Annotated in this window: 46 protein-coding genes (2 of these 46 only partly in view); 20 read left to right on the forward strand and 26 right to left on the reverse strand. The window is 74.6% G+C overall.

Annotated features, from left to right (window positions below):
* Positions 1–1,459 carry the 3' portion of a PQQ-binding-like beta-propeller repeat protein gene (locus ACH4PY_RS07175; protein ID WP_398176851.1) on the forward strand. Its footprint begins 935 nt before the window's first position, so only the last 1,459 of its 2,394 coding nucleotides appear in the window; its start codon lies off the left edge, out of view; the stop codon is at positions 1,457–1,459.
* A gap of 94 nt (positions 1,460–1,553) precedes the next feature.
* Here ACH4PY_RS07175 and ACH4PY_RS07180 read toward each other — a convergent pair whose 3' ends face one another.
* From ACH4PY_RS07180 to ACH4PY_RS07190, 3 genes are all read right to left on the reverse strand, one after another.
* Positions 1,554–2,234, reverse strand: a complete 681-nt coding sequence (locus ACH4PY_RS07180) for a hypothetical protein (RefSeq protein WP_398176853.1) — start codon at positions 2,232–2,234, stop codon at positions 1,554–1,556.
* A gap of 435 nt (positions 2,235–2,669) precedes the next feature.
* Complete coding sequence (locus ACH4PY_RS07185; RefSeq protein ID WP_398176855.1) at positions 2,670–2,837, reverse strand: hypothetical protein; 168 nt, start codon at positions 2,835–2,837, stop codon at positions 2,670–2,672.
* Between the two features lie 278 nt (positions 2,838–3,115).
* Complete coding sequence (locus ACH4PY_RS07190; protein ID WP_398176857.1) at positions 3,116–6,085, reverse strand: BTAD domain-containing putative transcriptional regulator; 2,970 nt, start codon at positions 6,083–6,085, stop codon at positions 3,116–3,118.
* Between the two features lie 383 nt (positions 6,086–6,468).
* On the opposite strand from ACH4PY_RS07190, the gene ACH4PY_RS07195 reads away from it, so the two are divergent.
* Complete coding sequence (locus ACH4PY_RS07195; RefSeq protein ID WP_398176859.1) at positions 6,469–7,482, forward strand: AMP-binding protein; 1,014 nt, start codon at positions 6,469–6,471, stop codon at positions 7,480–7,482.
* Between the two features lie 84 nt (positions 7,483–7,566).
* On the opposite strand, the gene ACH4PY_RS07200 is transcribed toward ACH4PY_RS07195, so the two are convergent.
* Complete coding sequence (locus tag ACH4PY_RS07200) at positions 7,567–8,379, reverse strand: class I SAM-dependent methyltransferase (RefSeq protein WP_398176861.1); 813 nt, start codon at positions 8,377–8,379, stop codon at positions 7,567–7,569.
* A gap of 174 nt (positions 8,380–8,553) precedes the next feature.
* On the opposite strand from ACH4PY_RS07200, the gene ACH4PY_RS07205 reads away from it, so the two are divergent.
* Positions 8,554–9,105, forward strand: a complete 552-nt coding sequence (locus ACH4PY_RS07205; protein ID WP_398176863.1) for a GNAT family N-acetyltransferase — start codon at positions 8,554–8,556, stop codon at positions 9,103–9,105.
* A 52-nt stretch (positions 9,106–9,157) separates the two neighbouring features.
* Here the strand turns inward: ACH4PY_RS07205 and ACH4PY_RS07210 are convergent, their stop codons facing one another.
* From ACH4PY_RS07210 to ACH4PY_RS07225, 4 genes are all read right to left on the reverse strand, one after another.
* Positions 9,158–10,666 (reverse strand): CehA/McbA family metallohydrolase, encoded by a 1,509-nt coding sequence (locus tag ACH4PY_RS07210; RefSeq protein WP_398176865.1) that lies wholly within the window; start codon positions 10,664–10,666, stop codon positions 9,158–9,160.
* Between the two features lie 80 nt (positions 10,667–10,746).
* Positions 10,747–11,865 carry a WxL protein peptidoglycan domain-containing protein gene (locus ACH4PY_RS07215; RefSeq protein ID WP_398176867.1) on the reverse strand — a complete coding sequence of 373 codons (1,119 nt, stop codon included), beginning with the start codon at positions 11,863–11,865 and terminating at the stop codon, positions 10,747–10,749.
* A gap of 157 nt (positions 11,866–12,022) precedes the next feature.
* Positions 12,023–13,999, reverse strand: a complete 1,977-nt coding sequence (locus ACH4PY_RS07220; protein WP_398176869.1) for a fibronectin type III domain-containing protein — start codon at positions 13,997–13,999, stop codon at positions 12,023–12,025.
* A 136-nt stretch (positions 14,000–14,135) separates the two neighbouring features.
* A complete protein-coding gene (locus ACH4PY_RS07225) occupies positions 14,136–15,356 on the reverse strand; it encodes a HupE/UreJ family protein (RefSeq protein ID WP_398176871.1) in 1,221 nt (406 codons plus the stop codon).
* 182 nt (positions 15,357–15,538) lie between these two features.
* Here ACH4PY_RS07225 and ACH4PY_RS07230 point away from each other — a divergent pair, with 182 nt between their 5' ends.
* The 3 genes from ACH4PY_RS07230 to ACH4PY_RS07240 all read left to right on the forward strand — a co-directional run bounded on the left by ACH4PY_RS07230 (position 15,539) and on the right by ACH4PY_RS07240 (position 17,374).
* A complete protein-coding gene (locus tag ACH4PY_RS07230) occupies positions 15,539–16,225 on the forward strand; it encodes a hypothetical protein (RefSeq protein WP_398176873.1) in 687 nt (228 codons plus the stop codon).
* Positions 16,226–16,281: 56 nt separating this feature from the next.
* Positions 16,282–16,716, forward strand: a complete 435-nt coding sequence (locus ACH4PY_RS07235; protein ID WP_398176875.1) for a VOC family protein — start codon at positions 16,282–16,284, stop codon at positions 16,714–16,716.
* A 61-nt stretch (positions 16,717–16,777) separates the two neighbouring features.
* The gene (locus tag ACH4PY_RS07240; RefSeq protein WP_398176877.1) at positions 16,778–17,374 is read left to right on the forward strand and encodes a hypothetical protein; all 597 of its coding nucleotides are present in this window, start codon (positions 16,778–16,780) and stop codon (positions 17,372–17,374) included.
* A 42-nt stretch (positions 17,375–17,416) separates the two neighbouring features.
* Here ACH4PY_RS07240 and ACH4PY_RS07245 read toward each other — a convergent pair whose 3' ends face one another.
* The gene (locus tag ACH4PY_RS07245) at positions 17,417–18,163 is read right to left on the reverse strand and encodes a TMEM175 family protein (protein WP_398176879.1); all 747 of its coding nucleotides are present in this window, start codon (positions 18,161–18,163) and stop codon (positions 17,417–17,419) included.
* 300 nt (positions 18,164–18,463) lie between these two features.
* On the opposite strand from ACH4PY_RS07245, the gene ACH4PY_RS07250 reads away from it, so the two are divergent.
* Positions 18,464–21,064, forward strand: a complete 2,601-nt coding sequence (locus ACH4PY_RS07250) for a bifunctional FO biosynthesis protein CofGH (RefSeq protein ID WP_398176881.1) — start codon at positions 18,464–18,466, stop codon at positions 21,062–21,064.
* Between the two features lie 88 nt (positions 21,065–21,152).
* Positions 21,153–23,426, forward strand: a complete 2,274-nt coding sequence (locus tag ACH4PY_RS07255) for a tetratricopeptide repeat protein (protein WP_398176883.1) — start codon at positions 21,153–21,155, stop codon at positions 23,424–23,426.
* A gap of 253 nt (positions 23,427–23,679) precedes the next feature.
* Here ACH4PY_RS07255 and ACH4PY_RS07260 read toward each other — a convergent pair whose 3' ends face one another.
* Positions 23,680–24,648, reverse strand: a complete 969-nt coding sequence (locus ACH4PY_RS07260) for a hypothetical protein (RefSeq protein WP_398176885.1) — start codon at positions 24,646–24,648, stop codon at positions 23,680–23,682.
* Positions 24,649–24,711: 63 nt separating this feature from the next.
* Between ACH4PY_RS07260 and ACH4PY_RS07265 the strand changes: the two genes are divergently transcribed.
* The gene (locus ACH4PY_RS07265) at positions 24,712–25,323 is read left to right on the forward strand and encodes a TetR/AcrR family transcriptional regulator (protein WP_398176887.1); all 612 of its coding nucleotides are present in this window, start codon (positions 24,712–24,714) and stop codon (positions 25,321–25,323) included.
* Positions 25,324–25,545: 222 nt separating this feature from the next.
* A complete protein-coding gene (locus tag ACH4PY_RS07270) occupies positions 25,546–26,649 on the forward strand; it encodes an ADP-ribosylglycohydrolase family protein (RefSeq protein ID WP_398176889.1) in 1,104 nt (367 codons plus the stop codon).
* 17 nt (positions 26,650–26,666) lie between these two features.
* Here the strand turns inward: ACH4PY_RS07270 and ACH4PY_RS07275 are convergent, their stop codons facing one another.
* The 5 genes from ACH4PY_RS07275 to ACH4PY_RS07295 all read right to left on the reverse strand — a co-directional run bounded on the left by ACH4PY_RS07275 (position 26,667) and on the right by ACH4PY_RS07295 (position 32,634).
* Positions 26,667–28,244, reverse strand: a complete 1,578-nt coding sequence (locus ACH4PY_RS07275) for a sodium:solute symporter family protein (protein WP_398176891.1) — start codon at positions 28,242–28,244, stop codon at positions 26,667–26,669.
* 331 nt (positions 28,245–28,575) lie between these two features.
* Entirely contained in the window at positions 28,576–29,766 is a 1,191-nt protein-coding gene (locus tag ACH4PY_RS07280; RefSeq protein WP_398176893.1) for a PLP-dependent aminotransferase family protein, read from the reverse strand.
* 232 nt (positions 29,767–29,998) lie between these two features.
* Positions 29,999–30,208 (reverse strand): DUF397 domain-containing protein, encoded by a 210-nt coding sequence (locus ACH4PY_RS07285; RefSeq protein WP_398176895.1) that lies wholly within the window; start codon positions 30,206–30,208, stop codon positions 29,999–30,001.
* A gap of 237 nt (positions 30,209–30,445) precedes the next feature.
* The gene (locus ACH4PY_RS07290; RefSeq protein ID WP_398176897.1) at positions 30,446–31,300 is read right to left on the reverse strand and encodes a helix-turn-helix domain-containing protein; all 855 of its coding nucleotides are present in this window, start codon (positions 31,298–31,300) and stop codon (positions 30,446–30,448) included.
* 632 nt (positions 31,301–31,932) lie between these two features.
* A complete protein-coding gene (locus ACH4PY_RS07295; protein WP_398176899.1) occupies positions 31,933–32,634 on the reverse strand; it encodes a GPP34 family phosphoprotein in 702 nt (233 codons plus the stop codon).
* 786 nt (positions 32,635–33,420) lie between these two features.
* Between ACH4PY_RS07295 and ACH4PY_RS07300 the strand changes: the two genes are divergently transcribed.
* A complete protein-coding gene (locus tag ACH4PY_RS07300; protein WP_398176901.1) occupies positions 33,421–35,298 on the forward strand; it encodes a D-alanyl-D-alanine carboxypeptidase in 1,878 nt (625 codons plus the stop codon).
* A gap of 447 nt (positions 35,299–35,745) precedes the next feature.
* Here the strand turns inward: ACH4PY_RS07300 and ACH4PY_RS07305 are convergent, their stop codons facing one another.
* From ACH4PY_RS07305 to ACH4PY_RS07320, 4 genes are all read right to left on the reverse strand, one after another.
* Positions 35,746–36,873 carry a DNA glycosylase AlkZ-like family protein gene (locus ACH4PY_RS07305; protein WP_398176903.1) on the reverse strand — a complete coding sequence of 376 codons (1,128 nt, stop codon included), beginning with the start codon at positions 36,871–36,873 and terminating at the stop codon, positions 35,746–35,748.
* Positions 36,874–36,950: 77 nt separating this feature from the next.
* Positions 36,951–39,164: a heavy metal translocating P-type ATPase gene (locus ACH4PY_RS07310; protein ID WP_398177617.1), complete on the reverse strand. Its 2,214-nt coding sequence runs from the start codon at positions 39,162–39,164 to the stop codon at positions 36,951–36,953.
* Positions 39,165–39,323: 159 nt separating this feature from the next.
* On the reverse strand, positions 39,324–39,536 hold the full coding sequence (locus tag ACH4PY_RS07315; RefSeq protein ID WP_398176905.1) for a heavy-metal-associated domain-containing protein: 213 nt from the start codon (positions 39,534–39,536) through the stop codon (positions 39,324–39,326).
* A gap of 118 nt (positions 39,537–39,654) precedes the next feature.
* Positions 39,655–40,140 carry a MarR family winged helix-turn-helix transcriptional regulator gene (locus ACH4PY_RS07320; protein ID WP_398176907.1) on the reverse strand — a complete coding sequence of 162 codons (486 nt, stop codon included), beginning with the start codon at positions 40,138–40,140 and terminating at the stop codon, positions 39,655–39,657.
* A gap of 131 nt (positions 40,141–40,271) precedes the next feature.
* Between ACH4PY_RS07320 and ACH4PY_RS07325 the strand changes: the two genes are divergently transcribed.
* A complete protein-coding gene (locus tag ACH4PY_RS07325; RefSeq protein ID WP_398176909.1) occupies positions 40,272–42,275 on the forward strand; it encodes an FUSC family protein in 2,004 nt (667 codons plus the stop codon).
* Between the two features lie 115 nt (positions 42,276–42,390).
* Complete coding sequence (panD, locus tag ACH4PY_RS07330; RefSeq protein ID WP_398176911.1) at positions 42,391–42,825, forward strand: aspartate 1-decarboxylase; 435 nt, start codon at positions 42,391–42,393, stop codon at positions 42,823–42,825.
* 82 nt (positions 42,826–42,907) lie between these two features.
* Here the strand turns inward: panD and ACH4PY_RS07335 are convergent, their stop codons facing one another.
* Positions 42,908–43,111, reverse strand: a complete 204-nt coding sequence (locus ACH4PY_RS07335) for a hypothetical protein (protein ID WP_398176913.1) — start codon at positions 43,109–43,111, stop codon at positions 42,908–42,910.
* A 269-nt stretch (positions 43,112–43,380) separates the two neighbouring features.
* Between ACH4PY_RS07335 and ACH4PY_RS07340 the strand changes: the two genes are divergently transcribed.
* Complete coding sequence (locus ACH4PY_RS07340; RefSeq protein ID WP_398176915.1) at positions 43,381–44,184, forward strand: VOC family protein; 804 nt, start codon at positions 43,381–43,383, stop codon at positions 44,182–44,184.
* On the opposite strand, the gene ACH4PY_RS07345 is transcribed toward ACH4PY_RS07340, so the two are convergent.
* Entirely contained in the window at positions 44,114–45,148 is a 1,035-nt protein-coding gene (locus ACH4PY_RS07345) for a pseudouridine synthase (RefSeq protein WP_398176917.1), read from the reverse strand. The two genes, ACH4PY_RS07340 and ACH4PY_RS07345, sit on opposite strands and share 71 nt — an antisense overlap.
* An 81-nt stretch (positions 45,149–45,229) precedes the next feature.
* Complete coding sequence (locus ACH4PY_RS07350) at positions 45,230–45,793, reverse strand: RBBP9/YdeN family alpha/beta hydrolase (RefSeq protein ID WP_398176919.1); 564 nt, start codon at positions 45,791–45,793, stop codon at positions 45,230–45,232.
* Between the two features lie 118 nt (positions 45,794–45,911).
* Between ACH4PY_RS07350 and ACH4PY_RS07355 the strand changes: the two genes are divergently transcribed.
* From ACH4PY_RS07355 to ACH4PY_RS07380, 6 genes are all read left to right on the forward strand, one after another.
* Entirely contained in the window at positions 45,912–46,403 is a 492-nt protein-coding gene (locus ACH4PY_RS07355) for an Lrp/AsnC family transcriptional regulator (protein ID WP_398176921.1), read from the forward strand.
* Positions 46,404–46,620: 217 nt separating this feature from the next.
* On the forward strand, positions 46,621–47,355 hold the full coding sequence (locus ACH4PY_RS07360; protein WP_398176923.1) for a class I SAM-dependent methyltransferase: 735 nt from the start codon (positions 46,621–46,623) through the stop codon (positions 47,353–47,355).
* A 121-nt stretch (positions 47,356–47,476) separates the two neighbouring features.
* Positions 47,477–48,484: an ABC transporter ATP-binding protein gene (locus tag ACH4PY_RS07365; protein ID WP_398176925.1), complete on the forward strand. Its 1,008-nt coding sequence runs from the start codon at positions 47,477–47,479 to the stop codon at positions 48,482–48,484.
* A 16-nt stretch (positions 48,485–48,500) separates the two neighbouring features.
* A complete protein-coding gene (locus tag ACH4PY_RS07370) occupies positions 48,501–49,262 on the forward strand; it encodes an ABC transporter permease (RefSeq protein ID WP_398176927.1) in 762 nt (253 codons plus the stop codon).
* Positions 49,259–50,077: an ABC transporter permease gene (locus tag ACH4PY_RS07375; protein WP_398176929.1), complete on the forward strand. Its 819-nt coding sequence runs from the start codon at positions 49,259–49,261 to the stop codon at positions 50,075–50,077. Before ACH4PY_RS07370 ends, ACH4PY_RS07375 begins: the two co-directional genes overlap by 4 nt.
* Before the next feature lie 126 nt (positions 50,078–50,203).
* Positions 50,204–51,544, forward strand: coding sequence for a condensation domain-containing protein (locus ACH4PY_RS07380; protein WP_398176931.1), 1,341 nt, complete (start codon positions 50,204–50,206; stop codon positions 51,542–51,544).
* Positions 51,545–52,028: 484 nt separating this feature from the next.
* Here ACH4PY_RS07380 and ACH4PY_RS07385 read toward each other — a convergent pair whose 3' ends face one another.
* The 4 genes from ACH4PY_RS07385 to ACH4PY_RS07400 all read right to left on the reverse strand — a co-directional run.
* Positions 52,029–53,093, reverse strand: coding sequence for an HD domain-containing protein (locus tag ACH4PY_RS07385; protein ID WP_398176933.1), 1,065 nt, complete (start codon positions 53,091–53,093; stop codon positions 52,029–52,031).
* Between the two features lie 144 nt (positions 53,094–53,237).
* Entirely contained in the window at positions 53,238–55,250 is a 2,013-nt protein-coding gene (locus ACH4PY_RS07390) for a PEP/pyruvate-binding domain-containing protein (RefSeq protein ID WP_398176935.1), read from the reverse strand.
* 3 nt (positions 55,251–55,253) lie between these two features.
* Positions 55,254–56,165, reverse strand: coding sequence for an FkbM family methyltransferase (locus ACH4PY_RS07395; protein WP_398176937.1), 912 nt, complete (start codon positions 56,163–56,165; stop codon positions 55,254–55,256).
* A protein-coding gene (locus ACH4PY_RS07400; RefSeq protein ID WP_398176939.1) for a PqqD family protein crosses the window boundary here: on the reverse strand, positions 56,162–56,357 show its 3' portion. The gene runs 68 nt beyond the window's last position; 196 of the gene's 264 nt are visible here — the last part of the coding sequence; its start codon lies off the right edge, out of view; it ends in the stop codon at positions 56,162–56,164. The genes ACH4PY_RS07395 and ACH4PY_RS07400 overlap by 4 nt, the downstream gene beginning before the upstream one ends.

The following is a 56,357-nucleotide window of genomic DNA, read 5'->3' on the forward strand; positions in this document are numbered from 1 at the left end:
CCCGGCCCCGGTCTCCGGGCCGCAGGTGCCGGTCGATCCCGGGCTGCCGCCGCGCCCGCCGCAGCCGCCGCCGGTGCCCGCGCAGGCACAGGCCGAGGAGCACCACGGGCGGCACAGCCGGGACCGCCCGGCCGAGCCCGTGCAGCTCGCCGGTTCGGCGCCGATCGGGCCCGGCCTGCGGGTCGCGGAAGCCGCCGAGCACAAGGCGGCGACCGGCGCCGCACCCGGTACGGAGTGGGTGCGCCGCAGGGGCGGCGCGCACCGTGTGGGCGATCCGGCGCCCCCTGCCGTGTCCGCGCCGCAGGGGCAGACCGCGGCGGCCGCGCCCGCGGAGTGGCGCCCGTGGCGCTTCCGCATGTCGAACGACGTGTGGGGCACCCCCGTGGTGTCCGAGGGGCTGCTGTACGTCACGTCGTTCGAGGTGCACGCGCTGGACGTGGCCACCGGGCGGCGGGAGTTCAAGACCAGGGACGTCGCCTGGACGATGGCCGTGGACGGCGGGCGGATCCACGCCTCGGACGGCCCGAGCCTGTTCGCGCTGGACGCGAAGGACGGCTCCGACCGGTGGCGTACGCCCGTCGAGGGCTGGGTCTACACCGTGCGCGCCGACGCGGGCACGCTGGTGACCGGGACGCGCGGCGGCGGGGTCCAGGCCTGGGACGCCGCCCGCGGCATCCTGCGGTGGGAGCGCGGCGGGGCGCAGGCCGAGGCCGAGACGCCCGAGTCGGGCCCGACGGTCGTCGGCCGGGCCGTGTTCTACCGGGGCGGCGGGCAGTTGCACGCGGTGGACGCGCTGACCGGCGCCGCCATGTGGTCGTGCCCGGTGGGCCCCTGGGGTCCCGGCGGCGCGGTGCCGACCCTGCCGGTGGTCGCGGAAGGGACCGTCTATCTGACCGCGGGCACCCGGGTACTGGCCCTGGACGCCCGCAGCGGCGCGGAGCGCTGGCACTTCGACGCGCCGGCCGTGATGCTCGCACCGCCCGCGCACGTACCGGGCCCGGGAGCCTCCGGCGGAGGCGTCTACGTCGTCGACCACCTCGGCACGGTCTACGCGCTCGACCCGGCCGACGGGCGGCAGCGCTGGCGGGTGGCCACCGAGCCCCGGCAGTCGGTGGAGCCGGTCGTCGTGGCCGCGGGCGCGGTGCACCTGGGCGCGGGCAGCGCGCTCTACACGCTGGAGGCCGCCGGGGGCACCCCGCGGTGGCGGTTCGCCGCACAGGGCGACATCGTCGGCTCGCCCGCGGTGGCCGACGGCCGGGTGCACTTCGGGTCCACCGACCACTGCCTGTACACGGTGGACGCGCAGGGCGGCCAGCTGCGCTGGCGGCTGGAGACCGGCGGCGAGATCACCGGCTCCCCGGTGAGCGCGGACGGTGTGGTCTACGCCAGCTCGCGCGACCGCTGCGTCTACGCGCTGGACGCGGCCAAGGGCACGGGGGCGGCGGCCCGCCGCTCCTGAGCCCCGCCTGTCCCGGGGCCCGCCGCCTGTCCTGGAGCCTGCGGGGCCTGCGGGGCCTGCGGGTCCTGCGGCCTGCGCGCCCCGGGGCCCGGCGCTAGCGCGGTCGCGGGTCGGGGCCCGGACCCGGACCCGGATCCGGGTCCAGGGGCCAGCCGGGCGGCGGCAGCGTGAGGGTGTCGCCGTCCACCGGCGGTCCGGGCGGCATCCCCGGCGCCCAGGGCACGGCCTGCGTCCCGGACTCCGCCTCCGGCACCCCCGGCGCGTACGGCGGCGGGGGAGGAGGCGCGGGTGGAGGCGGTACGGGCGGAGGCGACGGCTCGGCGGCGGCGGATCCATCGCCCGCCTCAGGACGGGCACGGGTCCCGGCCCCGGTCGGCAGAGCCGCGGTCGCGAGCAGCAGCAGCGTCCCCGCGCCGAACGCGGCGGCCACGCCGACGTCCATGCCGTCGCCCCCGGCGGTGAGCGACCCGGCGGACATGCCCTGCCGGACCATCCACAGCACCGTCACGCCCAGCACCAGCACTCCCGCCGCACCCACCGCGAGCCGGGAGTGCGCGAGCACCCCCAGCAGGGCGAGCAGGGCCGCGAAGGCCATGGGGAGGAAGAGGGAGCCGAGCAGGGCCGCGTCGTCCGGGGTGACACCGGCCCCGGTGAAGAGACCGTCGACCCGGATCCGGGACCCGAGGCGCCCGCCGTACCAGATACGGAAGGGGCTCCAGACGGCGAGCACCGCTCCGATGAGCGCGAGAAGCGAGCCGGAGATGTTGCGGAGCATCCGAGGCACCGCCTCTTGTGCGTACTCAGCCCCCTCGCGCCCGAGGTTACGCCGCCCGCAGCCCAGACGCCACGCGAGCCCCAACCGCCCCACAGGCACGCACGCACCCCGAACCCCCGAGCGCCCCGAACCCCCGCCCTCCGCCCCGGAAGCACCCGCCCGTATCCGGCGGCGCACCCGGCGCGCAAAAACGGGGCAGGCCGGCCGCAGCGTCCCCTCCGCGCTGTGGCCGGCCTGCCCCCTCGCCCGGGGCGAGCGTCCGTGGTCCCCTGAACCGTGGACGCTTCCCCCTCCCGGGCGTTCCCCCCGTGGTCTTCCCCGTGGTGGTGCTTCCCCCTGATGCCCCTCGGGCTCCCCAGCCCTCGGGTCTCCCCCCTGGGAGATCCCCCGATCTCCCGTCCCCCTCCGGGCACCGCCGTGCCCGGACGGCAGGTCTCAGGCCTTGGTGCCCTCGGCGTGGGAGTTGTTCGGCTTGACCGTGCCGGAGTCGCCGGTGGTCGGCGCGGCCGGGGCGGCGGACTTCTCCGGCGTGGCCTCGTTGTAGATGTTGTCGGGCGCGGTGACGTCGTCGGTCACCGGGGTCTTCGGCTGCTCAGCGCTCATGGTGCTCTCCTGTGTGTGTCCTGCTTGGGGACTACTGACGTGACGCCCGCCCGGCAGCGACCCCCGTACACCGCCGGACGGGCAGCTCGTGCAGTGATGGAATCCTGGCAGCCGCCGATAATCAACTGATAAACGCCGCCAGTTGGGTGAATCGGGAGCCCGCCGGGCGGCCGGAGGCGCATGTCAGGCGCCGTCGGCCGCGGACGGTACCCGGCGCACCGGGCACCGTCCGGACGCGCGGCTGACCGTCCGCTGAACGCGGGGGCCCGGGTCCGTCCTCAGACCGCCGCGGCCGACCCCGCGGCCGCTCCCGGCTCGTCCGCCGCCCCCGCCGCGAGCCCGTCCAGCAGCCGTCGCACCTGCTCCGCCTCCGGCGAGCCGAGGGCGGTGTACGTGGCGAGGGCGTCGTGCCAGCAGGCGTGCGCGCGGACCGGCTGGCCCATGCCCGTGAGGGCTTCGCCGAGGACGGTCAGCGCGTTGGCCGTGCGCCACTCGCCGCCGATGTCGCGCATGACGGCCAGCGCCTGTTCGACGTGCGAGGCCGACTGCCGGTAGCTCCCGGCGGCCAGGTGGAGCCGGCCCAGCCGGTACAGGGTCAGCCCCTCCCACAGCCGCTGCCGCACCGTCCGGAAGATCTCCAGCGCCTCCGTGAGGCAGCCGAGTGCCTGGTCGTACGCGCCGGTCGAGGTGAGGGTGACGCCCATCGAGTAGAGCCCATTGCCGAGCCGGAAGCCGGCGCCCATGTCCCGGTAGATCGCCACCACGCGTTCGGCGGCGGCCAGCGCCGCCTCCGTCTCGCCCAGCTCGCCCTGCGCGCGGGCGAGGTTGCTGAGCGCTGCGGCCTCGCCGTGCCGGTTGTCGTCGGCCCGGAAGGCCTCCAGCGCGTTCTTGAGGTAGTCCGTGCTCTCGGCGAAGCGCAGCCCGCGCAGCGCGAGGATGCCGCGTAGGTTGGCGGCGTAGCCGCACGCCACCGGGTCCTCGGCGGACAGCCCGAGGATGAGGGACCGCTTGGACTCCTCCTCCGCCTCCTCGAAGCGTCCTCCGAAGCGCAGCAGGCTGCTCAGCCAGAACCGGGCCCGCCCTTCCGCCAGCGCCTCGCCGCAGTCCTGGGCGGCCTTGATGAGCGCGCGGGCGGCCTGCTCGTACTGCCGGACGTAGAAGCCGGACTCCACCAGTTCCTGTGCGGCCAGCAGCAGGTCGGCGGCGCGCCGCAGGAAGCCGCCGCAGCCGCCTTCCGCGGCCTGCTGGACGGCGGCCATCACCCCCTGGGCCTCGGTGAAGAGCCAGTTCAGCGACTCCTCGCGGGCGGTGAAGGCGAGCCCGGGGTGGCGGGTCGGCGCCAGGTGGTCCAGGACCCGGTCGCCGGGGTTCTCCAGCGCGTACGCCGAGGCCGTCGAGCCGAGGTAGAAGTCGAGCAGCCGGGAGAGTGCCGCGCAGCGTTCCTCGGAGCTCTCGTCGGACTCGGCGCGCTCGCGGGCGTAGAGCCGCAGCAGGTCGTGGAAGCGGTAGCGGGCGGGCGCGGCGGATTCGATGAGGCTGATGTCGACGAGGGCTTCGAGGAGTTCCTCGGCCCGGTAGCGGTCGAGGTCGAGGACGGCGGCCGCGGCGTCGAGCGAGATGTCGGGGCCCTCGGGCAGCGACAGCAGCCGGAAGGCGCGGGCCTGGGCGGCGGAGAGGTGGTCGTAGCCGAGGTCGAAGGTGGCCTTGACGGCGAGGTCGCCGGCCCGCAGTTCGTCCAGCCGCCGCCGGTGGTCGGCGAGCTTGGCGGCGAGCACCGACACCGTCCAGGTGCGGCGGGCGGCCAGACGTGCGGCGGCGATGCGGATCGCCAGCGGCAGGAAGCCGCACGCGGCGACGACGTCGAGGCTGGCCTGCCGCTCGCTGCCGGCCCGCTCCTCGCCGACGATACGGGTGAACAGCAGCAGCGATTCCTCGGGCGACATCACGTCGAGGTCGACCAGGTGCGCGCCCTCCAGATCCACCATCCGCACCCGGCTGGTGACGAGGGCGGCGCAGCCGGGGGTGCCGGGCAGCAACTGCCGGATCTGGGCGGCGTCGTAGGCGTTGTCGAGCAGGGCCAGGACGCGGCGGCCGGAGAGCGTGGAGCGGTAGAGGGCGGCGCGGTCGGCGAGCGAGTCGGGGATCGACGCGTCGGGCAGGCCGAGCGAGCGCAGGAAGGAGCCGAGCACCGCCTCGGGTTCGGAGGGCGCCGCGCTGGTGCCCTGGAGGTCGACGTAGAGCTGGCCGTCGGGGAAGTTGTCCCGGGCGTCGTGCGCGACCTGGACGGCCAGCGTGGTCTTGCCGACACCGCCGATGCCCGCGACCGCCGAGACCGCCATGACGCCGCCGTCCGTGGAGGCGCTCGCCAACTGCTCGCCCAGTTCGCGGACGAAGGCGGAGCGCCCGGTGAAGTCGGGCACGGTGGCGGGCAGTTGCGCGGGCCGCAGGATCTCCGGGGCGCCGGGGACGGACGTGCCCTGCGGCGGGGCGAGGCCGGCGTCGGCCTCCAGGATGCGCTGGTGGAGGTCGGTCAGTTCGGGCGAGGGGTCGATGCCCAGCTCGTCGGCGAGCAGCCGGCGGGTGTCCGCGTAGACGCCGAGGGCTTCGGCCTGCCGCCCGCTGCGGTAGAGGGCGAGCATGAGCAGGGCGCGCAGCCGCTCGCGCAGCGGGTGTTCGACGGTGACGGCGGTGAGTTCGGAGACGGCCTCGGCGTGTGCGCCCAGTTCCAGGTCCAGTTCGAGGCGCACCTCGACGAGGCCGAGGTGCCACTCGGCGAGCCGCACCCGCTGCGTCTCGGCGTACGGCCCCGGCAGCCCGGCGAGCGGTTCGCCGCTCCACATGTCCAGGGCGCTGACCAGGAGTTCGCGGGCCCCGGCCGGGTCGGACTGGCGTATCTTCTCCGCCTCGCCCGCCAACTGCTCGACCACGGTGGCGTCGAGCGCGTCGACGGGGATGCGGATGGCGTAGCCGCCCGAGTCGGTGACGAGCGTCTGCGAACCGAGCGCCTTGCGCAGCCGGAAGGCGTACGAACGCAGCGCGGCCAGCGCGGTGTTGGGGGGTGCGTCGCCCCACAGGGCGTCGAGCAGCTCGGCCGCGGTGGCGGTGCGCCCGCCGCGCAGCAGCAGCACCGCGAGCAGCGCGCGCTGCTGCGGCGCACCGGTGTTGATCTGCTCGCCGCCGCGCCAGGCGCGTACCGGCCCGAGGACCGCGAACCGCAGGCCGTCGCACGGTTCCGACGCGCTTCCCATCCATGGCCCCCAAAGCCGCCGCGAGCCGATCGGCCGGGCGGATGCCCCGGGCCGGGTGGCTCTCCCACGCGTATATCAATCATTCATCGCCGGACGGAACAGTTGTCCGCGCCGCTCTCCTAGCGGAGCCGGTGGTTCGGCACCGTCCGTGCCAGTTTGCCGTGTCGGAAGCTCCCGGGTCACCCCATGCGGGTTCCTAACCGGCCGGACGGCGCAAGTTGTGCCGAATATGAGATTCCGTCTGTGCGAATGCGGAGGCTGTGGTGTGTGGGGATGGTTCGTGCCGTGGGGCTTTCTGCACCGAGACGGGTAGTTGAGCCGCAATGTGTGCGAAGTGTGCGGAGCGCGCGAGAGGTTCGTACGGGGCGGAGTCGGACACCGCAATGCCCGGCGTCCTCCGCTTCCCGGACCGCAGGGTCGGCGCGTACGAGCCCGCGGGGCACGACGACGGGCCCGCGGGGCGGGTGTACGAGCCCGCGGGGCGCGCGTACGAGCCCGCCGGGCGGGCGTACGGACCCCTGGAGGAGGCGTACCGGTCCGCGGGACGCGCGGCCGGTGACGTCGGGACCGGACACCCGGCCTTCGCGGCGCGGGAGAGCGCCGCGGTGAGCGGCGGCAGGCACAGCAGGCCGCGGCGAACCCGCCAGGGCGGCGGGGGCGGCGGTACGCGCCGCGTCCTGGGCGGCCTCCCCGGCCCGATGCTGCGGCTGCGCGCGGAACGGCACCCCACGCTCGTCCCCGTCCTGCCCTTCGCGGCCCCGCCCGGCGGCCGCCCCGGCAGCCTCGCGGCGGGCGGCTCCGGCACCGCGGACGTCAGCTTCGCCGAACTCGACCGCCGCGCCCGCTCGGTGGCCGCCCGGCTGGGCGCGACGCTCAGCCCCGGCAGCAAGGTGCTGCTGGTCTATCCCGAGGGCCCGGACCTGGCCGGCGCGTTCTTCGGCTGCCTCTACGCGGGGATGGCCGCGATCCCGCTGGTGCTGCCCGCCCCGGGCGCGACCCACGCCGTGCCCCGCGCGGTCGAGCGCTGCGCCCCCGACCTCGTCCTGACCGGCACCGACGGCTGGCACGCGCTGTCGGTCGACCGTTCCGTCACCCAGGTCGTCGAGGCCGACGGGGTGCGGGTCGCGGGTGAGCCGGTGTGGCGGCTGGCCCAGCAGTGGCGGCCGGTCGGTGTGCTGCGCGGCGCCGCCGCGTACCACCGCTACCACGACGACGGGGCCGCGGGCGGGCGTCTGGAGGCGGCCATGGACCACGGCGACCTCGCCGAGGTGCTCGGCGAACTGGCCCAGGCCGTGCGGCTCGGCACGGACGAGGAGAACGTGGGCTGGATCGCCGCGGTGCACGGCCTGGAGGAAGCCGTCTGGCGGATCCTCCTCCCGGTCCGCGTCACCTCCTGATCCGCCCCCGGGGCACCACTTCGGGGAGGGTGCTCCGGGGGCGCCCGCCGCGCGGGCCGCGGCGGGCCGCCGCGGCCCGGCGGGTCATCGGAGCCGCCGGGCCACGAAGACGAACTCCCTGCCCGGCCGGTCGGGCGCGCCCCGCACCTCGTCGGTGGCGAAGCCGTGCGCGGCCAGGTCGGCGGTCACCTCGTCGCGGCCCCGGAAGCGCAGTGTGGAGTCCGACGTCAGCACCGCGCCGTCCGCGGCGAAGACGTACGTGCTCCGGAAGCTCACCAGGTCCGCCTCGACGGCCACCGGCTCCTGCCACGACTCGACCGCCCCCACCCCCGGGACGTGCTCCGTCCGCCGGGTCAGCTCGGGCGTCCACTCCTCCCACGCGCGCCGCGCCGGGTCGCGCGTCTCGAAGACCAGCCGCCCGCCGGGGCGCAGCGCCGCGTGCGCGCCGCGCAGCGTCCGCGCCCAGGCGTCCGGCGCGACGATGCCCTGGGCGACGTAGCCGGTCATGGTCGCGAGGTCGAAGGCGGGCGCGGGCGGTACGTCGGCGGCGTCGCCGTGGATCCAGTGCACCCGGTGCGCGCCCGGTTTGGCCCGCGCCACGTCCAGCGACGCCCCGGCCGGGTCCACGCCCGTGACGTCGGCTCCGCGCCCGGCGAGCAGCAGCGCGAACACGCCCGTCCCGCAGCCGATGTCCAGCACCCGGCGGGCGCCGAACTCCTCGGCCATGTCCAGGTAGGCGGTCAGATCGCGGCGGCCGGTCTCGAACGCGTCGTAGAGGGCGGCGAGTCGCGGATGCGTGTAGCAGGGATCGCCGGATTCAAGGGGCTCGCCAGGTTCAGGGGGCTCGCCGGGGTCAGGGGGCTCGCCGGGGTCACGGGGTGCGCGGGGGATGCCCATCCGGCCGACGGTACGAGCCGGGGCCCGGCCGTGCGAGGGGTTTTCGGGCGGGGCGGGCAGAAGGGGCGGAACGGCGCATTCCGGTCGCGCCGCGCGGTAAACGGCTGGCCGCCCCGCCCGGCGCTGCGGTTGACTGCGGGCGGCTCACGCACACGGTACGTACAAGGGGGCGGCATGGCACCGCAGTTCCGTTACGCAGGACCCGGCGACGCGGAGGCGGTGGCCCGGCTGCACGCCGACAGCTGGCGGCGCCACTACCGGGGGGCGTACTCCGACTCCTACCTGGACGGCGACGTGGTGGCCGACCGGCTCGCCGTGTGGTCCGGCCGTCTCGCCGCGCCCGCGGGCACCCGCACGGTCGTCGCCGAGGACACCGGCAGCGGCGACTTCCTCGGCTTCGTCCATGTCGTCCTGGACGACGACCCGGCGTGGGGCAGCCTCGTCGACAACCTGCACGTCACGGCCGCCCGGCAGCGTACGGGCGTGGGCCGGGCGCTGCTGGCCCGCGCCGCCGCCGAGGCGTCCGGGCACGCGACCTCCCCGGCCCTCTACCTGTGGGTGCTGGAGCAGAACACCTCCGCGCAGGCCTTCTACGCGGCGATGGGCGGCGCCCACGTCGAGACACTGCCCGTCGGTGCGCCCGGCGGCGACCCGACGCGGCTGACCGGCACCCCGTCGAAGCTGCGGATCTCCTGGCCGCGGGCGTCGGCCTGCGCGGCGTCCTGACCGGGCGCCCTTCCCCCGCGTGCGGGCGGGGGGAACGGCGCCCGGCGGGGCGTCACTTCCGGCCGAGCCAGATCGGGTTGGTGATCGCCGCGGCCGGACCGGGCAGGCCCGCGGGGGTGCCGGTCGGCGCCGGGTGGCGGACCTCCGCGCGGACGTAGGCGGCCAGCGACGCGGTGGTCTGCCACGTCACCGTGCCGGACGCGGGCAGCGGCGCCGCGAAGACCTGGCCCTCGTCGGAGACCAGCCGCAGCAGCGCGTCCGCGGGCACGCCCGAGACGGTCAGGGCGACCGTCACCGCGTCCTGCGGTCCGACCGCGAGCCGTTCGCCGATGCCCGCGTGCTGGCCGCGCGGCCCGGACGCGGTGAGGTCGAGCTGCACGTCGGCGTTCTCGGCGATCCACGAGCGGCCCGCCCGGATGCCGTCCTGGAGCGCCTTGCGGCTGAGGCTCTCGGCGTGCACGACGGTCTGCGGCAGGCCGACGACGTCGGGGTCGCGGTGCGCGTCGGAGTTGCCCATCGCCGGGATCCACTGGCCGTCACCGCGGCGGGCGGCGCCGGTCAGCAGGTTGTCCCAGGTCAGCAGCGAGGCCTCGTCGTCGCTGGTCCAGGGGCCGTTCCAGACCTCGATGGCGTCGACATCGTCGTAGCCGAACTTCCACTGGCTGGCCAGGCTCGTGCCGTACGGGTGCGCGGGCACCACGATGCCGCCCGCGCGGCGGATCTGCCGGGCGAAGCCGTCGAAGGCGTCGTCGCGCGCACGGTAGCGCCAGTCGACGAACGTGCCGCCGTCCAGGCCGATGGCCAGGTAGTGGCCGTTGCGGGTGGTGACCTCCTCGCCGGTGAGGATGAGCAGGTCGTCACCGGCGAGCGGGCCGAGGTGCGGGTGCGCCGAGCTGGTGTTGTGGTCGCTGGAGTTGATGAAGTCCAGCTTCGCGGCGCGGGCGAGCGCCGCGAGGTCCTCCAGGGTGCGCTTGCCGTCGGAGTGCACGGTGTGCAGGTGGCAGTCGCCGCGGTACCAGCCGCGCCCGCGCCCGCCGATCTGCTCCGGCGGGTAGTCCGGCTTCGGGGTGCGCCCCTGCTCGCCGCGCGTGAGCGTCACTGTGACCTCGTAGTTCAGCCCCTGCGGTGCCACCGTGTACGGCCCGAGGACCACGTACCAGGTGCCCGCGGTGACGGGCCCGGCCAGGTACCCGGGCGTCGCCTCCTCCGCGCTGATCGCGAACTCCGTGCGCGCCCCGCCCGACCAGCCGCGGAAGCCCCGCCCGCCGAGCGCGGTGCCGTGGGTGTCGAAGATGCCGATGTCGCACGCGTTCCCGAGCGTCCCGGCGGGCACGGCGGGCCGGTCGTAGGTGTAGCCGACCGCGATCTGCCGCACCCCGCGCGGCACCTCGACGGGCAGATACACGAAGTCGGCCACCCCGGTGGGCAGATGCCCGGTGACGGTCCTCGTCAGATCCCCGTCCCCGGGGGTGTCGGCAGCGGCGAAGTCCACAGGCGCCAGCGTAGTCACACCGGCCACTCCTGCCGCGGCAGAAAGCTTCAGTACGTCGCGTCGGTCCATCCCCCGACCCTCCCTCCCCCGGGTGACGCCCGGGTGACGAACCTCTTGTCCCCGGTGGGCCGTCCCCCGAACCCCACCGGTCACAGGGACGACTCGTGCTCCCGCAGCGTCCGCTCGACGGCCTCCCGTACCCGGGCGTCCTCGCGCCGGGCGGCGCGGACGCGGGCGCGGCGGAACAGCAGCACCGCGGCGGCCGCGGCCACGGCCAGGAGCAGCGCCGTCAGGGCCAGGGTCCAGGGGACGGCCCAGCCGTGGGCGGTCGCCCGGACGGGCTTCAGGGCGGAGGTGGAGCCGGAGGCGTCGGTCAGCAGCGGGGTCAGGGTCACGGTGGCGGCCAGCCGGACGCCGGGGGTCACTCCGTGGACGGGCACCTCGACCTTCCAGGTCTCGCCGGGCAGCAGCGCGGGCGGCGCGGCGACGCTCTTCGCCCCGGCCGTGAACCACCCGAAGGGGCCGGAGACGGAGACCGCCTGGCGCGCCGACAAGGTGGCGTTGCCGGTGTTGCGGATCGTGTACGTGACGCTCGCGTCACCGCTGCCGAAGGGGTTCGCGGTGCCGCTGTAGCCGACGCGCAGATCCTCGACCTTCAGGGCCGGTCGCAGCGCGCCGCCGACCCGCAGCGCGATCTTGATGCCCAGGCGGCGGTCGACGGTGATGCCCTGTCCGGCGTCGGGCTGCTCGAGCGAGGTGAGGATGCCGCCCACGTAGTCGCCGGGCGCGGCGCCCGCGGGGACGGCGAGGGTGAAGGGCACGTCGGCCGTCTTCCCCGGCGCGACGGTGAGGCTGTCGTGCCCGGGGCGGGTCCAGGCGCCGACGCCGGTGGACTTCCTGTCGCGGGTGAGCAGGTCCAGCTGCCCGGTGGCGGTGGTGAAGCCGTCGGCGGCGTAGACGGAGAGCGTGAGCGGCCGCGTGCCGTGGTTGGCGACGGTCATGGTGTCCTCGACCGTGCCGCCGGGGTTGACGCTGTAGCCGAAGCTGGAGCGGTCGGAGCCGTAGGAGTTGGACGCCGTCCTGACCGTCCAGCTGACGTCGCCGCCCGCGGCCCGCGCGGCGCCCGAGCCGGGGCCCGCGAGGGTGGCCGCGACGGCGGCGAGCAGCGCCAGGACGACGGTGACGGCGCGGGTACGGGGACGGGCGGTGACGGTGGCGCGGGCGGTGGCGCGGGCGGGGGCCGGGCGGTCCGGGGGGATGGCGTGCATGCGGGGATCTCCTGGCGCGGGGAGGGCGGGGCGGGCGCCCGGGGGCACCCGCCCCGCCCGGTGGGGTCGGCCGGTCGGCCGGTTCGGCTGGTTCGGCCAAATCCAGCCGGTTCAGCAGGTTCGGCCGGTTCGGCCGGTCAGCAGGACGGGCGGCCGCTCAGCTGCTGAGCGCGGTGAGCGTGAGCGTGGCCTGGTAGTTGCCCTTCTCGACGCTGTCCGGGATCTTGAGGCTGAGGTCGGCGCCGAGCTTCGCCGTACCGCGGGCGTGGCCCTGGCCCGCGGAGCCGAGGCCCTGCGGGACCGACAGGCCCTTGCCCTGGTCGGTGAAGCCGGAGGCGACCGTGCCGCCGGCCTGCGCGCCCGCGCCCGACTGCGTCACCCGCGGGGACCAGCCGAGGTAGGAGCCGGAGAACGACTTGCCGCCGTCGTGGAAGTCGCTGACGGCCGCGGAGATCGACCAGGGCGCCAGCGAGCGGCGGGTGTCCGACACGGAGATCGTGTTGATCCTGCCGTTCGCCTCGAAGTGGTCGCCGCCCTTCTCGACGGCGGTGCCGAGGTCGACCAGGCCGTTGTTGCCGTCGATCGTCCAGCCGAACTCGCCCGGGGCGGCGTTCGGCACGTTGACCTGGATGTCCTGGCCGTCACCGTGGTAGTTGTGCACGGTGAAGTCGTCGACGATCGAGCCGACGGGCTGGGCCTGGCCGGTGTTGGTGCACCAGTTGCCCTTCTCCACGGCCGCGTTGGGGGCGGCGCAGGTGCCGCTGCGGACGTTCTGGACGACGAGCCGGTCGTTGCGGACCTGGACCTTGACGTAGGTCCGGACGTGCTCCTGGTTCTGGACCGAGTTGTACCAGTAGCTGTCCGGGTTCAGCGGGTCCGCGCCGTTGCCGGCGCCGCTCGTGCCGCTGCTGTCGGGCTTGGTGATGTCGTAGTACTTCGAGCCCGAGGCGGAGTTGGCCGTCACGTAGACGACGCCGCCGGGGCCCGGGTAGAGCTGGGCCTCGCCCGGCTTCTCGTCCGGGTTGGCCTTCTGGCCGTTCCTGATCTCGTAGCTGCGCGAGTAGCTGTGGTCGTGGCCCTGCAGGACCAGGTCCACGCCGAGCTTCGAGAAGGTGGTCGGGAAGTCGACCCGCCGGGCCTTGTTGTCGGAGTCCTTGGCGTGGTCGGCCGGTGAGTAGATCGAGTGGTGGTAGGTCAGCACCTTCCACTTCGCCTCGGAGCCGTGCTTGTCGATGACGTCGGTGACGTAGGCGATGTGCGCCGCGTCGCCGCCGCCGCCCTGCGAGGTGGCGTAGCTGTTGCTGTTCAGGTCGATGAACAGCACGTCCTTGTAGATGTACCAGTAGTCGCCGCCCGAGGTGTTGGACGCCGGGTTGCCGTTGGAGTAGTAGGCGCCGGAGTTGTCGGTGTTCGGGGTGGCGAAGTGCTGCTCGTAGGCCTTGCCGCCGACGTCGTGGTTGCCGATGGTGGCGGCCCACGGGTACTGGCGCAGCTTGTCGGGGGCCAGGAAGGCGTCCCACTGGGACTCGGTGTTGGCGCTCTCGACCTGGTCGCCGCCGGACACCAGCAGTTCGGCGGCCGGGTTGGCCGCCAGGGCGACGTCGAGGGTGTCCTTCCAGCCCGCGCCGTCCTTGGCGGTGTCGCCGGACGAGCCGATCTGCGGGTCGCCGAAGAACAGGAAGTCGTAGTCGCCCTCGAAGTCCTGCGTCGTGAAGGCGTACGTGGCCGACCAGCCGCCCTCGCCGCCGACGCGGTAGGAGTAGGCCGTCTTCTCCTTCAGGCCGGTGATCGTCGCGTGGCGGTTGAAGCCGCCGCTGGTGGCGATGTTGGCCGTGCCGGTGGCGGCGAAGGTCGCGGCGCCGGACGGGAAGACGCCGTTCACGACCGAGGCGGTCGGGGCGACCTGGATCTGCTGCGCGGTGTCGGCCGAGGTGTACCAGCTGACGGTGCGCTGGGTCTCGTCGGCGCCCACGCCGAGGACGACGCCGGTGATCGCGGTGGGCTCCGCGGCGGCGGCGGGTGACGCGAGGGTGCCGCCCAGCGCCACGGTCAGGCCCAGGAGCACCGCGGTGGCCGTCGTGGCCGCGCGGCGTCGCACGGGCGCGGCGGCCCGTGTCGAGGGTCTCGAATTCATCAGTTCTCTGTTCCTTCTGCGTACGGATGTACCGGAAGTGGGGACCGTCAAGCTGTCAGCGCCAGGTAAACCACTACTAAACAAGGTCTTTGCAATAACTAAACTTTGTCATGGGCAAAAAAATACTGACGAGGAATCAGGGGGCGAGAATGCGCTGCAGGAACCACACGAGTCCCATGACGAACACGCCTGCCGCGATCGCCCCGGTCGCCCACCGCCCCGCGACGGGCGCCCGCCGCCGCAGCAGCACGAGCACCGGGAAGACGAGGGCGATCAGACCCAGCTGGACCGCCTCGATGCCGACGTTGAACACCAGCAGCGACCACAGCAGCGTCCAGGAGAAGGCGCTGTCGATGCCGAGCGCCCCCGCGAAGCCCAGGCCGTGCACCAGCCCGAAGCAGAAGACCACCCCGAGTCGCAACCGCCCCGCGCGGTCCAGGCCGAACCGCCCGCCGTCCGCCCGCGCCGGCTCGTCCGCCCCGGCGCGCCGCCGCCACAGCCGCCACAGGTGCCAGCCCGCGACCACCGTGATGGACAGCGCGATGACCGGCTCCACCACCGCCGACGGCACGTCCACCACGCCGAGCGCGGCGAGCAGCAGCGTCGCCGAGTGCGCCAGGGTGAAGCTGGTGGCGGCGAGCACCACCTCGCGCAGCCGCCGCGAACCGGCGATGAGCGCCAGCAGGAAGAGGATGTGGTCGGTGCCGGTGAGCAGGTGCTCGGTGCCCAGGTGGAAGAACTCCCAGAACCGCTCGTACCAGGCCTGATGCGTGGAGAAGACCGGGTGTGCGGCGTCCAGCGCGGCGCTGCCGGTACGGCCGTCCACGGCGTAGGTGACGATCGTGCGGGTGCCGGTGACGTACGTCTCCGCGTCGGGGAAGAGCCCGCTGCGCACTTCGTGGTCGGTGCCCCGCTCCGGGCACGTCCAGTCGAGCAGCACGACCGCGTACGGGACGCCCTGGCGGCGGCCCGTGCGGAAGTCCCCGGACTGCTCCGGGACGCAGGCGCGGCCCCGGGAGCTGACGGAGAAGCGGTCGCGGACGTAGCCGAGGGCCGTCTCGCGGTGGGCGTCCAGGGCCGCGGCCCTGGAGGCGGAGTCGCCGGACTCGAAGGCGGCGGTGCCCGCGCGGAAGAGCGCGTCGTCGTGCCCGGCGTCGGCGGCGGAGACGACGAACAGGTCGTACTCCAGCTCCAGCTTCGTGTGCAGCAGGCCGTCGTCGCCGCCGGTGACGTCGGCGTAGACCACCGAGCTGAAGCCGTGGGCGGCCGCGGGCTGGGCCAGGCCCAGGAGGGCGGTGACGGCAGCCGCTGCGGCGGCGAGGGTGGTGACGACGCCGCGTCGTATTCGGGATGGCACTGTTCTCCTTTTGCTGCTCCTTTGCCTTGCGAGCGCACCGTGCACGCGCCGGGTGAACGGATCGCCGCGCGATGGTGAACGCTGAAAAAACAAGGGCGGGAATGGTCGGCCGGGGGTGAATTCCACGCCCTTGCGCATAGCAGGATGGCGCCGTATCCCCGCTACTGCTTCGGAGGACGAACGTGTCGCGCTCCCCGTTTCCGGCCGTCGCCGCGCTGGTCGCGGTCACCGCGGCGGCCGCCCTGACGGCCGCCGGATGCGGCGCCGGTGACGACTGGTCGAAGCCGCGCGCCAGGCCGTCCGCGGTCGGCACGCTCGGCGCCGGCTTCGTCGACCGCGCCCACCCGCCCGCCCCGGAGGCCACGGTCACCCCCGAACCGGGCTCGTGGGAGGGCGTCGGCCCTTCGGACGGCTACCGGGTCGTGCTGCTCACCGCGGGCAGCGACGGCCCGACGGCCGCGCTGGCGGCGGCGGTCCGGCGGTGGGCGGCCGAGGAGCACGTGGCGCTGCGGACGGTGACCGCGCACGAGGGGCCCGGCCTGCTCGCCGCCGTCACCGAGGCGATGGACATGCACCCCGACCTGATCGTCAGCGCCGGAAACGACCTGATCGACCCGCTGGCCGCCGTGACGCCCAACCACCTCTCCCAGCAGTTCCTGGTGGTGGGCGCGGAACTGGCCGAACCGACCGCGAACGTCACGGCGGCGGACTGGTCCGGCGCGTCCTTCCGGGGCGAGGGCCTGGGGATGTCCTCGACGTACGACCCGGCCTCCTTCACCCCGCGGCGGTGCGACGCGGCCGTACGGGCGGGGGTCGCGGCGGTGCTCAACGACCTGACGGGCATCGTGCTGTGGCTGGACCGGGTCTGAGCCGGGCGGGCGAAAAGCAGGCGCCGGTGCTGAGGCACCGCTGCTAGGGTGCGCCGATGCCGACGATCAGAAAAGTCCAGGTCACCTTCGACTGCGCCGACCCCGAACGCGTCGCCCGCTTCTGGTGCGAGGTGCTGGGGTACGAGGTGCCGCCCGCGCCCGAGGGCTTCGACGACTGGGCGGACTACGAGCGGTCGCTGCCGCCGGAGCGGCAGGGCACCGGGTTCGCGTGCCAGGACCCCACCGGGGTGGGGCCGCGGCTGTACTTCCAGCGGGTGCCCGAGGGCAAGGTCGTCAAGAACCGGGTGCACCTCGACGTCCGCGTCGGCACCGGGCTCGTGGGGGAGGAGCGGGTCGCCGCACTGGAGGCGGAGGCCGCGCGGCTGGTCGCGCTCGGCGCCACCCGGCTGGAACTGCTGGTCGCCGACGAGTACAACGAGTCGTGCCTGCCGATGCTCGACATCGAGGGGAACGAGTTCTGCGTCGACTGACGTCCCAGTGCGCGGGGGGAGGCACACCGGGGCCGCCCCGCGGACAGGACGGGGCTTCACGATGGTGCTCGCACAGCCGTTACCGGTCCAGAACAACCACCCCCCGGGGCCCTTCCCGGTCGGGGTCGCCGCGCTCCTGCTCGTCGTCGGGGTGCTCGTCGCGGGGCTGAGCGCGCTCGCCTTCGACGGCGACGGACCCCGCGGGGGCGACGGCTCCCGGCGCAGCTGGCTGATCGGGCTCGGCACGACGCTCGGCGTGCTGGGCCTGCTCGGACTGCTCCTCCACACCGTCCAGACCGGGCACCGGCGCGACGGCCTGCGCGACGCCGGGCAGCACGTCATCGACGACGCCGTGCGGGCCGCCCAGGACTGCGACACCGCGGAGACCCCGACCTACTTCTACCCCGACAGCTCCAAGCCTGGCGGGGGCTACACATGGGCGCCGCCGCCGTGCACACCCTTCCCGCGCGACGCGGTGCTGACGAGCGGCAACGTCCTCGCCGTCCGGCCCGGCTACACGGTCGAACCGGGCGGCTCCTTCGCCGGCAACGGGCATGTGACCGTGACCGAGGAGAAGAGCGGCAAGCAGGTGTGCGCCACGGTCCCGCTGGAGGCGGACGGCAGGGGGTCCGTCACGGACGGGCCCTGCCGCGGCTGACGGCCGGTCGGCGCGGGTCGCCCCGCCGGCCACCGCGGGGTGTCAGGAGTGCGCCTCGGCGGCCGCGCGCGGCATGCCCTCGCTCGTCGCGAAGTAGAAGGCGGGCAGCAGGGCGAACCCGGCCAGGGCGATCAGCGGGGTCACCAGCCAGCCCAGCGCCCCGGCCAGGCAGTAGACGAGGGCGCCGATGACCGAGCGGACGATGCCCTGGCGGACGTAACCGGGTTCCACGCCCGGCTCCAGGAGGCCGGGGCAGCGGTACAGCCGGTGGTAGAGGGCGACCCAGCTCAGGCACAGGCCCGCGGCGATCCCCGCGTAGAGCGCCACGGCCGCCTTCGCGTCCGCGCCCGACACGTCGGCCTGCACCGCGTCGGCCAGCACGTCGGTGGGGAAGGCGAGCGAGGCGGTGGTGAACAGGACGAGCAGATTCGCCGCGTGCAGACCCCGGTTCATCGTCCGGACCCGCACGAACGCCTGGTGGTGGTTGAGCCAGATCACCGCGATGTAGCTGAAGGACGCCACATAGCCGACATACGCGGGCCATTGCCGGCCGAGCGCGTGCGCCAGGCCGCCCTCCGGGTGCGGCGGCGTGACCAGGCCGATCACCAGGATCGTCGCGGCGATGGCGAACACGCCGTCGCTGAAGGCCTCGGCCCGTGCCGTCTCGGACCGCTGGAAGCGCGACGGGTCCGCGGACGTGACGGCGGACGCGCCCGCGGGCGCCTCCGTACCGGGCCGTCGCCCGGAGGACCCTTCGCCCGGCCCGGACCCGGAGTGGGGCGTGGACACGGCAGTTGCACCCGCCTTCCCGTTCTTCCGTTCTACCCGTACGCCGCGGCCGTCCCGTCCGGCGCACCAGGACGATCTTCGCGGACCGGACACGTACCGCGCCGCAAGGCGCGGGCCGACGCGCCCCGCCGCTTCGCCCCGCCGTCCGCCGTCTGCCGTCCGCCGTGCCCGGCGTCGCGCCCGCCCCCGCCGGATCGCGCGGCTATTCCCGCCGGGCGCCCGCGTGTCGGGTGAGAATGGCGACAGCACCACGGCGTGACGCGTCCGCCCGTTGTCGGTGGGGCGACCTATGCTCGGGGGATGAGTTCGACGCCGCCCACCGCCAGTGCGCCGCCCACCGCGAGCGCCATGCGCCGCGCCCTGCACCGCGCGGAGCAAGGGGTCGCCCTCGACACGGGGGAGGCCGCCGTACTGCTCCAGGCGCGCGGCGCGGAGCTGGAGCGGCTGTCCGCGACGGCCGCCCGGATCCGGGACGCGGGGCTCGCGCAGGCGGGCCGGCCCGGCGTCGTCACGTACTCCCGCAAGGTCTTCATACCGCTCACACGGCTGTGCCGGGACACCTGCCACTACTGCACCTTCGTCACCGTGCCCGGCAAGCTGCGGCGCGAGGGCCACGGGATGTACCTCTCGCCGGACGAGGTCCTGGACATCGCCCGGCGCGGCGCCGAAATGGGCTGCAAGGAGGCGCTGTTCACGCTCGGCGACCGCCCGGAGGACCGCTGGCCCGAGGCCCGCGAGTGGCTGGACGCGCACGGGTACGACGACACGCTCGCGTATGTGCGCGCCATGGCGATCCGCGTGCTGGAGGAGACGGGCCTGCTGCCGCACCTCAACCCCGGGGTGCTGAGCTGGCAGGATCTGCAGCGGCTCAAGCCCGTCGCGCCGTCCATGGGCATGATGCTGGAGACGACCGCGACGCGGCTGTGGTCCGAGCGCGGCGGCCCGCACTTCGGCTCGCCCGACAAGGAGCCGGCCGTGCGGCTGCGCGTCCTGGAGGACGCCGGGCGCTCCAACGTGCCCTTCACCACCGGCGTCCTCATCGGCATCGGCGAGACGTACGAGGAGCGCGCCGACGCGCTGTTCGCGATCCGCCGCACCGCCCGCCGCTACCACGGCGTGCAGGAGGTCATCGTCCAGAACTTCCGCGCCAAGCCGGACACGGCGATGCGCGGCATGCCGGACGCCGAGCTGGAGGAGCTGGCCGCGGCCATCGCGGTCGCCCGGGTCGTGCTGGGCCCCGCCGCCCGCATCCAGGCCCCGCCGAACCTGGTGGACGGCGAGTACGCGCGCTTCATCGCCGCCGGCATCGACGACTGGGGCGGCGTCTCCCCGCTGACGCCCGACCACGTCAACCCCGAGCGCCCCTGGCCGCACATCGACGACCTGGCCGCGCGCACCCGGGAGGCGGGCTTCGAGCTGCGCGAACGCCTCACCATCTACCCGGAGTTCGTCCGCCGCGGCGAGCCCTGGCTGGATCCGCGGCTGCTCCCGCACGTCACGGCGCTCGCCGATCCGCAGACGGGCCTGGCCCGTACGGACGTCGCCGTCGAGGGCCGCCCCTGGCAGGAGCCGGACGACGCCTTCCCCGCCGCGGGCGGCACCGGACGCACCGACCTGCACCGCACGATCGACACCGAGGGCCGTACCGGCGACCGCCGCGACGACTTCGACGAGGTCTACGGCGACTGGGCGGAGGTGCGCGAGCTGGCCGCCCCCGGCCTCGTCCCCGACCGGGTCGACGCCGACGTGCGCGCCGCGCTGTCCACCGCCGCCGACGATCCGACGAAGCTCACCGACGCCCAGGCGCTCGCCCTGCTGCACGCCGACGGACCGGCCCTGGACGCGCTGTGCCGCATCGCCGACGAGCTGCGCCGCGACACCGTCGGCGACGACGTCACCTACGTCGTGACACGCAACATCAACTTCACCAACGTCTGCTACACCGGCTGCCGCTTCTGCGCCTTCGCACAGCGCCGCACCGACGCCGACGCCTACACCCTCTCCCTGGACCAGGTCGCCGACCGGGTCGAGCAGGCGTGGCAGGTCGGCGCCACGGAGGTGTGCATGCAGGGCGGCATCCATCCGGATCTGCCCGGCACCGCCTACTTCGACATCGCGCGCGCCGTGAAGGCCCGCGTCCCCGGCATCCACCTGCACGCCTTCTCGCCGATGGAGGTCGTCAACGGCGCGACGCGCACCGGTATGCCGATCCGCGAGTGGCTGGCCGCCGCCAAGGAGGCGGGCCTGGACTCCATCCCCGGCACCGCCGCCGAGATCCTCGACGACGAGGTGCGCTGGGTCCTCACCAAGGGCAAGCTGCCCACCGCCACCTGGATCGAGGTCGTCAGCACCGCCCACGAACTGGGCATCCGCTCCTCCTCCACCATGATGTACGGGCATGTGGACCAGCCCCACCACTGGCTCGGCCACCTGCGGCTGCTCGCCGAGATCCAGCAGCGCACCGGCGGCTTCACCGAGTTCGTGACGCTGCCCTTCATCCACACCAACGCGCCCGTCTACCTGGCCGGCATCGCCCGCCCCGGCCCCACCGCCCGCGACAACCGGGCCGTCACCGCGATGGCCCGGCTGCTGCTGCACCCGCACATCACCAACATCCAGACCAGCTGGGTCAAGCTCGGCGCGGACGGCGCGGCCGAGATGCTCCGTTCGGGCGCCAACGACCTGGGCGGCACGCTCATGGAGGAGACCATCTCCCGTATGGCGGGCTCCGGTTACGGCTCCTACCGCTCCATCCGCGACCTGACCGCCATCGCCGCCGCCGCCGGGCGTCCCGCCCGGCAGCGCGGCACGCTGTACGGTGAGGTGCCCGCCGAGCGCATCGCGGCCGGACGCGCCTCCGACGGCCATCTGCCCGAACTGCTGCCCGTGCTGGGCGACTGACGCCGGCGCACCCCACCGGGTGCCGCCGGCCGCACCGGACGCAACCGCCCGCGGTTCCGCGGGCCCTGGCCGCGGGAAGGAGCCGGGCATGGCCGTCGAGGGCGGGCAGCTGTCGCTGCAGGAGCAGCTGGCGCGCCGCCGTCGTGGCGCCTTCGTCGGCCGGCACGCCGAGATGGCGGCCTTCACCGGCAACCTCGGCACCGACCCCGCCGACCCCGCGCACACCTTCCTCTTCCACGTCCACGGCCCCGGCGGCGTCGGCAAGACCACGCTGCTGGAGCGGTGGGAGCGCGCCGCCCGCGACCGCGGGGCGCTCACCGCGACCGTCGACGAGGCGGCCACGACCGTGCCCGCCGCCATGGAGGCGGTCTGCGCGCGGCTCGCCGACCAGGGCCGCCCGCTCAAGGCCACCGGCAAACTGCTGGCCCTGCACCGGCAGTTGCGCCAGGAGGCGGAGTCGCTGGCCGCGGGCGAGCAGGCGCCCTCGGTGGCCGGCACGCTCGCCGCGCACGCCGGTCTCGCCGGACTCGGCCTGCTGCCCGGCATGGGCGCGCTGGCCGGGGCGATGGACCCGGCACAGGTCGCGCAGGGCGTCGACCGGTTACGCGGCCTGCTCGGCGCCCGCTTCCGCGACGAGCGCGACCTGCGGCTCGTCCTCGACCCGGTCGCCGTCCTGAGCCCGGTCCTGACCGCCGACCTCGCCGCCGCCGCGGCCCACGCGCCCTGGCTCACCCTCTTCTTCGACACCTACGAGCGCACCGGCCCGGTACTGGACCGCTGGGTGCGCGACCTGTTCGTCGAGGGGCGGTACGGGGCGCTGCCCGCGACCGTCGTCGTCACCCTCGCCGGACAGCGCGCCCCCGACCCGGCGGTGTGGGCCGACCACCTCGACCTCGTCACCGAACTGCCGCTCGCGCCCTTCACCGAGGACGAGTCACGGCAACTGCTCGCCGCCCGCGGCGTCACCGACGAGGCCGTCGTCGCGGCCGTGCTGCGGCTCACCGACGGACTGCCGGTGCTCGTCGGCGCCCTCGCCGCGAGCCGCCCCGGCCACCCGGACGCGGTCGGCGACCCCGCCGACACCGCCGTCGAACGCTTCCTCGCCTGGGAGCCCGACCCGGACGGCCGCGCCGCGGTGCTCGCCGCCGCACTGCCGCTGGAACTCGACGAGGACGTCTTCCGCACCGCCGTGGCCGCCGACGCGCCGCAGGCCGCCGGGCGCTACGACTGGCTGCGCGGGCTGCCCTTCGTCACCGAGCACGGCGGCCGCGCCCGCTACCACGGCGTCGTGCGCGCCCAGATGCTCCGGCTGCGCCGCACCCGCTCCCCGCAGCGCTGGCGCGACGGGCACGAGCGGCTCGCCGCCGCGTACGGCGGCTGGCGCGCCCGCGAGGAACGCGGCCGCGCCGTCGGCGAGCTGTGGGCCGACGCGGCCTGGCGCACCCAGCGGATGCACGAGACCTACCACCGCCTGTGCGCCGACCCGCGCGGCGCCCTCCCCGGCGCCCTCCTCGACCTCGCCCGCGCCTGCACCGCGGGCCCCGGGACCGCCCGCCGCTGGACGCGCATGCTCACCGACGCCGCCGAGGACACCGAGGCCCCGGCGCTCGCCGCGTGGGCGGCCGCGCTCGCCGCGGTGTACGCGGGGGAGCAGGGCCCCGGCCGGGACGCGGAGACCTCCGACGCGGGCCTGGCCGCCCGGGCTCTGACGGTGATCCTGGAACGCGGCGGGACGGAACACGGCGGCCTGGACCGCGAACGGCGCGCCGCCGTGCACGCCGTACGGGCCTGGGCCCGGCGGCAGGCGGGCCGGCCGCACGAGGCGCTCGCCGACTACGACCGCGCCGAGCAACTGGGCCTGCGCGGCTTCCTGCTGCACGCCGGGCGCGGCGACACCCGCTGGACGGTCGGCGACCCGGCCGGCGCCGTCCCCGACTACGCCGCCGCGCTGGCCGCCGAACCCGGCCACCCGCGCGCCGCGTACGTCCGCACCCAGCTCGGCGGCGCCCTCATGCGCACCGGCCGCCCCGCGGAGGCGCTCGTGGAGCTGGACGCCGCGGTCGGCGCCGACCCCGCCGCCGTCCTCGCCCGCGAGTACCGGGCCATGGTGCTGCTGACCCTGGGCCGTCCCGCGGACGCCCTCGCCGACGCCGAGGCGTGCCTGGCCGACGCCGCCGCGCCCGACATCGGCCACGTCATGCTGCGCGCGGTCGCCAACCTGGAGCTGGGCCACCGCGACCTCGCCGCCGCCGACCTGGACGCCCTGCTCGCCGACCCCTCCGCCGTCCGCGCATGGGCCGACGCGCTGGGCCCGTACGTCCCCGCCCCCCGGGCCGTCGATCCCGCCCCGCGCGAGCACTAGGGTCTGTCGTGTGGATCTCCGCGGCGTCGCGTGCCCCGGCCGCACATCTTCCCCCTGCCTTCGGCGGGAGGTGCCCCCGGCGTTGTCGTCGGTCGACAACTCCCCCAGAGGCTTCGCCATGGGGGGACCCCCGCCGCGTTGCCTCCCTCCTCCGCCTTGCAGCTGGGGGTACCTCCCAGGCGAAGCTCTGGGGGAGCGCCGGACCCCGCTCCTTCCTCCACGGAGATCCACACGACAGACCCTGGACGCCGCGTCAGCTCCTGGCGTCCTGCGGCCGGGCTGTCAGGTCGGCGACGAGCCGGCGGTAGGTGTCGAACGCCGGTTTCGAGGTGTAGTCGTCGCGGAGCAGGCCGAAGCCGTGGAAGAGGCCGGGGCCGGAGGTGTCCGCGTCGCGGAGCCCGAAGTAGGTGTAACCGGTGATGTTGTCGACCGTGCGCCGTTCGTGGACGGTCCGTACCACCTCCGCGACGACTTCGGCCTGCCGTTCCTCGCTGCGGCCCGGACCGGTCGGCCAGCCGGTCTCGGTGACCACGATCGGCACCCGCGGTCCGATGCCGGCGCGCGGGAGGGCGTCGCCGCGGAAGCCGTCGAGGACGGCACCGACCGCCCCGGGGAGCTGCCCGGCGGGCAGCGGGCGGAACACGTCGGGGAAGAAGTCCAGGCCGACGTAGTCCAGGGCCTGGTGGAAGGCGTCGTCGGCCAGGCGGCCGAGGCCGGGCCAGAAGCTGTCGTCGGGGTCGAAGGTCGGCACCGCGTTGAACCCGACGGCGATGTCGTGGCCCGCCAGGCGCGCGGCCTGCTTTGCCGCGGTCACGCCGCGCACCACGGCTTCCTTCACGTGCGGGGTGCTGCCGTCGAGGACCGGCAGGTTCGCGTTCGGCTCCTCCGCGATCTGGAGCCGCGCCAGGTGGGCGCCGTCGGTGCGGACGGTCTCGCTGACGAAGTCGAGCCAGCCGTCGACGTCGCCGTGGGGGTCGCGGAAGGTCAGGACGAGGTCCAGGGCGCGGCCGCGGGTGGCGTAGGACGCGGGGTCGGCCGGGGTGTCGGGCAGTCCGGGGTCGCCGAAGGCCCGGTAGGCGCGTACCAGGAAGGTGCCGGCGTCGCCTTGCAGGGTGTCGAGCGCGTCGGCGATCCGGCGGGGGTCGTCGGGGCGTGCGGGGGCGATCAGGCCGGTCTCGCCGCCCAGGGCGGCGCCGGGGTAGATGCCGAAGGTGAAGGTCATGGCGGCCACCCTAGGCATATTTTTGGTGTGACTCCAAGTTTGGTGTCACACTAGAATTGCCCCATGGGACTTCGAGAGGCCAAGAAGCAGCAGACCCGTACCGCCATCGCCGACGCCGCGGCGGCGCTGTTCTTCGGCCGTGGCTTCGATCAGGTGAGCGTCGCCGAGGTGGCGCGAGCGGCGGGGGTCTCGGTCAACACCGTCTTCAACTACTTCCCCGCCAAGGAGGACCTGTTCTTCGACCGGCGCTCCGAGGTCGAGCAGCACCTGGCCACCGTGGTGCGGACCGCGCCGGCGGGGGTGCGCCCGGCCGACGCGGTCCGTGCGGACCTCCTGGCCGCGATCGACCGCGCGGACCCCTACCTGGGGCTCAGCCCGGACGCGGCGACGTTCTGGCGGGTCGTCCACGACAGCCCGGCGCTGCTGGCGCGAGCGCGCGAGATCGCCGAGCAGGCCGAAGCGGCTCTCGCCGAGGTGCTGGTCCAGCGGGCCGCAGCGCCGCCGCAGGACGCACTGCCCCACCTGTGTGCCGGCGCCATCGCCGGCGCGTACCGGGCCGTCGTCGCCGAGATCAGACGGCAGATGCTGGACGGCCGGGACCCGGACTCCGTGCGGGACGACGTGCGCACGGCCACCGTCCGGGCGTTCGACACGCTCAGCACCCTCGTCGAGTAGGTGCCCGCCCGCGATCGGCCCTCGCCGACCCCCTCCCGGTGACGGTTCGTCCGCGTCGCGTGCGCCGGAGCGCGCGCCGGGGAGAATTCCCGCCATCCAGCCGGAGCCGTCTCTTCCGGGACAACCCTCACCTACCCCTCGCGCCCCTTCCGCTCCTGGATACGTCGGCTATCGTGCAGGCGCAGAACGGCACGGATCGGGGGCAGACCGAAGGGGACCGCTTTGAACGCAGTCTGGGGACGCGCGCAGCAGCAGGACTTCCGCAGCCGTGTCCGCGGGTGCCTGCTCGGCGGGGCCATCGGCGACGCCCTGGGCGCCGGCATCGAGTTCGAGTCCCTGGAAGCGATCCAGGCCGCCCACGGCCCGGACGGCGTCGTGGACTACGTGCCCGCCTACGGGCGGCGCGGCGCGGTCACCGACGACACCCAGATGACGCTGTTCACCGTCGAGGGCCTGATACGCGCTCAGGTCCGCCGCGACACCGGCGCCTGGCACCCGCCCACCGACATCCACCGCGCCTACCGCCGCTGGGCGGCCACCCAGAGCGAGTGGGGCCCCGACGAGCGCCGCAAGGACGCGGGCTGGCTGGCCCGAGAGGAGTGGCTCTACGCGCGGAGGGCCCCCGGCAACGCGTGCCTCAGCGGCCTGTCCGACGAGGTGATGGGCAGCCTGGAGGCCCCCAAGAACCCCGGTTCCAAGGGCTGCGGCACGGTCATGCGCTCGGCGCCCTTCGGGCTGCTCGTCGGCTGGGAGCCGCAACTGGTCTTCCAGCTCGCGGTGGAGTGCGCCGCACAGACCCACGGCCACCCCACCGGGCAGCTCGCCGCGGGCGCGTTCGCCGTCATCGTCCACGGCCTCGCGCGCGGTGAGGCCCTCGACGGCTCCGTCCAGCACGCCCTCGCGCTGCTCGGCGCCCGCCCCGGCCACCAGGAGACCACCGACGCCCTGCAGAGCGCGCTCGGCGCCGTACGCCAGGGGATGCCCTCCCCGCAGCGCGTCGAGGCCCTCGGCGAGGGCTGGACGGCGGAGGAGGCGCTGGCGATCGGCGTCTACTGCGCGCTGGTCGCCGAGGACGTCCGGCACGGGTTGCTGCTCGCCGTCAACCACTCCGGCGACAGTGACTCCACGGGCTCGATCTGCGGCAACCTGCTCGGCGTCCAGCACGGTGAGACGGCGCTGCCGCCCGCGTGGATCGCCGAGTTGGAGGGCCGCGCGACGATCCTCCAGCTCGCGGACGACTTCGCGATGGAGATGACCCAGGCCCCCGCCCTCCACGGCCCCTCCGGCGCGAGCCCCGCCTGGCTCGACCGCTACCCGGCCCTCTGACCCGGGCGGTTCCCCGACTACTCCGCCGCGGCCGGCCGCAACGGGCCCTCCTCCGGGCCGGAGCCGGAGCCCGAGGGCGCACTCTCGGACGTGTCGTCCCCCTCGGGAGAGTTGATCGCCGCGATGAGGGCGTTGCGCGCCTCCGTCTCCTCGGGCCTGATCCATCCGACGACGACGTACAGCACCAGCGACACCACGAGCGGCAGCGCGATCTGGTACTCCAGGTTCACGCCCCCGGAGACGGCGTCGTTGACGGGGTAGTTGACGAGGTAGAAGGCGAGCAGGCCGAGCGCCCAGCTGGTGAGCGCGGCCGTCGGGCCGGACTTCCGGAAGCGCGGCAGCAGCCCCAGCATGAACGGGATCGCGATCGGCCCCATGAGCCCGGCGACCCACTTGATCACCACGGTGATGATGTCCTTGAACGTCGGCGAGTTGACCTGGGTGGCGACGGCCATGCTGAGCCCGAGGAAGGACAGTGTGGTGATGCGCGCCGCGATGAGCCCGACGCGCGCGGTCCAGGCGCGGGCGCGCTGGGAGAAGGCGGGTGCGATGTCCCGGGTGACGACGGCGGCGATGGCGTTCGCGTCGGACGAGCACATGGCCATGGTGTGCGAGAAGAAGCCGACGACGATGAGCCCGAGCAGCCCGTGCGGCAGCAGGTCCTGCGCGAGCAGCCCGTAGGAGTCCGAGCCGTCCGGCTTCTTGGCGTGCACCAGCAGCGGCGAGACCCACATGGGGAAGAACAGCACGACGGGCCACACGAACCACAGCGCCGCCGAGAGCGCGGCGCCGCGGGTGGCCTCGCGGGGCGAGGACGTGGCCATGTAGCGCTGCGCCTGGTTCCACATGCCGCCGTTGTACTCGAACGTCTTGATGAAGAGGTAGGAGATGAGGAAGACCGTGGTGTAGGGCCCGGCGGTGGGGTGGTCGTGGTGCCGCAGCGCCGGTTCGTCCCAGACGTTCCAGATGCTGCTGATGCCGCCGAGTTCGTGCAGCGCGGCGACGAGCATCGCGAGTCCGGCGACGAGCTGGATGACGAACTGGCCCAGCTCGGTGAGCGCGTCCGCCCACAGCCCGCCCACCGTGCAGTAGACCGCGGTGATCGCGCCGGTGATGACGATGCCCTGGGTGATGGTCACCCCGGTGAAGACGGACAGCAGGGTCGCGATGGCGGCCCACTTGGCGCCGACGTCCACGATCTTGAGCAGCACCCCGGACCACGCGAGGGCCTGCTGCGTCGGCAGGTTGTAGCGGTTCTTGAGGTATTCCAGCGGTGAGGCGACGTGCAGCCTGGCCCGCATCCGGTTCAGCCGGGGCGCGAACGTCTTCGCGCCGATGGCCACGCCGATGGCGATGGGCAGCGCCCAGGTGACGTAGGAGGTGATGCCGTACTGGTAGGAGATGCCCGCGTATCCGGTGAACATCACGGCGCTGTAGCCCGACATGTGGTGCGAGATGCCGGACAGCCACCACGGCATCCTGCCGCCCGCCGTGAAGTAGTCGCTGACGTCGCCGACGCGCCGGTGCGACCACACGCCGATCGCGACCATCACGCCGAAGTAGGCGATGAGCACGGTCCAGTCGAGACTGTTCATAAGTCCCCTCCAGGGGGTCCGCCTTGTGAACGGGGGCGCACTTCGCTGTGACGCTCACCCGGGCGGGTCGCCCCCGTGCGGGAGTGGGGACTTCCGGGATTGAACCCTTGCCGCGGAGGGGTGGTCAAGGGATCCGACGTTCATGAGTCTGAATCCAGGTCAGCAAGTCGAACGATTTTACGTCGTCTTTACCTTCGGGGGCATTGTGATGCCCATGACTGCCAACCCACCATGAGCGGGCACTTCGCTGGACGCGGGCAGGACCGAACCGCCGTACGGGAGCGGGTCCCGTACGGCACGGGAAGGGGGCCGGACGCGCCGGCCGGGAAGGTCAGCCGAAGGCGGGCGCCAGCCGGCGCAGCCCCTCGGCGATCTCCTCGGGCGTGTGCGTGGTGAAGGACATCCGCAGCGTGGCCGGATCGGGCGCGGCGGCGTAGAAGGGCGCGCCCGGGACATAGGCCACGTCGTACGTGATCGCCGTGCGCAGCCGCTCGGTCGCGTCGAAGCCCTCCGGCAGCCGCACCCACACGAACATGCCGCCCTCGGGGCGGTTCCACACGCTGCCCTCCGGCAGCGCCGCGGGGAGCCCGGCCAGCAGCGCGTCGCGCCGCTCCCGGTAGGCGCCGCGCACCCGCGCCAGATGCGCGTCCAGGTCGCGGTGGGCCAGGTAATGGGCGGCGGCCGCCTGGTCGACGCCCGACGTGTGCAGGTCGGCGGCCTGCTTGGCGATCACGCAGGCACGCCGCAGCGCCTCCGGGGCCCGCAGCCAGCCCAGCCGCATACCGGGCGCCATGATCTTCGAGAAGCTGCCCAGCAGCACGGTGCGGTCCGCGGCGGCCTCGTGGGCGGCGATCGGCCGCCCGCGCTCACCCTCGTAGCGCAGCTCGCCGTACGGGTCGTCCTCGGCGATCCACAGCCCGTGGCGGCCCGCCACCTCCGCGACGGCCCGGCGGCGCCCGGCGGGCATCGTCCGGCCGGTGGGGTTCTGGAACTCCGGTATCAGGTAGAGCAGTTTGGGCCGCTCGCGCAGCACCAGCTCCTCCAGTGCGTCCGGCAGCACCCCGTCCTCGTCGGTCGGCACCGGCACCACCCGGGCGCCCGCGAAGCCGAAGCACTGCAGGGCCGCGAGATACGTCGGATTCTCCACCAGGACGACGTCGCCGGGCTCCAGCAGCGTGGTGGCCAGCAGCGTGAGGCCCTGCTGCGAACCGGCCGTCACCAGCAGGTCCGCGGCCCCGGTCGGCAGCCCGCGCGCGGCCAGCCGCCCCGCCACGGCCGCCCGCAGGTCCGCGTCGCCCTCGGTCGTCGCGTACTGCAGGACGGTACGCGGCCGTTCGGCCAGCACCGCGTCGTACGCCGCGCGCAGCCCCTCGGTGTCGAAGAGCTCGGGGGCGGGCAGCCCGCCGGCGAAGGAGACGACCTCGGGGCGCGCGGTGAGCGCCAGGATCTCGCGTACCGGCGAGGCACCGACGTCCCGTGCGCGCGCGGCCAGAGGGGGCAAGGGGGTGGCGGTCGTCGTCATGGGCGGCAGCCTACAAACAGTCGGTGTAGTGCGCAGGTACTTTTCCGAAATCCCGCCCGCGGGGCGGCTCCCAACTGCCCCCGGTGCGGGCCCCGGAAACAGCAGCGAGCCCTCTCGGCCAGGACGGCGGCCGGTCGAGAGGGCTCTGTCGGTGGTGCTGTGGTGCTGTCGTGCTGTGGATCGGTGAAGCGGTGGTGCGGTGGTGCGGTGGATCAGTGGTGCCGTGGCGTGCTCAGCGCAGGTCGAAAGCGCCGTGGTCCACGTCGACGACGAACTCGGACCACGCCTCGGGGGAGAAGGTGAGGACGGGGCCGTGCGGGTCCTTGGAGTCGCGGACCACGACGGCCGCGACCGCCGGGGACTTGACCTCCACGCAGGCACCGTTGCCGGTGGACCGCGAGGACTTCCGCCACTCGGGGGTGCTGCCCAGCTTGATTGCCATCTCTGCTCCGGTCTGTGCTGGTGACGGCGGCGGGGTGTGTTCCGCTCCGCGGACGGGCCGCGAAGCGGAGGTGTACACCACTGCCTGACTGCGCTCGACGCTACCGGCCAACATCACCAGCCCCGAGGGGCCTTCACTCAACCAGGTGGTAAATCGCCTACAACCCTTGCCAGTTGTCGGGTCCTATCGCTACAGTGCGCGCCTTTACCTTCCGGTGCGCGCTGTCGGGCGGCCCGCTCAGGCGTAGCGCTGCGCCGCGTCGCGGATGAACTGCCGGGTGGCCTCCGCGCTCAGCGCCTGCGCGCGCAGGTGCTCGTACATGACGCTGTACGCCTGGACGTCGGTGTCCTTCTCCAGGTACAGGTCGCTGTTGACGCCCTCCAGGTACACCACGGTGGCGTCCGTCGCGTCGGTGAACTCCAGCACCGCGAACTGCCCGCTCAGACCCGGGTGCGCCCCGACCTCGAACGGCAGCACCTGCACGGTGACGTGCGGCAGGTGGCTCAGCTCCACCAGGTGCTCCAGCTGCTGGTGCATCGTCTGCGCGTCGCCGACCTTGCGCCACAGCGCGGCCTCGTCCACCACCGCCCACATGCGCAGCGGCCCGTCGCCGTCGGTGATCCGCTCCTGTCGCCGCATCCGGACACTGACCCGCTTCTCCACCTGCTCCGGGGTCGCCTCCGGCAGGTTCCCGGAGATGACCGCGGTCGCGTACTCCTTGGTCTGCAACAGCCCCGGCACCACCTGCGGTTCGAACACCCGCAGGCTCGCCGCCTCCGTCTCCAGGCCGATGTACACGCTGTACGGGATGTCGCCGAAGGCGTGCCACCAGCCCTGCTGGCGCGACTCCTTGGCCATCTGCATGAGCGACTCGACGATCCGCATGTCGTCCACGCCGTAGACCCCGCACAGATCCCGGACGTCTCGCTGGCTGATGCTGCGGCGGCCGTTCTCCAGGCGACTGATCTTGGACTGGGAGACCAGGAGCCGGGCCGCGACCTCCTCGGCCGTCATCCCCTTCTCCTCGCGGAGCTTGCGCAGCTCCGAACCCAGCCGGCGGCGCCTGACGGTGGGGTTGACGTTGGCGACCACAGGAACTGCACCTCCACGCTGATCCGTACTGATGGTCAGCAGCCTGCCACTAGCGGTCATCACCGCGCTGGCGAATGGTCGTAACAAGCTTGCCCGGCCCTTGCGCCGGGGCGCGCGGATCGTCCGCGCACGCCCCGCAAAGGGCGTAAAACATGCCGCGCGGGGCACCGGGGCCGGACAACTGTCCGGTTCCCGACACCCCGCGCGGCACTGCGGCTCCCGGTGGGGGATCTCATCGCGGACGGTCCCGGCGCCACCACTCCCACCGGCCCTGCGGTGGCTGCCGAAATCCGTGGTGCCCGGTCCCTGCTCACGGGCACCACGGCTCGTCCTGCGTCGTTACGTGTTGCGTGGGCCGTGTGCACGGCCCCGCCGCCTTTCCGGCGGTTCCTGCTGTCGTGCTGGTGAAGTCCTGCTGCGTGGAACGGAGGTGCCCGGTGGAGCGGAGTTGCCCGGCGGTGCGCGGTGCGTCCCGCCGTACGCGTGTCCGTGCGTCCGGCGCGTCCTGCACGTCTCGCGCCCGCCGCACGTACCGCGCGTCCTGCGCTTCCTGTACGTATTGCGCTTCCTGCACGTACTGCCGTGTGCACTGCCGTGTTCCGGCCCGGAGCGGTGCCGCTGCGCGCGGGGCGTCAGCGGGCCCCGGCCCTGGCCATCGAGCCGTGCGCGACCGCGCGCCGTTCCTGTGCGGCCGGCCGCTTGGGCTGCGCGGCCACACCGTTCTGCACGTCCATCACGGCGTGCGCGACGAGGCCGCCCATCGGGTCGTATCTGATCAGGTCCCGCAGGCGCGATCGGGACGACCGCCCCTCGTTGCCCGGATACAGGTGCTTGCCGAGGCCCACCGAATGGGCGAGCGCGGCGAGCGCCGCGGTCCGCGGGTCCGGCGGCACGCCGGTGCGGATCGCACTGTCCAGCCGGGCTCTGATGTCCCGGCTGACGGCGCTGTCGGTCGCCTGGTAGCGAGTCGTCGGCAGCACCCCGCACATCTGTCCCGGCACGGCGTGCACCATGCCGCACCGCTCCAGGTGTGCGAGATACGTCTGGCGCAGCCCCAGCCGGGGCCCGCCGATCCAGTGGACCGCCCGCACCGGGCTGCCGCGACGGCGCAGCAGTTCCAGCGCGGAGTCCAGAGTCGGATCTCCAGTCGGCCGTGGGTGCACCACGGCGATACGATCCCCGTCAGGGGCTATCCGTCCGGCCAGAGCCAGCTCGACGAGCTGCGCTCCGGCGAGGCCGAGGTCGAGTGATTGCGGCTGCGCCGTGGTCCCGGTCGTCGGGTCCAGGGCGAGCAGCAACAGCTCTTCCGGAATTGTTCTGCGGCTCTTGCCCATCCATGCCTCCCCGCGTGGATGAATGACAGGGTGACGCCTCTCACACCGGCCTGTCGAGAGCGCCTTTTCCATATCTGCGGGAACCGGCTGGTATGTCGTCCTCGTCTACGGGGGCGGCGGTGGTGTCGCAGACAGGTCGTGGGCCGGTCGCGGGGACCATGGCATGAGTGGGTCGTGAAGGGCCGGGGCGCCGCCGGGCGCCCCGGATGACGCGTCGAGGAGGTCTGCGTGGCGGGCGAGTCCCCCGGCAGGGAGAAGCAGCACGAAATGTCGGGGGAGGCGGCCTCGTCGCAGGCCGTGGATCCGAGGCTGGCGGTGTTCGGGACGCCTGCTGGGGCGCATGAGGCCGCTGGGGCGGGCACCGCGCCCGCCCGGCCGGACACCCCGCCCGCCGCGGGCGGCTCCGCGCCCGGCGCCGATTCGCCCCAACTGCCCGCCTCCGACGCCCGGCCGCGCGCCGCCGCCGCGTCCACCGCGGACTCCGGTGCGGATACGCCGGGTGAGGTAGCCGTTCTGGACACCGCTGACGCCACCCTTACTCCCGAGGTCCCTTCCGTCCCTTCTGTGGAGGCCGGGGAGCCGTCGAAAACGGAACCAAATCGTGATCCTGCGCCTGGGGCTGATGAGGCGGAGGAGGCTGCTGAGGCGGCTGAGGTAAGTGAACGTTCAACTCGGAAGGCGGAGCCGACGGCCTCGCCGGCCGACCCTGACACCCCCGCCGATGCCCCCCGCGACGCCCCGCCGGCCACCGAGCCGAGCACGCCGGGCACACCGGAGCGCACTCCGGTGGAGGAAGCGGGCGCTCGTCCGGCCGCCGCCCGAGAGGGTGAGCTTGCGGACTCCGGTGGGGGCGAGGCGGAGGAGGGTGCGGGGTCCGCGGAGGAGGGCGCCGAGTCCGCCGGGAACGCCGAGCCCGGCGGGGACGCCCGGGAGCCGGGTGCCGCGCAGGGCGCGGAGGCGGATGAGGACGAGGAGGAGGGCGCCGACGGGGGGCCCGAGGACGCCGCGCCGGGGGCCGCTGACGCCGACGCCGCCGACGCCGCCGACGCCGCCGCCGACGCCGCCGCCGAGTCCGCTGAGGACGAGGACGTACGGCCGGGGGCCGAGCCCGCCGACGTACCGGCCGACGCGCCCGCCGACGCCTCCGAGCCCGAGGACACCGGTGTGCACCGCGCCGCGGTCCGCCGCTCGCTGCTCCGGCCGCTGGTGTCGGACCTGCCCGCCGAGCGGCCCGCCGCGCCCCCGGCCGCCGCGTCACCGGACGGCGCCGCCGCCGCGACCGGCGACGAACCGGACGCCGAGGAGTCGCTGGGCCCCGACGGCACCCGGGTCATGCAGAAGCCCCAGGTGCTGCCGCCCGGTTCCGGCCACACCGGCTCCACGCCGCTGAAGCTGCTCGCCGCGCTCACCAACACCCCGCCGCCCAAGCCCACGCTGCTGCGCAGCATCGGCCGCCGGTTCAAGATCTGGACCCCGGTCGTCGTGCTGCTCGCGGTGATCTTCGTGATCGTCCAGGCGGTGCGGCCGCTGCCGACGCCCACCCTGAAGGCGACCACCGCGTCCTCGTACGCCTTCCCGGGCGCCGCCCTGCCGACGGCGATGCCGTGGCCGGCCGAGGGCCAGTCCGTCGCCGAGGTCGAGGGCGTCGGCTCCCTCGGCGTGCACGGTGCGCAGACCCCCGTGCCCATCGCCAGCCTCACCAAGGTGATGACCGCCTACATCGTGCTGCGCGACCACCCGATCAACGGCGCCTCCCAGAACGGCCCGATGATCCCCGTCGACAAGCAGGCCGCCGAGGAGTCCACCTCCGTAAACCAGTCGACCGCCCACGTCACGGAGGGCCAGCAGTTCACCGAACGGCAGATGCTGCAACTGCTCCTCGTGCCCTCCGGCAACAACATCGCCCGCCTGCTCGCCCGTTGGGACGCCGGCACGCAGGAGGCCTTCGTCGCGAAGATGACCGCGACGGCGAAGACGCTCGGCATGAACCACACCACGTACACCGGTGCCAGCGGCTTCGAGGAGACCACCGTCAGCACCGCCGTCGACCAGCTCACGCTGGCGCGCGAGGTCATGAAGAACGAGGCCTTCCGGTCGGTCGTCGCCCTCGCCAACGTCACGATCCCCGGCGTCGGCACGATCTACAACAACAACAACGACCTGGTGAAGCCGGGCGTCGTCGGCATCAAGACCGGCTCCAGCACCCCCGCGGGCGGCGCGCTGATGTGGGCCGCGCACAAGACCGTCGGCGGCAAGCAGCAGCTGATCCTCGGCGTCGTGCTCCAGCAGCACGGCGGCGTCACCGTCAACGACAGCCTCAATGCGGCGCTGGTGCGCAGCCAGCAGCTCATCGAGTCCGTCCAGGGCGGGCTGACGTCCGCGACCGTCGTGAAGAAGGGCGAGGTCGTGGGCAACGTCGACGACGGGGTGGGCGGCTCGACGCCGGTAGTCGCCGCGGCCGACCTCACCGCGCCCGGCTGGCCCGGCCTGCACACCCCCGTGACCCTCACCCCGCTCCCGGGCGGCCTCCCGCACAGCGCGAAGGCCGGCACGACGGTCGGCACGCTCACGATCGGCTCGGGCCCCGACGCCACGAAGGTCCCGGCCGTGCTGGGTTCGGATCTGACGTCGCCGTCGTTCGGCGCGAAGCTCACGCATTTCTGAGCGGTGCGCCTCGGGGCGCGTGGTGCGGTGCGGTGTGCGACCTTCCCTGTGGTGGGTGGTTGCTCGCGCCGTTCTCCCCCAGAGCTTCGCCTGGGAGGTACCCCCACGCGCCCCTTTGCGCGGCGCGCCGCCGGGTGGGTCGGGGGCCGCCACGGGGCACCTCCTCGGAATGCGCCTTCACCCTCCTACGTAGGGGCTGAGCCCCTCCCAGCGCATTCCTGCGGGGGCACCCCGCACCGTCCCCCTCCTGGCCGGTTCAGCGGCTACCTGCCGGTGGGGGTGAGCGTCTCCGGGCGCGGCTACGGGGGACAGTTCTCGTTTCTCGGGGCGCGGCTGCGGGCGAGAGTTGCCGTTTTTAGGGGCGCGGGGAACTGCGCGACAAGCCCCCACCGGGGGGAAGGCGAGCTGCCACCGCAAGTGGCAACCACCTGGGGGCGCGGGGAACTTCTACGTGGAGAGTTCGCGTTCGAGGGGGGTGCGGAAGCGCGGAGTCACCCGGACGGGGCCCAGCGCTGGGGCGAGCCGGGCGGCGGCCCGCTCCACCGCGTCGGCGGCCTCGGGACCGCGGTCGGCGAGCAGCCGCCAGGCGATTTCGCCGTCCGGGCGCTGGCCCCATCCGCCGATGACCTCGCCGTCCCACCAGACGGTGGGCCCGATGTTGCCGGAGCGGTCGAAGAGCGCCTCGTTGCCTTCGGGCAGGAACCATCCGCGGTCGCGCCAGGCCATGGGGAGCGGGTCGAGCGCGGGCAGCAGGAGGGCGGCGCCGTCCGCCGTGGCGGGCGCGGGGGCGTCGGGGAGGGCGTGGGCGGTGGCGCCGTCGTCGAGGACGACCGCCTCCGCCCCGGCGGCGGCGAGCGCCTTGCGGGTCTCGCCCAGCCCCCAGCCGGTCCACCACTTGAGGTCGGCCTCGGTGCCGGGCCCGTACGCGCGGAGCCAGGCGCGGGCGAGTGCGGCGCGTGCGGGTTCCTCGGGGACCTCGGGCAGCGGTTCCGCGTTGGCCCAGCGGAACTGCCCGCTGATCCAGGATCCGGCGGGACGGCGCCGTTCGATGCGCCCTTCGGCGGCCATGAGGCGGATGACGCGGCTGGCGATGTTCTGCGTGGCCTCGTACGGTTTGCCGCGCGCGACGACGACCTGTTCGCGCAGCCGCGGGACGAGCCGGGAGAGCTGTGCCCCGCTGCTGTCGGGGTGGGCGGCGAGTGTGGCGACGACCTCGGCCTCCAGGTCCGCGAGCCACGCGGCGTCCCACCCGCCGCCGTCGGCGAGGAAGGTGAGCACGTCCTTGCGCATCTTGACGGTGACGCGGCGTCCGGCGGCGGCGTAGACCTGCGGGGCGAAGTCCCGGTCGACGACGAACATGGTGCGCCGCATCGCGAGCATCCGGGTGAGGGCGGGCGGTTCGCCGTACAGCGCGGTGTCCAGCGCCGCCATGGCGGCGAGGGGGTCGGCCGCCCGCGCGGCGACGCTCAGGTGGACGGTGGCCGGATCCGTCGCGTGCAGGGCCACGACGTCCCGCACCACGTCCGTGACGTCAACTGCTCCGACGCCGACCCGCGCCCGCCGTGCCTGTCCCATCCCCCCATCCTCCCCGAACGGCGCCGGTACATTGCCACGGCTCGGCAATATGCGGCGGCGTCCGGGGCCGGGCGGGGTCAGCGCGGCGTGAACGCCCGCAGGCGCAGGCTGTTGGCGACCACGAACACCGAGGAGAAGGCCATCGCCGCCCCGGCGATCATCGGGTTGAGCAGCCCCGCGGCGGCGAGCGGCAGCGCGGCCACGTTGTAGGCGAAGGCCCAGAAGAGGTTGGAGCGGATCGTGCGCAGGGTGCGCCGGGCCAGGCGGATCGCGTCGGCGGCGACCCGCAGGTCCCCGCGGACGAGCGTGAGGTCGCCCGCCTCGATCGCCGCGTCGGTGCCGGTGCCCATCGCGAGGCCGAGGTCGGCCTGGGCGAGCGCCGCCGCGTCGTTGACGCCGTCGCCGACCATGGCGACCGTACGGCCCTCGGCCTGGAGGGCGCGCACGACGGCGACCTTGTCCTCGGGCAGCACCTCGGCGTGGACGTCCTCGGCGGCGATGCCGACCTGCGCGGCGACGGCGGCCGCCACGGCGGCGTTGTCACCGGTGAGCAGGACGGGCCGCAGCCCGAGGCCGCGCAGCCGCCGTACGGCCTCCGCGCTGCCGTCCTTGACGGCGTCCGCGACCACCAGGACCGCCCGCGCGCGGCCGTCCCAGGCGACGGCGACGGCCGTGCCGCCGTCGGCCTCCGCCGCCGCCTTGGCGCGTACCAGCTCCTCCGGCAGCGGCATGCCCCGCTCGGCGAGCAGCCGTTCGCGCCCGGCGAGGACGGTGCGGCCGTCGACGGTGCCCTCCACTCCGAGGCCGGGCAGGTTGCGGAAGCCGGTGACGTCGGGCAGTTCGCCGGCCCGTTCTGCCGCGCCTGCGGCGATCGCCCGGGCGATGGGGTGTTCGGAGGCGTGCTCCAGCGCGCCCGCGCGGCGCAGCGCGTCCCGTTCGTCGACGCCGTCTGCCACCAGCACCGACCGCAGCGTCATCGAACCCGTCGTGACCGTACCGGTCTTGTCGAGCACCACGGTGTCCACGGCGCGGGTTGACTCCAGCACCTCGGGCCCCTTGATGAGGATGCCGAGCTGCGCGCCGCGCCCGGTGCCGACCAGCAGCGCGGTGGGCGTCGCGAGGCCGAGCGCGCACGGGCACGCGATGATCAGCACCGCGACGGCCGCGGTGAAGGCCGCCTGCGGCCCCTCGCCGAGCGCCAGCCACACCCCGAGCGTGCCGAGCGCCAGCAGGATCACGGCGGGCACGAAGACCGCCGAGATGCGGTCGGCGAGCCGCTGCGCGGCCGCCTTGCCGTTCTGCGCGTCCTCCACGAGGCGGGCCATCCGGGCGAGCTGGGTGTCGGCGCCGACCCGGGTCGCCTCGACGACCAGCCGGCCGCCCGCGTTGACGGTCGCGCCGGCGACCCGGTCGCCGGGCCCGACCTCGACGGGCACCGACTCGCCGGTGAGCATCGACGCGTCCACCGCCGAGGTGCCCTCGCGCACCAGGCCGTCGGTGGCGATCTTCTCGCCGGGGCGTACGACGAAGCGGTCGCCGACGGCCAGCTCGCCGATCGGCACACGCACCTCCGAGCTGTCGCGCAGCACCGTGACGTCCTTGGCGCCGAGTTCCAGCAGCGCGCGCAGCGCGGCCCCGGCACGCCGCTTGGCGCGGGCCTCGAAGTAGCGGCCCGCGAGGATGAAGGCGGTGACGCCGGAGGCCGCCTCCAGGTAGATCTGCCCGCCGCCGTCCTGCCGGGAGACGGTGAGGCGGAAGGAGTCGGTCATGCCGGCCATCCCGGCGTCACCGAAGAACAGCGCCCACAGCGACCACCCGAAGGCGGCGAGGGTGCCGACCGACACCAGGGTGTCCATGGTCGCGGCGCCGTGCCGAAGATTCGTCCAGGCGGCGCGGTGGAAGGGCCAGCCGCCGTAGACGACGACGGGCGCGGCGAGCGTGAGCGAGAGCCACTGCCAGTTGTCGAACTGCGCCGCGGGCACCATCGCCATCACGATCACCGGGACGGAGAGGACGACGGCGGTCAGCAGACGCCGGCGCAGCGCGTCCGCTTCGCCGCCCTCCTTCTCCGCCCGCTGCCCGTCCTGCGGACCGGCCGCCGGGGGAGCGGGGGGCGGGGGGAGCGCGGCGGTGTAGCCGGTGGCCTCGACGGTCGCGATCAGGTCCGCGACGGCCACGGGGCCGTGGAAGCCGACCTTCGCCTTCTCGGTGGCGTAGTTGACGGTGGCCGTCACTCCGTCCATCCGGTTGAGCTTCTTCTCGACCCTGGCCGCGCAGGACGCGCACGTCATGCCGCCGATCTCCAGCTCGACCCAGTCGCCGGTGCCGCCGGCCGTGTCGCTGCCGCTGCCGCCGCCGCTGGCGTCCGTACCGGCGGCGTGCTGCCGTACGCCGCTGCCGTTCGTCGTCGTCACCGCTTCGCTCCCCTCGTCACTGCCCCCTGGTGGTGGTCAGGCCCGGCCGACCAGCTCGTAGCCGGCCTCGTCCACGGCGGCCCGCACGGCCGCGTCGTCGACGGGCTGGTCGGAGTCGACCGTCACCAGTCCGGTCGAGGCGACCGCCTTGACGGACGTGACGCCGGGGATCGTGGTGACCTCGCGGGTGACCGCGGATTCGCAGTGGCCGCAGGACATGCCGGACACCGTGTAGACCGTCTGGCTCATGCTGTGCTCCTCGTCGCGCGCGTGGGGGACGGCTCTTTCCGTCTCCGCTCCTCCGAGGATATACCCCCTAGGGGTATGGCGCGAACACCCCCAGGGGGTATTCGCCCCGTGCTTTCCGTCACGCGCCGCCTTCCCCGCCGCCCGCTGTCTCGTCCGCTGTCTCGTCCGTCGGCCCCTCCGCGGCCAGCCGGTCCAGCAGGGTCACGGCGAGCCGCAGCACCTCGCGCTCGGTGGCGTTGAGTTCGCTATCGATACGCGACCGCAGCCAGGTGTCCATGACGGCGACATCGTGCGCCATCGCCGTGTAGCCGCGCTCGGTCAGCACCACGACCTGGCTGCGTCCGTCCTCCGCCGCCCGGCTCCGGCTCACCATGCCGTCCCGGGTGAGCGCGGCGAGCGTGCGGGTCAGCGACTGCGGCTGCACGTGCAGTGCCGCGGCCAGCGCGCCGGGCGTCGACGGTCCCGCCCGGTAGAGCTGCGCGAGCACGCCGAGCCGCCCGCTGGGCATGGCGTCCGGCGGGCGCTCGGCGCGCATCCGGCGGCCGAGCCGGTTGACGGCCCGGCGCAGATCGGCCACGGGGTCGTCGGGCGGCGGAGAAAACATGAGGCTTCTTTCGTAAGCTTGGCGTACTATCTGAAGGGCTGGTGGTCCGCTGTTCGGCCGGTAATCGATAGCCGACGGTCGAAAACTGGGACGCCGCGCGTAATAATCGATGGTCGAGAAGAGGTAATCGCGTGCTGGACCGGCTGCGCCTGCTCGACCCCGGACGGGTACGGCTGCACACCGCGGCCCGCACGATCCTCGCGGCACTCGCCGCGCTGCTGACGTCCGCGGCGGTGTGCGCGGCCGAGGATCTGCCCGGCGCGCTCGTGGTGATCGCGACCGTCGTGGCCGTCATGCTCTCCCGCTCCCTGCACGGGACCAGCCTCGCGCATCGCCTCACCGCCCTGCTGCACGTCCCCGTCGTCGGCCTGCTCGCGGCGGTCGTCGGCCGCTTCATGCTGCACCACACGTGGCTCGGCGCGGCCATGTACGTCGCCGCGGTGACCGCGGCCCGCTACGTGATGCGCTTCGGCGGCACGGTCCGCGCCCTCGGCCGGCTCGCCCTGGGCCCGGTCATCGCGGTCCTCGTCGTCCCCGTCCCGCCAGGCGCCGCCGAGGCGGCCCGGCCGTGGTGGGCCGCCTCGGCCGGGGCGCTCGCCGTCGCCTGTGTGCTGCTCTCCCAGGCGGTCCTCCCGTCCCGCCCCGCCCGTGAGGCCGCGAGCGCCGCCCTCGACGTCCTCCGCGCCGCCCGCCGCCTCCAGGGCCTCCCCCCGGCCGCCCCGGCCCGCACCCGCGCCCGCGCCGCGCTCGCCCTCCACCGGGCGGCCCTCACCGCCGAGGACCGCCTCGCCGCCGCCACCCCCGCGTCACCGTCCTTCGGCGCACTGGCCGCCGCGGTGCTGCACGCCGAGGTTCTGGCCACCACGTCCGGCCCGGCACGGGTGAGCGGAGCGGCGGGCCCCGCCGACCCGCCCCCGGCTCACGCCCTCGCCCGCCTCCTGCCCGGCAGGCGGTCCGCCGTCGAGGCCCGGCCCCCGGGGACCGCGGCGGAGGGTCCGGCGGAAACCGCGGCGGCGGGTGTCGTCGCCGCCGCGGCGGCCGTCCGCGCGACCCGGGCCCGCGAGCGCCCCGCTCCCCAGCCTCCCCGCGGCCCCCGCCCCGGCCCGGTCCGCAAGGGCCCGCAGCCCCAGACACGTCTGACCGCCCAGCTCGCCGCCGCCATGGCGCTGGCCTTCGCCGCCGGACACCTGGTCTTCCCGCACCACTGGACCTGGACGGTGATCACCGCGTTCGTCGTGTGCAGCGCCGCCCGCGCCCGCGGCGACGTGGTGCACCGCAGCGTCCTGCGGATCGGCGGCGCCGTGGCCGGGGCGGTGACCGGCACGCTCGCCGCCCACCTGGTGGCGGGCACGCCGCCGGCCGCCGTGGCGGTGATCTTCGGCTACCTGTTCGTCGGAGTGTGGCTGCGCGACGTGAACTACGCGGTGTGGGCGTTCTGCGTGACGAGCCTGCTCGCCGTCCTCTACTCGCTGAACGGCGAGCACGACACCGCCGCGCTGCTGCTCCAGCGGCCGAAAGGCATCCTCCTCGGCTCGGCCTGCGGCGTCGTCGCGGCGTACTTCGTGCTGCCACTGCGCACGGAGACGGTGATGCGGGCGCGGGCCGCTCGCGCCCTCCAGGCCCTCCAGGACCTGCTCGCCGCCGTACGCGAGCCCGATCCGAAGCCGGCCGCCCTGCGCACGCTGGCCCGCACCGCCGACCGCGCGACCCGCGACCTCGGCGACGCGGCCGCCTCCGCGCGAGCCCACCGGGCCCTCCTCGCCCGCCGGACGCGCCGGACACAGCGCCGCCCGGCACCCCACGCCGCGGACTGGGCGGACACCCTGGCGGCCTGCGTCCACGAGGCCCGCGCCCTCGCGGCCCTGCCCCCCGAAGCCCTCGCCGCGGCCCGGCCGCACCTCGGCCTGACCGCCCGCAACCTGGGCCAGGTGCGCCGCCGCCTCGGCCACCGCCCCGAGGCCGAACCGCCGCGCCCCGTCACCGCCCCGCCCGTCCACCACCTCAACGCGGCCCTGGCCACCCTCTACGCCCAGCTCCCCGCGCCCCGCAAAGGCGCCGCACCACGGACCCCGGCCCCTTCCGGCGCCGGGCCCGCGCAGCCGCCCGGCCGGCCCGTGGCGCCCCCCGCCTCCTGAGATCTTCCGCACTCCCGCCACCACCCCCACCGGATCCGGGACGGGGGGCTCTACCCTGGTCGGGTCGGCGCGTACCCCGGCAGGGACGCGACCTACTCACCCAGGAGGCGGCACCGTGCTGCGCACCATGTTCAAGTCCAAGATCCACCGCGCCACCGTGACCCAGGCGGACCTGCACTACGTGGGCTCCGTGACGGTCGACGCCGATCTGATGGACGCCGCGGACCTGCTGCCCGGCGAACTCGTGCACATCGTCGACATCACCAACGGCGCCCGCCTGGAGACCTACGTCATCGAGGGCGAGCGCGGCTCCGGCGTCATCGGCATCAACGGCGCCGCGGCCCACCTCGTCCACCCCGGCGACCTGGTGATCCTCATCAGCTACGCCCAGGTCGACACCGTGGAGGCCCGTACGCTGCGGCCCGCGGTCGTGCACGTCGATGCCGGCAACCGCATCGTCGCCCTCGGCACGGACACCGCGGAACCCGCGCCCGGCAGCGACTCCGTGCGCCCCCCGCACGCCGTCGCGCCGCTGCACGCGACCGTCTGACGCCCTACCGGCAAGGACGACGCCCCGGTCCACCGGGCCGGGGCACCTGCGAAGCGGCGCGGCCGCCCGTGCTGTCGCCGCTCTACGCCGCCGTCATCACCGCGGCGCCCATGACCTGCCCGGACACCGCACGTATCTCGACCCGCGCGCCGCGTGCGGCAGCGGTCCAACGGGCGCGCAACCGCGCCAGCTCAGTGAGCTCCTCGGCCGTCCACGGCCGGTCGCCGTGCTCCTGGACGTAGGCCCGGAGCGCTGCGTTCGCCTGATCGAGACTTCCCCCGTACATGCGATCCACCCTAGACGGACCCACTGACAATCCCGAACCGGAAAAGCCGCCCCGCGTGGCGCCCCCGGCGTGCCGGGCCGGAGCCGTGGCGCCCTGCCCGCAGCGCGCTGACCAGCGCCGAAGGCCGTACGTACGGCGCGGGGTGACGGGTTGTCAGTGCCGGGTGCCATGCTGAGTGTGAGAGAGGACACAGCGTCCAAATCCGGCAGATCGCCCGGGGCCGACGGGCCCGCGGCGGTCGCACGGCACAGCGCACCACGGAGGTCCGCATGCTCACCGACGACTACGTCCCCGGCGCGCCCAACTGGCTCGACCTGGGGAGCCGTGACGTCCCGGCGGCCGCCGCCTTCTACGGCGAGCTGCTCGGCTGGGAGTTCGCCACGGCGGGCCCGGAGGCGGGGGAGTACGGCATGTTCACCGTCGGCGGCGACACGGTCGCCGCCCTTGGTCCGCTCCAGGACCCGGGCGCCCGCCCGGCGTGGACGGTGTACTTCCACACCGCCGACGCCGACGCGACCACCAGGGCCGTCGAGCAGGCCGGCGGCAGCGTCCGCTTCCCGCCCATGCCGGTCGCCGAGCACGGGCGGCTCGCCGGGTACACCGACCCGAGCGGCGCCGAGTTCGCCGTGTGGGAGCCCGGCACGACCTCCGGCCTGGACCGCGTCGGCGCCCACGCCCTGTGCTGGACGGAGCTGTACACCCCGGACGCGGCAAGGGCGAAGGAGTTCTACGGCTCGGTCCTGGCGTGGGATTACGAGGAGGTCCCGCTGCCCGGCGACGCGGGCTCGTACGTGATCGCCTCCAGGAGCGGCGGCGGCCAGGAGGGCTCGCACAGCGGCATCATGCAGCTCGGCACCGACCTGCTCCCGGAAGGCACGAGCTACTGGCAGCCGTACTTCTCGGTGGACGACGTCGACGCGACGGTGGCGAAGGCCGCCGAGCGCCGTGCCGCCGTCCTGATGCCGGGCACGGACATGGCGGGCGTGGGCCGGCTCGCCCTGCTCAGGGATCCCGAAGGGGCGTTCTTCGCGCTGCTCCACCCGACCACCCCGGCCCCTCAGCCGGGCGGCTGACGCTTGCGGCCTCGTCACCGTCCGGCCAGGCGACGAGCCGCCGCGCGCTCTCGAAGCGCACCTCCCGCCCCGTCAGCGGATCGGTGAACTCCAGCGCCCGCGCCAGCAGCTGCAGCGGGTGCGACCAGTCGTCCGCGGCCGCCTCCGGCAGCAGCCGCGGATAGACCGGGTCGCCCAGCAGCGGCAGCCCCAGGCCGCTCATGTGCAGGCGCAGCTGATGGGTACGCCCCGTCGCGGGCAGGAGCCGGTAGCGGCCCAGGTCACCGCGCCGGGCCAGCAGCTCCACGCGCGTCTGCGCGTTCGGCGGGCCGTCCGCGCGCTCCTCCGCGGCCATCCGCCCGCGCTCCTTGACGATCCGGCTGCGCAGCGTGCACGGCAGCCGCACCGCCGGGTCGTAGGCGGCGACGGCCTCGTACTCCTTGCGCACCCGCCGGTCGCGGAAGAGCGTCTGGTACGCGCCGCGGTCCTCGGGCCGCACCACGAAGAGCACCAGGCCCGCCGTGAGCCGGTCGAGCCGGTGCGCGGGAGTGAGGTGGGGCAGGCCCAGGTCACGCCGCAGCCGGGCCAGCGCGGTCTGCGCGACATGCCGGCCGCGCGGTGTGGTGGCCAGGAAGTGCGGCTTGTCGGCGACGACGGTGCGCTCGTCACGGTGGACGACCCCGACCGGAAACGGCACCTCCGGCTCGGCCGGCCGCTCGCGGTGGAACCACACCCAGCCACCCGGCACGTACGCTGTCGACGCCAGCACCGGCCCGTCGGCGGTGACGAAGTCCCCCGCGGCGAGCATCTCCTCGACCCGCGCCGCGCCCAGCACGGGCCCGTACCGCCCGAGCAGGTGCTCGCGCACCGTCGCCCAGCCCGACCCGCCCGACCCGTCACCCGGCAGCCGCAGCCGCACCGGGTCCACACCCGCCCGCTGCGGCAGCGGCGACGGCGGCGGCCTGCGCCCTGCCCTGCGCGCCACGTCCCCGCACCTCTCCCGCTGCTCACCCGTACCGTCCGGCCGCCCCAGGCTACGCGGCGGCCGGACGGCGCCCCTCCGCTCTCACCCCGCGTCCGCGGTGAGCGCGGCCAGCAGCGCGCGCCCGGCGGGCCAGTCGCCCAGGCCGCTCGCGGAGTTGAGATGCCCGTGCGCGCCCCCGGACTCCCACCGCGCCCCCCACCCCCGTGCCAACCCGGCCGACACCCCCGGATCGCAGTACGGGTCGTCCTCACCGGCCACCACCACCGCGGGGCACGGCAGCGTCCGCGCGGCCAGCCCGGCGAACGACGGCGCCGCCGCCCGCGGGAAGGCCGGCCCCCGCGGGTCGGGCGGCGCGACGAGGAAGGCCGCCACACCGGCCGGCCGTACCTCCGCCAGCCAGCACGCCGCCGCCCAGCACCCCAGGCTGTGCGCCACGAGCACCACGGGTTCCGCCGCCCCGCCCGCCGCCCCGCCCACCGCCTCGTAACCGGCCTGCACCGCCCGCACCCAGTCCGCCAGCTCCGGCGCGGTCCACGACCCCGGCGCGATGCGCACGGCCGCGCCGTCCCACTCCTGCTGCCACCGGCTCTGCCAGTGCAGCTCGTCGGAACCGTCGATTCCTGGGATGACCACATATGCGACCATCGCCTATCGCCTCCTCTTCTGCGCCCGCTCCACGTGCGCGGGACTGCCGACTGCGGCCGATTGTCGATGGGCGAAATCGACCATGGGGGCGGCGCAAGCGATCGATAGGAAAGTGGACGTGACAACGAGGGAATCGCTCGACGCTATCGATAGCGCGATCATCAGCCTGCTCCAGACCGACGGCAGGCTCACCGGCGCCGAGGTCGGCCGCCGCGTCGGCCTCTCCCAGCCGGCCGCCGCCGCGCGCATCCAGCGGCTGGAGCGCAGCGGCGTCATCACCGGCTACCGCGCCGTGGTCGCCCCCGCCGCGCTCGGCCTGGCCATCCACGCCGTCGTGCGCCTGCGCACCACCCACGCCCGCCTCGCCCAGGCCCTCGCGCTGGCCGAGGCGACCTCCGAGGTCGTCTCCACCCTCCGCCTGACCGGCGAGGACTGCCTCCTGCTCGACATCCACTGCACCCACGCCGAGCGCCTGGAGGAGATCGTCGACACCCTGGCCCGCCACGGCGCGGTGACCACCTCCCTGGTCCTGCGCAGCTACCCGCCCAAGCCCCTCCCTGTCCGGCACCCGCCCGAAGCGGCCGACCCGGGCCCGTTGACGGCCCCGTGAGGGGGTGTCACACTAATCACATGGCGAAGCCATGCCCTCATCCAGGTGAGGGCATCCGGTTCTGATCCGGACCCTCCCACGACGGGTGACCGAGTGGTCGAGGGGCGCCGTACGGCCACCGTACGGCCGCCGCCGTGAATCGCCACTTCCCCGAGGCCCTGCCGCGCGCGACGCCCGCGCGAGCCCGCGGCCGCCGTTCGCGCACCCTGGAGCAGCCGTGTTGCCGACCGCGTACGCGTCCCTCTTCATGGATCCGGAACTGAACCACAGCTCCGGCTACTTCACGGACGACTCCACCCCCCTTCCCGAGGCCCAGCGTGCCAAGAACAGGGCCGTGCTGGAGCGCTGCCGCCTCGAACCGTCCCTGCGCCTGCTGGACATCGGCTGCGGCTGGGGCGCCGCCGCCCGCCTGGCCGCCGAGGAGTACGGGGCCCGGGTCGTCGGGCTCACCATCGAGCCCGAGCAGCTCGCCTACGCCGCCCTCCGCGAGGACGAGGCGGGGCCCGGCCGGCCGCGCGTCGACTTCCGGCTCCAGCGGTGGGAGGAGTTCACCGAGCCGGTGGACCGGATCATCTGCGTCAACGCGTTCGAGAACTTCACCGACCGGGAGTCGTTCTTCCCGCACTGCCGTTCGCTGCTCCCGGCCGGGGGCGTCATGGTCGTGCTCACGGTGACGGCGGACCGGAAGGCCTTCCGCGTCATCTCGAAGGAGGCGTTCGTGGAGAGTGCCGGGAAGGCCGGCTTCGAGGTCACCGTCTCGGACTCGCTGGCCCCGCACTACGTGCGCACCCTCGACCACTACGGGCGCAACCTCCGGGCGCGGTGGGACGAGGCGGTCGCCGTCAGGGGCGAGGAGTGGGCGGCCAGGGACCTGAAGTTCTACACGGAGTGCGCCGGATACCTCCGACGGGGGCTCAACGACATGTTCGAGTTCACCCTCGTCGCCAGGTGAGCGGGCAGCCCGCCGCCACTGCCCCGCCGCCACTGCCCCGCCGCAACGCCACCGCCGCACCGCCACCCCCGCTGCCGCACCGCCCGCAGCCACGCCGCACCCGAACCGCGAAGGGCGATCGATGGAAACCGAGGCGTCCCCCCGGCCCCCGCGCACCGGGAGCCCACCTGCCCCGTTCGTGCGGGCCGCCGGTCTGACGAAGACCTACCCGGCCCGGCGCGGGCAGCAGGAGTTCCGGGCCGTCGACGGCATCGACTTCGAGGTGCGGGCCGGGGAGGTCTTCGGCTTCCTCGGCCCGAACGGGGCCGGGAAGTCCACGACCATGCGGATGATCGGCGCGATCTCCCCGCGCACCTCCGGCAGCCTCACCGTCCTCGGCATGGACCCGGACACCCACGGCTCCGCGATCCGCGCACGGCTCGGCGTGGTGCCGCAGGACGACGCGCTCGACCGGGAGCTGACCGTACGGGAGAACCTCTTCATCTACGGCCGCTACTTCGACCTGTCCCGCTCCGCCATCCGCGACCGCAGCGCCGAACTGCTCGACTTCGCCCAGCTCGGCGACAAGGCGGACAGCCCGGTCGAGTCGCTCTCCGGCGGTATGCGCCGACGGCTCACGATCGCCCGGTCCCTCGTCAACAGGCCCAGCATGGTCCTGCTCGACGAGCCCACGACCGGCCTCGACCCCCAGGCGCGGCACGTGCTGTGGGACCGCCTCTACCGGCTCAAGCAGGACGGTGTGACCCTCCTGCTGACCACCCACTACATGGACGAGGCCGAGCAGCTGTGCGACCGGCTCATGGTCGTCGACCACGGCGGCATCGTCGCCCAGGGCTCGCCGGGCGCGCTGATGGCCGAGCACGTCACCCGTGAGGTGCTCGAAGTGCGCTTCCCGCTGGACACCGCCGGGGCCGCGGCGACCGCGCTGCGCGCCTCACCGATGGCGCGGGCGGCCGGCGGCGGGCGGGTGGAGGTGCTGCCGGACCGCGTGCTGGTCTACACCGACGACGGCGAGGCGGCGCTCGCCGCCGTCCACTCCCTCGGCCTCGTCCCGCTGACCGCGCTGGTGCGCCGGTCGACCCTCGAGGACGTCTTCCTCACGCTGACCGGCCGTTCGCTCGTCGACTGAAGGGCCGGGAAACCGCATGCTCCGCTTCTTCGGCTATCTCTTCCTGCGCTACCGGAGGACCTGGCGCGGCTCCTTCTTCGTCAGCGTCCTCAACCCCGTGCTCTTCCTCGTCGGTATCGGCGCGGGGCTCGGCCACCTCGTCGACCGGCACGCGCCCGCGCAGCTGGCGGGCGCGGGCTACGCCGCGTTCTTCGCGCCCGGCATGCTCGCCGCCGCCACGATGCAGACCGCCTACCTGGAGGCCTCCTGGTCGGTGACCCGGGCGGCCTTCCCCGGCGGGGCGTACCAGGACGCCGCCCCCACACCGCTCGATCCGGAGGAGGTGATGTCCGGTCACATGCTCTACGTGCTCTTCCGGGTCGTCAGCTCCAGTGCCGCGTTCGTGTGCGTCATGGCCGCCGCGGACCTGGTGAGCGTGGCGCGGGCGGCCGGGGTGCTGGCCGCGGCCACCCTCACCGGCGTCGCCTTCGCCACTCCCACGGCCGCCTGGGCGGTGGGGGTGCGTGTCCAGCGGCGCACCAACACCGTGTTCCGCATGGTGATCATGCCCATGTACATGTTCTCCGGCAGCTTCTTCGCCCTGGACCAGCTGCCCGGCCCCGTCCGGGTCGCGGTCGAGGCGCTGCCGCTGGCGCAGGGCGTCGAACTGTGCCGCTCGCTCGCCCTCGGTACCGCGGGCGCGCTCGCCACCGCCGGGCACGCCGCCTACCTGTGCGTGCTCGCCGGAGCCGGCTACGTGATCGCCCGTACGACCTACCGCCGGAGGCTGCACGCATGACGACGATGTCACCGGCGGCGTCCGGGGCCGCCCCGGCGGCGCCGCCCGACGCGTGGAAGTGGCGCCGGGCGGCGGCGCTGGTCGAGCGCAACCTGATGGTCTACCGGCGCTCGGTCACCCCGCTCGCCTTCGGCCTGGTCGAGCCGATCATGTACCTGCTGACGATCGGCTTCGGGGTCGGCGGGCTGGTGGGCACCGTCCCGGGCGTCGACGTGCGCTACCCGGCGTACGTCGCCCCCGCGATCCTCGCCACCACCGCGATGAACACGGCCTTCAACCAGACCAGCCGTGAGGTCTTCGCCCGGATCACCTTCGAGCGGACCTACCAGGCGATCGTGCCGACGCCGCTGTCCCCGGCGGACATCGCGATCGGCGAGATCGCCGGCGCGCTGATCAACGGCCTGCTCACCTCGGTGGGGTTCCTCGCGGCCGCCGCGCTCCTCGGTCTGGCGGTGTCGCCCGGGATCCTGCTGGCGATTCCCTCGGCGGCCGTCGTCGGCTACGCCTTCGCCGCGTGCGGCCTGGCCGTGACCACCTTCGTGCGGGACTACCCCGACTTCCAGTACGTGCAGCTGTTCATGCTGCCGATGTACCTGTTCGCGACGACGTTCTACCCGCTGTCCACCTACCCGCGCCGGCTCCAGCCGGTCATCGAGGTGCTGCCGCTCTACCAGGGCATCGTCCTCGTCCGCGATCCCGCGCTCGGTTCCTGGCAGGCGGGCCCGATCCTCGTCGCCACCGTCTACCTGCTGTGCCTGGGCGCCCTGGCCACGGCCGTCGCGACGCGCCGGCTGCACCGCAAGCTGCACGTGTGACCGCGACGCCAGATCCCCGAAGGGAGCCATGCCATGTGCTGCGGTGCGCCGAGCCCGTGCCAGGAGGAGTCCGCGGAGCTGCCGTTCACCTGGACCGGCTCCCGGCCGGGTCCCCGGTCGGGCCCCATGACATGGCCGCAGCTGGCGATATGGGCCGTCGTCAGGTGGGAGGGGGAGAACGCCTTCCGCCGCAACGTGGTGCGCACCTGGACCTTCGACGAGGGCGTCGACCACGAGCGTGCCGTCGGCGCGTTCCGCGCCCTGGTCGACCACTTCGAGACGCTGCGCACCGTCTTCGCCGCCGAGGGTCCGCCGCGGCAGCGGCTCCTGGAGTCCGGCGCGGTCCCCGTGACGCTGCACCGCACCACCTCCGCCGGGCTGGACGGGTGCGCCGCCGTGCTGGCCGACCGGCTCAGGAGACCGTCGTTCGACCTCGCGGCCGACGTGCCGGTCCGGCTGGGGATGTCCATGGCCGGCGGGCGCGTGTTCCGGGTCGTCGTCGCGGTCTCCCACGTCGCCGTCGACGAGATGAGCGTGCAGATCCTGGAGGAGGCCTACCGCTCGCTGGTGGCGCGGGGGGAGGACGCCCTCCGGGACTTCCACGGCGTGAGCGAGCAGCCCCTCGACCGGGCGCGTTTCGAGCACTCCCGGGCCGGGGAGCGCGCCCGCACCCGCACCCTCGGCTACTGGCGCAAGGCCTTCTCCGAGGTCCCCGTCGGCATGCTCACCGGCGGGAGCGAGGCCGGCGCCCGGGCGGAGCGGGCCCGGCTCAGGTCGTACGAGGCGGCGCGGGCGATCAGCGAGCTGACCCGGCGTACCGGCGCGAACTCGACCGCGATCCTCCTCGGCGCCTACGCGGTGGCGGTCGCGGGAAGCCTGGACGTGGCCGAGGTGGCCGTCCGGACCCTGGTGGCGACGCGGAAGCGGTCGGTCGCGCGCCGGTCCGTCGCCGCCCTGAACCTCAACGGGCTCTTCCGGCTGTCCCTGGCGCCCGGCACGACCGTCGGCGACTACTTCCGATCGGCGCAGGACGCCGCCCACAAGGCGGTGGTCTACAGCGAGACCGACCCCGCCGAACTGGACCGCGAACTGGACGTGATCGCGGCCCGCCGCGGCGTCCGCGCCCAGCAGTACCTCTACTTCAACGACATGAGCCGCGGCCAGTTCCGTTGGCAGGACGACACCGGCACCGGCGACGGGCGTCCCGCGGGACCGCGGGACGAGGCGACGGTCGTCCGGACGGTCGACGACAGCACACCGGACCGGGAGTCGAAGCTGCTGCTCGACGTCTACGGCGTCGAGCCCGCGCTGAACATCTGCCTCTACATCGACCGGCGCTCGGTGCCGGTGAGCGCGGTCTCGTTCCTGAGGGCGGTGGAGCGGTTCGTCGTCGAGTCGTCCCGTCGCCCCTCGTCGCCCCTGGCGGAAGCCGCCCGGTCGGCGGCACGGGAACTCGACGCGATCTGAGGCCCCCGCGCCGTCCGGCCGCGCCCCGCGCCCCCGAGGGGCTCACCTGCCCGACAGCCTGCACCGTGCCGCTGCGCAACACCCTGGCGCCGGACGGCGACACCCCCGTCGGTCCGACGTCCCGGGACGGCATCCGGGAGATCCACCGGGAGCTGTGCGACCGCTTCCCGCCGGGAGACCCGGCGCGGACAGGAACGGGGGATCCATGGCCGTGGAGATCGCACGCCGCTTCCTCGTCACCGGCGACGGCCGGCAGCAGGAGGCCACCGGCAGCTCGACGACCGTGCAGGCTTCCTGTCGCCGGCCCCCGAACGCATCGTCCGGGTCCGCCTCGCCGACGACAGGTACGCGAACTCCGCGCTCGTACGCGCCCCGTACACCGCGTGGGCGGCTCACCCGGGCGGCGAGTGACGCCGTGGGGCGGGCCGGTCCGTGGCGTACGCGTCCGGGCCGCCGCCCGGATGAGCGGGACGGCCCGGCGGGGTCAGCGCCCGGGCGCTGCGGCGCGCCGGTCCGGTACGGCGTCCGCCGCGCCGTCCTCCCACCAGACGCGGTACCGCGTGGGCAGCCGCCGCAGGAGGGCGATCCGCTCCGCGAGCACGGGGGCCGCCTCCTCCACCGGCCGGCCGCCGACGAGCGGGGCGGCGGTGTAGATCTTCCGCAGGGAGAACTCCCAGGCGCCGTCCGGCGCGTCCCGGCCGTCCGCCGTGGCGCCCACGAGGTGCGGGGCACCGCGGAGCAGGGCCGCCTCGGCGGCGGTACCCGGTTCTGCCGCCAGCGCCGCCCACAGCTCGTCGTCGGTCAGCCGGGCGGTGCGCTCCGCGCCGGGGCCGTCGGCGGACAGCAGCCGGCGCACCACCCGCTGGAGTACGGCGGTCGGGGCGACGTTGTCCCACGAGGTGTGCAGCAGCGCCTCGTCGCGGACCATGGTGACCAGGGCCTCCGCGACGTCCCGGTCGCCGCTCACGGCGAAGCCCTCCAGCCGCACCCGGCCGAGCAGTTCGGCGGGGTCCACCGGCAGCCGCGCGCCGCAGCGGGCGCTGCGCACGTAGGAGTCCAGGTGGTCCAGGCCCAGCAGCCCGGACGGCGGCGCGAGCACTCCCGGCTCGCGCCGGTCGAGCAGCCCGGCCACGTCCGGGGGTGCGACGCCGTGCCGCTCCAGCACGTCGGCGAGCGGCGCGGTGCCGAGCAGCCGGGCCCCGATCGTGTGGTGGTCCCACCCGCCCAGGCCCTCCAGGCTGTGGCTGAACGGCAGGTGGCCGACGTCGTGCAGCAGCGCCGCGGCACGCAGCAGCCGGTCGTCCGGCCGGAAGTGCGCCGCCAGCGCGAGGACTCCGAGCGAGTGCTCCAGCCGCGTGTAGGACTGCAGCGTGGTGATCGAGGACGCGCCCCCGTGCGCGACGAGGTGCAGGCGCCGTACGGGCGCGGAGCGCAGCAGCTCGGTCTCCAGCGGGCTCAGCCGGACCGTGACGCCCCACAGCGGATCGGTGAAGCGCTCCCCGCGCCCGCCGACGCTCGTCGGGACCGGGCGCAGCGCTGACGTCGGCAAGGTCTCCATCGTGGGTACGACTGTGCCGACGGTCCTGACCGGCTGTCAAACCGCGTGCCCGGCGGGGGAGCCGGGCACGCCGGGCGTGCCGCCGTGCCCGTCCGGCCGCGCTCCGGCACGCGCTCCGGCCCGCGCGGGGCGCGGCTACCCGGCGGGGGCGGGCGACACGCTCCCGTCCCGTACGACCACGGTCGTGCCGTCCTCGATCCCGGTGAGATCGCCCTGGAGGACCGCGGGGATCCGCTGCGCGCGCAGGGTGATCGCGAGATGGCTCAGCTGGGAGCCGGTCTCGAAGACGAACCCGGCGGCCCAGGGCAGCAGCAGCGCGAGTTCGATGCGCGGGCGGTCGGCGACGACGATCCACGAGCGCTCGGGGAGCCACGGCCGCGCACCGCGGAACCGTGCGAGCACCGGGAGGTCGTACGCGGCGCCGTTGACGGCGTCTGCACTGATCGCGTAGCCGTTGGAGAGGTCCGCCGGGAGGTCGTCCGGCCCGACCCGGACGACCGTTCCCGTCGCCCGGCCCTCTGAGAGCACCGCCGTCGACGGCTCCAGCGGATCGTTCTCGAACGAGGCGTCGGCCAGCCACGCCCTGCCGTCCCAGATCCACCACTCGGGCCGGATGCCCGGCCGCGCCGACTCCAGGGCGCGCGTCCAGCGGGCGAGCCGCTGCGCCAGCCCGGCCGGGAGGGCGTCGGCGACCCGCCCGTAGGGGCCGCGGGCGATGCGGTTCTCCTCCGGGACCAGCCGCTCGACGGCCGTCTGCAGCGCCCTGGTCTCCCGGACCACCCGCCCGGCGGCGTCCAGCACCACCCCGCTGGCCTCGCTCGCTCCGGAACGCAGCCCCTGCAGCGCGCCCATGACGTACTCGACGGTGACCGCGCCGTCCGGGGACGCCGCCGTGACGGCCGCCAGCTCGCTCGGGACGGCGTCGCGCAGGTGCACCGTGAGCTGCCCGTCGGGGTGCGCGTCGGCCAGCTCCGTGAGAAGGCCGGGCAGCCCGGTGACCGGCCTGACGAGCGCCCTGATGTTCGTGCTCACGTCGAGCTGGACGAACGGGGACTCGAACGGCACGCTCCGCCCGGCCCGCCGGGCCGCGTCCAGCCCGCCGCGGTTGTAGTGCAGCCAGAACCAGGCCGGCACCGGGATGTCCAGCTCGCGCGCCAGCCGCCGCAGACCGAGCTTCTTGGTGCGGTAGGAGGCGGCGATGCCCGAGCAGTGGCCGAGCGGGAACCCCTCGTCCCCCTCGCCCACGGCCGCCAGCCGGAACGCCGGTGCGGCGGGCCGCGGACGGCGCGCCGCCCGGCCGGTGAACGCCGGCCGCGCCTGCACCAGGTGGACGGACCCGTCGGGGCCGGCCGCCCACTCGATGTCCTGCGGTTCCCCGGCCCACTCGTGCACCCGGCGCGCCAGGACGGCGGCGCGCAGGGCCAGTTCCTCCGGGAGCCCGCCCTCGCACTGCTCCACACGGGTGCCGGCGGACGTGCGGACCGCGAGGGCGCGGGCGGCGTCCCGCGCCCCGTCCGCCACCCCGCCCCGTTCCGGCGCGGCCTCCACCACGACCACGGAGTCGATGCCGGTGGTCGGGTCGGCGCTGAAGGCCACGCCCGACCACGGGCCGTCCACCTGGCTCTGGACGATCACGCTCATCCGCGCCCGGGACAGGTCGCGGACCGCGCCGTCCACCGCGTCCGAGCTGTCGTTGAAACGCAGCAGGGCGCGCGGCCCGTACAGCGACGCCCAGCAGCGCCGCACGCCCGCCATCAGGGCGTCGAGGTCCATGAGGTCCGGCACCGACTCGTAGGCACCGGCGAGGTCCGGGCCGTCGGCGTCCTCCAGGCTGCCGGAGGACCGGGCGATCCAGGGAGGCGCGACGCCCGCCCGGGCCACCGCGTCCGCGACCGACCGCACCACCTCGTCCGGGACGTGCAGCTCCAGGATCCCCTCGGCCACCCGCCGCGCCCGCCCCAGGACGTCGAGCTTGTTCACGAAGCCCTGGCGGTAGTGCGCGAAGGCCGCGGACAGCTCGGGGCAGGCGCGGACGAGGCCTTCGAGGACGTCCGCGGGAATGACCGTGAAGGCCGGCACCGGGAAGCCCGCCGCGGACAGGGCGGCCAGCCGCCCGGCCTTGGCCCCGTGTTCCGCCGTACGCACCATGTCTCAGTTCTCCTTGGGCTCTCGGTGGAGCGGATCCACGGCGGAGACCGCCTCGGCGGCCGCGACGATGCGCTCGGGCGACCGGTCGAGAAGCAGGTAGCGGATGTCGTGCCACGAGCGCCGCAGGTTCCGGCGCACGCTCGAGAGGAGCACCGGGGTCAGCGCGACGTCGTCGTAGAGGGCGGCGTGAAAGCCGTAGCCCTCCAGCCGGCGCAGCAACCGGTCCGGATCCCCGCCGCTGTTGGCGATCCCCTCGGGCCAGAGCTCGAACCACACCGTCACCGCGTCCCGGGCGAGCAGGTCGGCGGCCCCGTCCAGGACGCGGCCCTCCGCGCCCTCCACGTCGATCTTGAGCAGGATCGGCGGGCCGTCGTCCAGCAGGTCCGCGGCGAAGGCGTCGAGGGTGCGGGTCGGCACGTCCACCGCGGCACCGGTCGCCGGGACGTTCGAGAAGGCGAACGAGTGCCTGCCGAGGTTGCTCCGGCTCAGGTAGAGCGCCTGGGTGCCCGACCGGTCCGACAGCGCGCAGGCCCATGTCTCGATGTTGCCGTAGCCGCTCGCGGTGACGTTGCGGCGCAGCACGCGGAAGTTGACCGGCTCCGGCTCGAAGGCGTGGACGACACCGGCGGGCCCGATGTGCCGGGCGGCGAGCAGGCTGAAGTACCCGACGTTCGCCCCCGCGTCGAGCACCCGCATCCCCGGCGCGAACAGCGTCCGCAGCAGCGCGGTCTCCTGGGGCTCGTACACGCCCTCGGTGAACAGCGTGCCGTCGGTGCTGCGGTCCCCCTCGACGACCGCCAGCGGCCCGACGGCGGTGGGCAGCGGCGCGGTCACCCCGTGGCGCACACCGGTGAGGCCGGTGAGGCCGGTGATCGCCGGCTCCGGCGGGACCTGCACGCCCTCGTCACCGCTCATATGACGAACCCGAGGTCGCGCAGCCCGGCGACGAACGCCTCGACGTCCGCGCGGGCCCTGGCCCCGTCCACGCCGTAGCGCCGCGCGACCACGGCCGACAGCTCGTCCAGCGCCATCTGCCCTCCGCACTGCGACCAGATGAAGGCGCCCACCCGGTTCGTCTCGTAGACGTCCAGGTAGCCCTCGATGAGG

The sequence above is a fragment of the Streptomyces sp. NPDC021224 genome (assembly GCF_044332905.1).
Lineage (GTDB): Bacteria > Actinomycetota > Actinomycetes > Streptomycetales > Streptomycetaceae > Actinacidiphila.

Excerpts from the sequence above, each read along its gene's own strand:
- ACH4PY_RS07180 (WP_398176853.1), bottom strand. The coding sequence starts at position 2,234 with ATGCTCCGCAACATCTCCGGCTCGCTTCTCGCGCTCATCGGAGCGGTG.
- ACH4PY_RS07185 (WP_398176855.1), bottom strand. The coding sequence starts at position 2,837 with ATGAGCGCTGAGCAGCCGAAGACCCCGGTGACCGACGACGTCACCGCG.
- ACH4PY_RS07190 (WP_398176857.1), bottom strand. The coding sequence starts at position 6,085 with ATGGGAAGCGCGTCGGAACCGTGCGACGGCCTGCGGTTCGCGGTCCTC.
- ACH4PY_RS07195 (WP_398176859.1), top strand. The coding sequence starts at position 6,469 with ATGCCCGGCGTCCTCCGCTTCCCGGACCGCAGGGTCGGCGCGTACGAG.
- ACH4PY_RS07200 (WP_398176861.1), bottom strand. The coding sequence starts at position 8,379 with ATGGGCATCCCCCGCGCACCCCGTGACCCCGGCGAGCCCCCTGACCCC.
- ACH4PY_RS07205 (WP_398176863.1), top strand. The coding sequence starts at position 8,554 with ATGGCACCGCAGTTCCGTTACGCAGGACCCGGCGACGCGGAGGCGGTG.
- ACH4PY_RS07210 (WP_398176865.1), bottom strand. The coding sequence starts at position 10,666 with ATGGACCGACGCGACGTACTGAAGCTTTCTGCCGCGGCAGGAGTGGCC.
- ACH4PY_RS07215 (WP_398176867.1), bottom strand. The coding sequence starts at position 11,865 with ATGCACGCCATCCCCCCGGACCGCCCGGCCCCCGCCCGCGCCACCGCC.
- ACH4PY_RS07220 (WP_398176869.1), bottom strand. The coding sequence starts at position 13,999 with ATGAATTCGAGACCCTCGACACGGGCCGCCGCGCCCGTGCGACGCCGC.
- ACH4PY_RS07235 (WP_398176875.1), top strand. The coding sequence starts at position 16,282 with ATGCCGACGATCAGAAAAGTCCAGGTCACCTTCGACTGCGCCGACCCC.
- ACH4PY_RS07240 (WP_398176877.1), top strand. The coding sequence starts at position 16,778 with ATGGTGCTCGCACAGCCGTTACCGGTCCAGAACAACCACCCCCCGGGG.
- ACH4PY_RS07250 (WP_398176881.1), top strand. The coding sequence starts at position 18,464 with ATGAGTTCGACGCCGCCCACCGCCAGTGCGCCGCCCACCGCGAGCGCC.
- ACH4PY_RS07255 (WP_398176883.1), top strand. The coding sequence starts at position 21,153 with ATGGCCGTCGAGGGCGGGCAGCTGTCGCTGCAGGAGCAGCTGGCGCGC.
- ACH4PY_RS07260 (WP_398176885.1), bottom strand. The coding sequence starts at position 24,648 with ATGACCTTCACCTTCGGCATCTACCCCGGCGCCGCCCTGGGCGGCGAG.
- ACH4PY_RS07265 (WP_398176887.1), top strand. The coding sequence starts at position 24,712 with ATGGGACTTCGAGAGGCCAAGAAGCAGCAGACCCGTACCGCCATCGCC.
- ACH4PY_RS07275 (WP_398176891.1), bottom strand. The coding sequence starts at position 28,244 with ATGAACAGTCTCGACTGGACCGTGCTCATCGCCTACTTCGGCGTGATG.
- ACH4PY_RS07280 (WP_398176893.1), bottom strand. The coding sequence starts at position 29,766 with ATGACGACGACCGCCACCCCCTTGCCCCCTCTGGCCGCGCGCGCACGG.
- ACH4PY_RS07285 (WP_398176895.1), bottom strand. The coding sequence starts at position 30,208 with ATGGCAATCAAGCTGGGCAGCACCCCCGAGTGGCGGAAGTCCTCGCGG.
- ACH4PY_RS07295 (WP_398176899.1), bottom strand. The coding sequence starts at position 32,634 with ATGGGCAAGAGCCGCAGAACAATTCCGGAAGAGCTGTTGCTGCTCGCC.
- ACH4PY_RS07305 (WP_398176903.1), bottom strand. The coding sequence starts at position 36,873 with ATGGGACAGGCACGGCGGGCGCGGGTCGGCGTCGGAGCAGTTGACGTC.
- ACH4PY_RS07310 (WP_398177617.1), bottom strand. The coding sequence starts at position 39,164 with ATGACGTGCGCGTCCTGCGCGGCCAGGGTCGAGAAGAAGCTCAACCGG.
- ACH4PY_RS07315 (WP_398176905.1), bottom strand. The coding sequence starts at position 39,536 with ATGAGCCAGACGGTCTACACGGTGTCCGGCATGTCCTGCGGCCACTGC.
- ACH4PY_RS07320 (WP_398176907.1), bottom strand. The coding sequence starts at position 40,140 with ATGTTTTCTCCGCCGCCCGACGACCCCGTGGCCGATCTGCGCCGGGCC.
- ACH4PY_RS07335 (WP_398176913.1), bottom strand. The coding sequence starts at position 43,111 with ATGTACGGGGGAAGTCTCGATCAGGCGAACGCAGCGCTCCGGGCCTAC.
- ACH4PY_RS07340 (WP_398176915.1), top strand. The coding sequence starts at position 43,381 with ATGCTCACCGACGACTACGTCCCCGGCGCGCCCAACTGGCTCGACCTG.
- ACH4PY_RS07350 (WP_398176919.1), bottom strand. The coding sequence starts at position 45,793 with ATGGTCGCATATGTGGTCATCCCAGGAATCGACGGTTCCGACGAGCTG.
- ACH4PY_RS07365 (WP_398176925.1), top strand. The coding sequence starts at position 47,477 with ATGGAAACCGAGGCGTCCCCCCGGCCCCCGCGCACCGGGAGCCCACCT.
- ACH4PY_RS07370 (WP_398176927.1), top strand. The coding sequence starts at position 48,501 with ATGCTCCGCTTCTTCGGCTATCTCTTCCTGCGCTACCGGAGGACCTGG.
- ACH4PY_RS07375 (WP_398176929.1), top strand. The coding sequence starts at position 49,259 with ATGACGACGATGTCACCGGCGGCGTCCGGGGCCGCCCCGGCGGCGCCG.
- ACH4PY_RS07380 (WP_398176931.1), top strand. The coding sequence starts at position 50,204 with ATGACATGGCCGCAGCTGGCGATATGGGCCGTCGTCAGGTGGGAGGGG.
- ACH4PY_RS07390 (WP_398176935.1), bottom strand. The coding sequence starts at position 55,250 with ATGGTGCGTACGGCGGAACACGGGGCCAAGGCCGGGCGGCTGGCCGCC.
- ACH4PY_RS07395 (WP_398176937.1), bottom strand. The coding sequence starts at position 56,165 with ATGAGCGGTGACGAGGGCGTGCAGGTCCCGCCGGAGCCGGCGATCACC.